Source organism: Cupriavidus sp. 05N39, from assembly GCF_056397325.1.
This window is the reverse complement of the sequence record NZ_JBFTNE010000025.1, coordinates 1-57,671: the sequence shown is the minus strand read 5'-3', so window position 1 is coordinate 57,671 and position 57,671 is coordinate 1. Positions and strand designations below refer to the sequence as shown.

The 57,671-nt window shown below is 64.4% G+C and carries 49 protein-coding genes (1 of these 49 running past the window's edge); 24 read left to right on the top strand and 25 right to left on the bottom strand.

What is annotated here, in order from left to right:
• From AC1DN0_RS14350 to AC1DN0_RS14335, 4 genes are all read right to left on the bottom strand, one after another.
• Positions 1–276, bottom strand: the 5' portion of a protein-coding gene (locus AC1DN0_RS14350; RefSeq protein WP_441629447.1) for a cytochrome c oxidase subunit 3 family protein. The gene continues 372 nt to the left of window position 1, outside the view; the window shows 276 of its 648 coding nt (coding positions 1–276); its start codon is at positions 274–276; its stop codon lies beyond the left edge, outside the window.
• Positions 273–2,030, bottom strand: a complete 1,758-nt coding sequence (gene ctaD, locus AC1DN0_RS14345) for a cytochrome c oxidase subunit I (protein WP_477145802.1) — start codon at positions 2,028–2,030, stop codon at positions 273–275. Before ctaD ends, AC1DN0_RS14350 begins: the two co-directional genes overlap by 4 nt.
• A gap of 18 nt (positions 2,031–2,048) precedes the next feature.
• Complete coding sequence (locus tag AC1DN0_RS14340) at positions 2,049–3,230, bottom strand: c-type cytochrome (RefSeq protein WP_441629445.1); 1,182 nt, start codon at positions 3,228–3,230, stop codon at positions 2,049–2,051.
• Positions 3,231–3,519: 289 nt separating this feature from the next.
• Positions 3,520–4,023 carry a hypothetical protein gene (locus AC1DN0_RS14335; RefSeq protein ID WP_477145801.1) on the bottom strand — a complete coding sequence of 168 codons (504 nt, stop codon included), beginning with the start codon at positions 4,021–4,023 and terminating at the stop codon, positions 3,520–3,522.
• Between the two features lie 528 nt (positions 4,024–4,551).
• Between AC1DN0_RS14335 and AC1DN0_RS14330 the strand changes: the two genes are divergently transcribed.
• Together AC1DN0_RS14330 and AC1DN0_RS14325 are read left to right on the top strand one after the other, a co-directional pair.
• Positions 4,552–4,734, top strand: a complete 183-nt coding sequence (locus AC1DN0_RS14330) for a hypothetical protein (protein ID WP_035871072.1) — start codon at positions 4,552–4,554, stop codon at positions 4,732–4,734.
• Positions 4,735–4,781: 47 nt separating this feature from the next.
• Positions 4,782–4,940, top strand: coding sequence for a hypothetical protein (locus AC1DN0_RS14325; protein ID WP_441629444.1), 159 nt, complete (start codon positions 4,782–4,784; stop codon positions 4,938–4,940).
• 70 nt (positions 4,941–5,010) lie between these two features.
• Here AC1DN0_RS14325 and AC1DN0_RS14320 read toward each other — a convergent pair whose 3' ends face one another.
• Positions 5,011–5,196: a rubredoxin gene (locus AC1DN0_RS14320; RefSeq protein WP_035871075.1), complete on the bottom strand. Its 186-nt coding sequence runs from the start codon at positions 5,194–5,196 to the stop codon at positions 5,011–5,013.
• 124 nt (positions 5,197–5,320) lie between these two features.
• Positions 5,321–9,274, bottom strand: coding sequence for a DUF748 domain-containing protein (locus AC1DN0_RS14315; protein ID WP_477145800.1), 3,954 nt, complete (start codon positions 9,272–9,274; stop codon positions 5,321–5,323).
• Positions 9,275–9,683: 409 nt separating this feature from the next.
• On the opposite strand from AC1DN0_RS14315, the gene AC1DN0_RS14310 reads away from it, so the two are divergent.
• Positions 9,684–10,997 carry an MFS transporter gene (locus AC1DN0_RS14310; RefSeq protein WP_441629442.1) on the top strand — a complete coding sequence of 438 codons (1,314 nt, stop codon included), beginning with the start codon at positions 9,684–9,686 and terminating at the stop codon, positions 10,995–10,997.
• Positions 10,998–11,124: 127 nt separating this feature from the next.
• Here AC1DN0_RS14310 and AC1DN0_RS14305 read toward each other — a convergent pair whose 3' ends face one another.
• A complete protein-coding gene (locus AC1DN0_RS14305) occupies positions 11,125–12,294 on the bottom strand; it encodes an extracellular catalytic domain type 1 short-chain-length polyhydroxyalkanoate depolymerase (protein WP_441629441.1) in 1,170 nt (389 codons plus the stop codon).
• Positions 12,295–12,554: 260 nt separating this feature from the next.
• On the opposite strand from AC1DN0_RS14305, the gene AC1DN0_RS14300 reads away from it, so the two are divergent.
• Together AC1DN0_RS14300 and AC1DN0_RS14295 are read left to right on the top strand one after the other, a co-directional pair.
• The gene (locus AC1DN0_RS14300) at positions 12,555–13,367 is read left to right on the top strand and encodes a Crp/Fnr family transcriptional regulator (RefSeq protein WP_441629440.1); all 813 of its coding nucleotides are present in this window, start codon (positions 12,555–12,557) and stop codon (positions 13,365–13,367) included.
• A 137-nt stretch (positions 13,368–13,504) separates the two neighbouring features.
• A complete protein-coding gene (locus tag AC1DN0_RS14295; protein WP_441629439.1) occupies positions 13,505–14,035 on the top strand; it encodes a hypothetical protein in 531 nt (176 codons plus the stop codon).
• A gap of 45 nt (positions 14,036–14,080) precedes the next feature.
• Here the strand turns inward: AC1DN0_RS14295 and AC1DN0_RS14290 are convergent, their stop codons facing one another.
• Both AC1DN0_RS14290 and AC1DN0_RS14285 read right to left on the bottom strand, forming a co-directional pair.
• Entirely contained in the window at positions 14,081–14,449 is a 369-nt protein-coding gene (locus AC1DN0_RS14290; RefSeq protein ID WP_477145799.1) for a hypothetical protein, read from the bottom strand.
• Positions 14,450–14,602: 153 nt separating this feature from the next.
• On the bottom strand, positions 14,603–14,893 hold the full coding sequence (locus AC1DN0_RS14285) for a transposase (RefSeq protein ID WP_035871092.1): 291 nt from the start codon (positions 14,891–14,893) through the stop codon (positions 14,603–14,605).
• Between the two features lie 971 nt (positions 14,894–15,864).
• Here AC1DN0_RS14285 and AC1DN0_RS14280 point away from each other — a divergent pair.
• The 3 genes from AC1DN0_RS14280 to AC1DN0_RS14270 all read left to right on the top strand — a co-directional run bounded on the left by AC1DN0_RS14280 (position 15,865) and on the right by AC1DN0_RS14270 (position 19,398).
• Positions 15,865–16,824 (top strand): LysR substrate-binding domain-containing protein, encoded by a 960-nt coding sequence (locus tag AC1DN0_RS14280; protein ID WP_441629437.1) that lies wholly within the window; start codon positions 15,865–15,867, stop codon positions 16,822–16,824.
• 397 nt (positions 16,825–17,221) lie between these two features.
• A complete protein-coding gene (locus AC1DN0_RS14275) occupies positions 17,222–17,923 on the top strand; it encodes a response regulator (RefSeq protein WP_441629436.1) in 702 nt (233 codons plus the stop codon).
• Positions 17,924–18,024: 101 nt separating this feature from the next.
• Positions 18,025–19,398: a cobyrinic acid a,c-diamide synthase CobB gene (locus AC1DN0_RS14270; protein WP_441629435.1), complete on the top strand. Its 1,374-nt coding sequence runs from the start codon at positions 18,025–18,027 to the stop codon at positions 19,396–19,398.
• A gap of 110 nt (positions 19,399–19,508) precedes the next feature.
• Here AC1DN0_RS14270 and AC1DN0_RS14265 read toward each other — a convergent pair whose 3' ends face one another.
• Together AC1DN0_RS14265 and AC1DN0_RS14260 are read right to left on the bottom strand one after the other, a co-directional pair.
• On the bottom strand, positions 19,509–19,973 hold the full coding sequence (locus tag AC1DN0_RS14265; protein WP_441629434.1) for a MarR family winged helix-turn-helix transcriptional regulator: 465 nt from the start codon (positions 19,971–19,973) through the stop codon (positions 19,509–19,511).
• A gap of 81 nt (positions 19,974–20,054) precedes the next feature.
• Positions 20,055–21,650: an MFS transporter gene (locus tag AC1DN0_RS14260; protein ID WP_441629433.1), complete on the bottom strand. Its 1,596-nt coding sequence runs from the start codon at positions 21,648–21,650 to the stop codon at positions 20,055–20,057.
• Positions 21,651–21,830: 180 nt separating this feature from the next.
• On the opposite strand from AC1DN0_RS14260, the gene AC1DN0_RS14255 reads away from it, so the two are divergent.
• Both AC1DN0_RS14255 and AC1DN0_RS14250 read left to right on the top strand, forming a co-directional pair.
• Positions 21,831–23,423 (top strand): ATP-binding protein, encoded by a 1,593-nt coding sequence (locus AC1DN0_RS14255; RefSeq protein WP_477145798.1) that lies wholly within the window; start codon positions 21,831–21,833, stop codon positions 23,421–23,423.
• Positions 23,424–23,438: 15 nt separating this feature from the next.
• Positions 23,439–24,611 (top strand): adenylate/guanylate cyclase domain-containing protein, encoded by a 1,173-nt coding sequence (locus tag AC1DN0_RS14250; protein WP_477103355.1) that lies wholly within the window; start codon positions 23,439–23,441, stop codon positions 24,609–24,611.
• Between the two features lie 300 nt (positions 24,612–24,911).
• Here AC1DN0_RS14250 and AC1DN0_RS14245 read toward each other — a convergent pair whose 3' ends face one another.
• The 4 genes from AC1DN0_RS14245 to AC1DN0_RS14230 all read right to left on the bottom strand — a co-directional run bounded on the left by AC1DN0_RS14245 (position 24,912) and on the right by AC1DN0_RS14230 (position 28,807).
• Entirely contained in the window at positions 24,912–25,913 is a 1,002-nt protein-coding gene (locus AC1DN0_RS14245; RefSeq protein ID WP_477145797.1) for an NADP-dependent oxidoreductase, read from the bottom strand.
• Positions 25,914–26,068: 155 nt separating this feature from the next.
• Positions 26,069–26,881: an oxidoreductase gene (locus tag AC1DN0_RS14240; RefSeq protein WP_441629430.1), complete on the bottom strand. Its 813-nt coding sequence runs from the start codon at positions 26,879–26,881 to the stop codon at positions 26,069–26,071.
• Positions 26,882–27,034: 153 nt separating this feature from the next.
• Positions 27,035–27,640 carry a TetR/AcrR family transcriptional regulator gene (locus AC1DN0_RS14235; RefSeq protein WP_441629429.1) on the bottom strand — a complete coding sequence of 202 codons (606 nt, stop codon included), beginning with the start codon at positions 27,638–27,640 and terminating at the stop codon, positions 27,035–27,037.
• 111 nt (positions 27,641–27,751) lie between these two features.
• A complete protein-coding gene (locus AC1DN0_RS14230; protein ID WP_441629428.1) occupies positions 27,752–28,807 on the bottom strand; it encodes a LacI family DNA-binding transcriptional regulator in 1,056 nt (351 codons plus the stop codon).
• 122 nt (positions 28,808–28,929) lie between these two features.
• Between AC1DN0_RS14230 and AC1DN0_RS14225 the strand changes: the two genes are divergently transcribed.
• The 8 genes from AC1DN0_RS14225 (at position 28,930) to AC1DN0_RS14190 (ending at position 36,521) form a co-directional block, all read left to right on the top strand.
• Positions 28,930–29,778 (top strand): SDR family NAD(P)-dependent oxidoreductase, encoded by an 849-nt coding sequence (locus AC1DN0_RS14225; protein WP_441629427.1) that lies wholly within the window; start codon positions 28,930–28,932, stop codon positions 29,776–29,778.
• An 85-nt stretch (positions 29,779–29,863) separates the two neighbouring features.
• Positions 29,864–30,871 (top strand): Bug family tripartite tricarboxylate transporter substrate binding protein, encoded by a 1,008-nt coding sequence (locus AC1DN0_RS14220; protein WP_441629426.1) that lies wholly within the window; start codon positions 29,864–29,866, stop codon positions 30,869–30,871.
• A 40-nt stretch (positions 30,872–30,911) separates the two neighbouring features.
• Positions 30,912–32,468 (top strand): class I adenylate-forming enzyme family protein, encoded by a 1,557-nt coding sequence (locus AC1DN0_RS14215; protein ID WP_441629425.1) that lies wholly within the window; start codon positions 30,912–30,914, stop codon positions 32,466–32,468.
• Positions 32,465–33,184, top strand: coding sequence for an SDR family oxidoreductase (locus AC1DN0_RS14210; RefSeq protein ID WP_441629424.1), 720 nt, complete (start codon positions 32,465–32,467; stop codon positions 33,182–33,184). The genes AC1DN0_RS14215 and AC1DN0_RS14210 overlap by 4 nt, the downstream gene beginning before the upstream one ends.
• On the top strand, positions 33,181–33,957 hold the full coding sequence (locus tag AC1DN0_RS14205) for a citryl-CoA lyase (RefSeq protein WP_441629423.1): 777 nt from the start codon (positions 33,181–33,183) through the stop codon (positions 33,955–33,957). The genes AC1DN0_RS14210 and AC1DN0_RS14205 overlap by 4 nt, the downstream gene beginning before the upstream one ends.
• A gap of 74 nt (positions 33,958–34,031) precedes the next feature.
• Positions 34,032–34,574 (top strand): carboxymuconolactone decarboxylase family protein, encoded by a 543-nt coding sequence (locus AC1DN0_RS14200; protein WP_441629422.1) that lies wholly within the window; start codon positions 34,032–34,034, stop codon positions 34,572–34,574.
• Positions 34,567–35,424: an SDR family NAD(P)-dependent oxidoreductase gene (locus AC1DN0_RS14195; RefSeq protein ID WP_441629421.1), complete on the top strand. Its 858-nt coding sequence runs from the start codon at positions 34,567–34,569 to the stop codon at positions 35,422–35,424. The genes AC1DN0_RS14200 and AC1DN0_RS14195 overlap by 8 nt, the downstream gene beginning before the upstream one ends.
• 86 nt (positions 35,425–35,510) lie before the next feature.
• Entirely contained in the window at positions 35,511–36,521 is a 1,011-nt protein-coding gene (locus tag AC1DN0_RS14190) for a Bug family tripartite tricarboxylate transporter substrate binding protein (protein WP_477103328.1), read from the top strand.
• Between the two features lie 184 nt (positions 36,522–36,705).
• Here AC1DN0_RS14190 and AC1DN0_RS14185 read toward each other — a convergent pair whose 3' ends face one another.
• On the bottom strand, positions 36,706–36,945 hold the full coding sequence (locus tag AC1DN0_RS14185; RefSeq protein WP_441629419.1) for a hypothetical protein: 240 nt from the start codon (positions 36,943–36,945) through the stop codon (positions 36,706–36,708).
• Between the two features lie 183 nt (positions 36,946–37,128).
• On the opposite strand from AC1DN0_RS14185, the gene AC1DN0_RS14180 reads away from it, so the two are divergent.
• Both AC1DN0_RS14180 and AC1DN0_RS14175 read left to right on the top strand, forming a co-directional pair.
• The gene (locus tag AC1DN0_RS14180; protein WP_441629418.1) at positions 37,129–38,367 is read left to right on the top strand and encodes a serine hydrolase domain-containing protein; all 1,239 of its coding nucleotides are present in this window, start codon (positions 37,129–37,131) and stop codon (positions 38,365–38,367) included.
• A gap of 61 nt (positions 38,368–38,428) precedes the next feature.
• On the top strand, positions 38,429–39,451 hold the full coding sequence (locus AC1DN0_RS14175; RefSeq protein ID WP_477111779.1) for an AraC family transcriptional regulator: 1,023 nt from the start codon (positions 38,429–38,431) through the stop codon (positions 39,449–39,451).
• Between the two features lie 175 nt (positions 39,452–39,626).
• Here AC1DN0_RS14175 and AC1DN0_RS14170 read toward each other — a convergent pair whose 3' ends face one another.
• The 4 genes from AC1DN0_RS14170 to gabT form a co-directional block, all read right to left on the bottom strand.
• Positions 39,627–41,216 carry a gamma-glutamyltransferase family protein gene (locus AC1DN0_RS14170; RefSeq protein WP_441629416.1) on the bottom strand — a complete coding sequence of 530 codons (1,590 nt, stop codon included), beginning with the start codon at positions 41,214–41,216 and terminating at the stop codon, positions 39,627–39,629.
• Positions 41,217–41,273: 57 nt separating this feature from the next.
• The gene (locus AC1DN0_RS14165; protein WP_477103324.1) at positions 41,274–42,257 is read right to left on the bottom strand and encodes a Bug family tripartite tricarboxylate transporter substrate binding protein; all 984 of its coding nucleotides are present in this window, start codon (positions 42,255–42,257) and stop codon (positions 41,274–41,276) included.
• Positions 42,258–42,443: 186 nt separating this feature from the next.
• On the bottom strand, positions 42,444–43,901 hold the full coding sequence (gene gabD / locus AC1DN0_RS14160; protein ID WP_441629414.1) for an NADP-dependent succinate-semialdehyde dehydrogenase: 1,458 nt from the start codon (positions 43,899–43,901) through the stop codon (positions 42,444–42,446).
• A 67-nt stretch (positions 43,902–43,968) separates the two neighbouring features.
• Positions 43,969–45,231 (bottom strand): 4-aminobutyrate--2-oxoglutarate transaminase, encoded by a 1,263-nt coding sequence (gene gabT, locus AC1DN0_RS14155; RefSeq protein ID WP_441629413.1) that lies wholly within the window; start codon positions 45,229–45,231, stop codon positions 43,969–43,971.
• A gap of 639 nt (positions 45,232–45,870) precedes the next feature.
• Here gabT and AC1DN0_RS14150 point away from each other — a divergent pair.
• Positions 45,871–46,674 (top strand): BPL-N domain-containing protein, encoded by an 804-nt coding sequence (locus tag AC1DN0_RS14150; RefSeq protein WP_441629412.1) that lies wholly within the window; start codon positions 45,871–45,873, stop codon positions 46,672–46,674.
• Between the two features lie 4 nt (positions 46,675–46,678).
• On the opposite strand, the gene AC1DN0_RS14145 is transcribed toward AC1DN0_RS14150, so the two are convergent.
• The 4 genes from AC1DN0_RS14145 to AC1DN0_RS14130 form a co-directional block, all read right to left on the bottom strand.
• Positions 46,679–47,074: an avidin/streptavidin family protein gene (locus tag AC1DN0_RS14145; protein ID WP_441629411.1), complete on the bottom strand. Its 396-nt coding sequence runs from the start codon at positions 47,072–47,074 to the stop codon at positions 46,679–46,681.
• Between the two features lie 44 nt (positions 47,075–47,118).
• The gene (locus AC1DN0_RS14140) at positions 47,119–48,609 is read right to left on the bottom strand and encodes a TAXI family TRAP transporter solute-binding subunit (RefSeq protein ID WP_477103322.1); all 1,491 of its coding nucleotides are present in this window, start codon (positions 48,607–48,609) and stop codon (positions 47,119–47,121) included.
• A 2-nt stretch (positions 48,610–48,611) separates the two neighbouring features.
• Positions 48,612–49,796, bottom strand: coding sequence for a sodium/glutamate symporter (gene gltS, locus AC1DN0_RS14135; RefSeq protein ID WP_477145796.1), 1,185 nt, complete (start codon positions 49,794–49,796; stop codon positions 48,612–48,614).
• A 67-nt stretch (positions 49,797–49,863) separates the two neighbouring features.
• A complete protein-coding gene (locus tag AC1DN0_RS14130) occupies positions 49,864–50,967 on the bottom strand; it encodes an AI-2E family transporter (RefSeq protein WP_441629408.1) in 1,104 nt (367 codons plus the stop codon).
• A gap of 421 nt (positions 50,968–51,388) precedes the next feature.
• On the opposite strand from AC1DN0_RS14130, the gene AC1DN0_RS14125 reads away from it, so the two are divergent.
• Complete coding sequence (locus AC1DN0_RS14125; protein ID WP_477145795.1) at positions 51,389–52,705, top strand: patatin-like phospholipase family protein; 1,317 nt, start codon at positions 51,389–51,391, stop codon at positions 52,703–52,705.
• A 235-nt stretch (positions 52,706–52,940) separates the two neighbouring features.
• A complete protein-coding gene (locus AC1DN0_RS14120; protein WP_441629406.1) occupies positions 52,941–53,939 on the top strand; it encodes an AraC family transcriptional regulator in 999 nt (332 codons plus the stop codon).
• Positions 53,940–53,947: 8 nt separating this feature from the next.
• On the opposite strand, the gene AC1DN0_RS14115 is transcribed toward AC1DN0_RS14120, so the two are convergent.
• Positions 53,948–55,579, bottom strand: a complete 1,632-nt coding sequence (locus AC1DN0_RS14115) for a 3-(methylthio)propionyl-CoA ligase (protein WP_441629405.1) — start codon at positions 55,577–55,579, stop codon at positions 53,948–53,950.
• Between the two features lie 329 nt (positions 55,580–55,908).
• Here AC1DN0_RS14115 and AC1DN0_RS14110 point away from each other — a divergent pair.
• Positions 55,909–57,671, top strand: a 1,763-nt coding sequence (locus tag AC1DN0_RS14110) for an acyl-CoA dehydrogenase (RefSeq protein ID WP_477145794.1), incomplete at its 3' end; no start/stop codon positions are given.

The following is a 57,671-nucleotide window of genomic DNA, read 5'->3' as shown; positions in this document are numbered from 1 at the left end:
CGCTGCCACCAGCATCACCGCGCTGCCGGCGGCCAGCAAGGCAGTGGACATCCAGACCTGCCATGGCAACGAAACGGCATGCCAGTCCGGCGAGTCCATGCGCATGGCATAGGCGGCGATAAACAGCCCAAACAGCGAGGACACCACGCCCATGAACACCCACAGCCCGATGCTGGCCGGCGCGCGGCGGGCGTGCTGCCGGCCCACGTCGCCGGGACCGGGACCGGAGCGGCGCTCGCTGTCGCCGCTGGCGCGGTAGACCAGGTTTGCGTTCATGCTACGGCTCCACGGCTGGCATGCGGCTCGGGTTCGGCGCCGCCGGCATCGGGCGGCGCGTTCTGCGCGATGAAATCCTCGCTGGCGCCCGGCACGCTATAGGCATAGGCCCAACGATGCACTACCGGTTGCTCCGGGCCCCAGTTGCCATGCACCGGCGGCGTCTGCGGCGTCTGCCACTCCAGCGAAGCCGCGCGCCACGGATTGGAACCCGCCAGCCTGCCGTGCCTGACGCTCCAGGCCAGGTTGAAGATGAACAACAACTGCGCCGCCGCCACGATAAACGCCGCCACCGAGATATAGGCGTTCATCAGGTGCGCCGATTCAGGGATGAAGGCGTAGTTGTCGTAAGCGTAATAGCGCCGCGGCATGCCAAGGATGCCCAGGTAATGCATGGGAAAGAAGATGGCATAGGTGCCGACGAAGGTCACCCAGAAATGGATATGCCCCAGCGTGTCGTTGAGYATGCGGCCGGTGACCTTCGGGTACCAGTGATAGATGCCGCCGAACACCACCAGGATCGGCGACACGCCCATCACCATATGGAAGTGCGCAACCACGAAATACGTATTGGACAGCGGGATGTCCACGCTCACGTTGCCCAGGAAAAGCCCGGTCAGCCCGCCGATCACGAACGTACTGACGAAGGCGATGGCGAACAGCATCGGCACCGAAAAATGGATGTCTCCCCGCCACAGCGTGATCACCCAGTTATAAACCTTGATGGCGGTGGGAATCGCGATGATCAGCGTGGTGGTGGCGAAGAAGAAGCCAAAGTAAGGATTCATCCCGCTCACGAACATATGGTGCGCCCACACCACCACCGACAGCACGCCGATGGCAAGGATCGCCCATACCATGGTGCGGTAGCCAAAGATGCTCTTGCGCGAATGCACGCTGATCAGGTCCGAGACGATGCCGAACGCGGGCAGCGCCACGATATACACCTCCGGGTGGCCGAAGAACCAGAACAGGTGCTGGAACAGCAGCGGGCTGCCGCCCTTGTAGTTGAGCTGCTGGCCCAGCGACACGATCGCCGGCATGAAGAAGCTCGTGCCCAGCGTGCGGTCCAGCAGCATCATCAGGCCCGACACGAACAGCGCGGGAAAAGCCAGCAGCGCCAGGATGGTGGCCATGAAGATGCCCCACACGGCCAGCGGCATGCGCATCAGCGTCATCCCCTCGGTACGCGCCTGCAGCACCGTGGTGACGTAGTTGAGGCCGCCCATGGTGGCCGCCACGATAAAGATCAGCAGCGACACCAGCATCAGGATGATGCCCCACTCGTAGCCGGGCGTGCCCCGCAGGATCGCCTGCGGCGGATAGAGCGTCCAGCCGGCGCCGGTGGGCCCGCCCGGCACGAAGAAGCTCGACAGCAGCACCAGTACCGAGAGGAAGTACACCCAGAAGCTCAGCATGTTGAGGTAGGGGAACACCATGTCGCGCGCGCCCACCATCAACGGGATCAGGTAGTTGCCAAAGCCGCCGAGAAAAAGTGCCGTGAGCAGGTAGATCACCATGATCATGCCGTGCATGGTGACGAACTGGTAGTAGCGGTTGGCGTCGATAAAGGTGAAATGCCCCGGGAAACCCAGTTGCAGGCGCATCAGGTTTGACAGCACCACGCCAATCAGCCCCACGAAGATGGCGACCAGGGTGTACTGCACCGCGATCACCTTGTGATCCTGGCTCCAGATATAGCGGGTAAAGAAACTGGTCGGGCCATGATGGGCGGCGTCGTCGGTGTATGCCATTGCACTCCCTCCTGCAGCCTATTTTGCGGCGGCGCCGGACGCGGCGCCTGCCTGCGTTGCGGCCCCGCCCGCGCCATTGGCGCGGATGTAGGCGACCAGCGCGCCGACTTCCTCTTCGCTCAGGGGCATCTTCGGCATGAGCGGACCGAAGCCCTTGACCAGGCGCGCTTGCGGATCGGTGATCTCGGTCTTCAGGTAAGCGTCGTCGACCTTTGCGCTGCTGCCGTCGGCAAACGTTCCCGTGCTGCCATACAGGCCCTTCCAGCTCGGCCCCACGCCAACGGTGCCATCGATACTGTGGCAGCCAACGCAGCCCTTGCTCTGGGCCAGCGCGCGGCCCTGTTCCGCAAGCGTATCGGCGCCGGCGGGCGCTCCGGGTGCCCCGGCCGTGGCCGGCGGCGCAGGCGTCTTCAGCATGGTCAGCGCGAACGTGGGCTGCCGGCGCAGCCACGCATCGAACGCCGCCGCATCCTCCACTACCACCTTGCCCCGCATGTTGTAGTGGCCGACCCCGCACAACTGCGCGCACAGGATCTCATAGGTACCCGCCTTGGTCGGCGTGAACCAGAACGACGTCACCATCCCCGGCACCATGTTCATGCGGGCGCGAAACGGCGGCACGTAGAAATCGTGCAGCACATCCTTGGAGCGCAGCAGCACCTTGACCGGACGATTCAGCGGCAAGTGCACTTCATTGCCGGCAATGATGATGTCGTCCTGTCCGCGCGGGTCGTCCGGGTTCACGCCGAGCGGGTTGGCCGCCGTCACGAAGCGCGCGTCCGAGGTGCCAAGCTGGCCGCCCTGGCCCGGAAAGCGAAAGCCCCACTGCCACTGCTGGCCCACTACCTCCAGCACCATCGCATCGCCGGGTGGCCGCACATATTCGGCATAGACGAACAGGCCCGGCGCGAGCAGGGCAATCACGCCGAGCGTGGTGCCGCCGATCAGCCAGAGTTCCAGCTTGCTGTTTTCCGGCTGATAGTGCGCGCGAGCGCCGTCGCGATGGCGGTAGCGCCAGACGATATAAGCGACGAACAGGTTGATGATGACGAAGAAGACGCCGGTGATGACCAGGGTAATGGTCAGCGTGTCGTCCATCTGCTTCCAGTTGGAAGCAAGCGGGGTCGCCCACCACGGGCTCACGAAATGGAAGAGCACCGAAGCAACGACGATGATCACGAGTGCAATGGCTATCGCCATACCGACCCTCCCCCCTTGCGTACGGCAGGCCGCGAACTACGCGCAAGGCTGAGATAAGACTAGTGCATGTGGTCCGCCCCGTGCAAGGCGGCCTTGAGAGCGCTTTGCGCGCGATGCCACACAGGGCCGGCGGTTGGCGCAAAGGCGGCGGCAAATAAAGAGCGGCGGATGAAAGCCAGGGCTTTCATCCGCCGCCGTCGGCCCGCGCGGCCCGTGTAGTGGTAAAGCGCGGATCTAAACCAGATGCGCGTAGCGCTATCGCATCATTGATGCACTGCAGTGTGCGTGCTCAGTGAGATACATCCTTGCTTTCGAGCTTCCAATAGGCAATGGCCGCGGCCATGCCGAAGATCATGTGGCCAACCAGCGTATGCCAGCCACGCGCGTCGGCGAACCAGGTAAAGAAGCGCGTCATGCCGTAGAAATTAAGCAGATAGACCGCCAGGCCGAACWCAGCGCCGGTCAGCAACACCATGCCCGTACTCGAGTCCAGTTGGAACGGCGCGATGATAGCGGCCAGGATCATCCCCAGCACCGCGCCGAGCACGAAATGGATTGCCAGCGCCGCGGCCACGGTACTCACGCTGAACAGCGAAGTTTGCAACACGTCCTGCCCCATCAGGATCGCCGCGATCAGCCGCGTCGTGCCCCATGGATTGACGCCCGCCACCATCGTCGACCAGAACAGTTCGATCACCATCAACAGCGCCCCGGCCGCCAGACCGGACACCGCTGCTGCGGTCCAGTCTGGCGTGCGGCGCACATAGTGGTGCGATTGCATGTGAAGTTCCATAGCCACCTCCGGATATGCTGTTTCGCCGCGATCCCCGCTGCGATTGCTCTATTACGCGTGCTTGCCACCTGAACGATGATCGGGCCCGCGTATCTGCACAGCATAGGACACGCCGGCCTGATCGTTTGACCGCACACTCGCAAAAAAGTGCATGGGGCAGGCCTGGCGCAACGGTGCCGGCGCGAGGTGTGCGAACAGTGTGGCCAGGCCGGTACATGGAAGGAGAAAGCCCCAGCCCGCCGCCAGGCGGGCCAACCCCAGCGCGATGCGAAGCGAGCCGTCAAGGTGTACCAGGCCGCATGGGGCGCCTTTTTTGCCTACTTTTTTGGCAAGCCGCAAGACAAAAAAGTGGGTCGCCGCCCCGCAGGGGTGGTGAAACTGCCTTTGACTTTAAGGTTTTAAGCTTTGCGGGTGAGAGCAATCCCCCCACAAGAAAGTGCCTTAGGGGACAACCCCGATGTCATCGTCCTTGGTCTACCTGAGACACTTTCTATACTGGAAATACAAGGAAAGAGACAGGAGACAGCCGTGCTGCACCTTAGCTCACATGATCTTGTTTTTCTGATCCCGATGGCGCTGGTCGGCATGATTGCCTTCGGCGGGATTCCGTTCACAGCCCGCGCCCTGCGCATCAGTTGCCGCGCTGCTGGCGCGATATTCGGGGCTCTGCTGGCGGTGGCCTTGCTGGAGGCGTTGCCTTTACTTATCTGAACTGAACGCTTCGAGCGTTCCCGGCTTGCTTGAGGAGAGGAGCCGCTATGACACTGGATCTGCTGGCCGCCCTGATGGCGGCATTCCTGCTGGTCACCGTGGTGACCGCGATCTGGCGTTGTAGCCACCCCTACCGTATACGCTATCGCCGCTGCGCGGAGCAAAGAAGGCGTGCCGGGATATGCCGGCAGATGCAGCGCCACTAAACACGCTGCCAAACGCGATTCCTGCCCGCCGGCATTGGCCTGCGAGCCTCGCCGGCTGGCGGGCTTGCGCTCAGATTTCGATCATGGCGAACTCGCCCTTGCCCACATCACATTCAGGGCAACGCCAGTCTTCCGGGATATCCTCCCAGCGGGTGCCGGGCGCAATGCCGTCATCCGGCCAGCCCTGTTCTTCGTCGTAGACCCATCCGCAAATCACGCAAACCCAAGTCTTGTAGGCAACGGCTTCCTGCTGCAAAACGCACTCCTGTATCGATTCCGGGCGAAATCATACAGGCTTTTGGCCAGCACGCTGCCAATGTGCCATGCAAAAGGGGCGGCAGCGCCGCCCCTTTTGCACAGGCAGGATTGCCTGGGATGACTTACTGCCTGATGGCGAAATCGACCCGGTTGGGCGCGCCCTTATCCTTGATGCCTTCGGCATTCAGCTTCGGCGCCGTCAGGAACAAACGGCTCTCCGGGACCTTGGCGTCGCGCTCCAGTGCCTGTTTCACCGCCAGCGCGCGCTGCTCGGCGAGTTGCTTGAGTTCCACATCGGTTACCGGCGCGTTCTCCAGCAGCAGCGTCTCCATTTCCGCGGTCGGCAAGGATTTGGACAAGCCAATCACGTTGCGCGGCTTCTTGAATGAAGCGCGCTTGTAGACCGCTTCCAGATACTTGGGATACTCCTGCGGCGACACCGTCACCTTGGCGCCCTGCTCGCCCTCTTCCCCTTCCTCGGCCGTGGCGCCCTCGCGAGCGCTGGCTCGCAGTTCACGCGCCTTTTGCTCCTTCACCCGCGCGTCCAGCCAGGCGCGCTTCGCACCGGCCATGTCGGTGGCCGGATCGATGCGGCCGCTGATCTCCAGCCGCAGGGCCGGGCGGTCGGCCAGGGCCTTGCCGAGGGTGGCGATCTTCTGCCTGGCCGCCGGCGTAAGCGCGGACGTGCCCGGCGCGAACTCCACGTAGCCCAGTTCATCGCCGCCGCCAAAGGCCGAGGCAAGCAGCGAGAACGGCGAGGTAATCGCCTTGGCCAGCAAGTTGACGATCACCCTCACGATCACGCCGCCGATGCTGAACTCCGGATCGGACAGCGAGCCCGACACCGGCAGGTTGATGTCGATCACACCGTTGCGGTCCTTCAGCAGCGAGACCGCCAGCAACACCGGCAGCTTGGTCGCTGTCGGGCTGTCGACCTTGTCGCCAAAGGTGAGCTGGTCGAGGTAGAGATGGTTGCGCGCGTCCAGCTTGCCGTTCTCGATCTTGTACGCCACATCGACCGTCAGCTTGCCCTTGGTGATCGGATAGCCGGCGTACTTGGTCGCGTAGGGTGTCAGCCTGGTCAGTTCCACGCCGGAGGCCTTGGCGGCGATATCGAGGTAGAGCTGGTCCGCCAGCGGGTTGAGCTTGCCGTCGATATTGACCGGCGCGTCGTCGTCGATGCGGCCCGCCAGCGTGAGATCGGCCGGCGCGGGCTCCGTCGACGAAACCTTGGAGACCGAACCCTTCATATCGGTCAGGTTGGCGGTGTAGTTAGGCTTGACGAAGAAATCCGAGAAATTGATATTGCCTTTCTCCACCGTCACGCCGCCAATGCGGATCTGCGGTTTCGCCGCGGCCGTGGCCGCCGGTGCCGGCGGGGTAGCTGCCGGCGCCGAGGCCGGGTTGGCCTGCGTCAGGCTGGTGCTGGGCGCGGCTTCGCCTTTGGCGGCCCCGCCAGCCATCACGTCCTGCAGGTTCAGGCGGCCATTGGCATTGAGGATCACCCGCGCGTAGAAGTCCGACAGCGCCACGCTACCCACGCCAACCTTCATCGGCCCCTTGGCCTCGTCCATGGCGAAATCGATGCCGTTCACCGCCAGCGAACGCCAGCGCAGGAAGTCGTCGCCGGTCACGCGGTCCACGCTGCGCACATTGCCAAACTGCGCATTGCCGGCAAAGCGCGCCGCAATCGGCTTGCCGGATGGCGCCTCGACGCCCAGGCGGCCTTTCACGGTGGCGGTGCCGCCACGCAAGGCTGCGTTGAAGCGGTCGGCAAGGTAGGGCTGCAGCGGCGCGAGATCGAGTTCGCGCAGGTCCACCTGCATTTGCACCGCGGGCGCGGTGGGCAGCACGGTGCCGTCGAGCAACATCATGCCGCGCCGTCCCGACTCGGCCTTGAACTTGACCGGGATGGCGCCAGCCGCCATCGGCCAGTTCAACGCGCCGGTACCGAGGTTGACGTTGCGGAATTGATGGATTACCGGACGGTCGCGGTTAGCGGCCGAGGGCGCGTAGTCGGTCACGCGCATGTTGCCGCCATCCAGAGAGAACTTGCCGAGTTGCGCCTTCCAGGGCAATGACTTGGCCGCGGCAGCGCTATCGGGCTGAACGGCCTTGGCCTGCACGCCGGTCGTGCGTTGGGCGGACTTCTGCACCGATTGCGCGGCCCACAGGCGCGCGCTTTCGAGCAATTCACCATGATAGTCACGCGTAAGCGCGACCTGCGGCTTGGCCACCACCAGCTCGCCCGCCTGGAATGAATGCGCGCCAAGGTCGAAGGCGATGCCTTCCAGCGCCACGCGCTCGGCGCGCATCACCGGCAGGTTGGCACCATCGCTATCGTCGCGGCCACGCGCGCGGCGCGCATCGCGCCGGCGGGCGCTATCGGCCGCGCCAGCGTTGCTTGTGCCGGTGGTGGCGGCTGYCACTTGCGCCACCGACACCGGTTCCTTGGTAGTCACATAGAGCGGCGCCAGCTCGACGCGGGACTTGTCCAGCGAGAAGGCAAAGGCGGGCCCGCCCCACGCCATCTTGTAGTGCAGCTCGGCATTGACCGCGGTGTCGCCGAACTGGGCGCGCAGTTCTGCCGGCCACCATGCGGCAAACCCCTGGGCCTTCACGCCGCTGGCCTGCAGCGTGCCATCCATGGTGCCGCCATGCAGCGACAGCTCGCCTTCATGGCTGAGGGTCTGCCCTTCGCCGATCGTCAGTTTGGCCTGGACCTTGGCAGGCTTGTCGCTGTCGCCGGAGAGTCCGGCGACATCGGCGTCGAGGGGCCCCAGCGCGAGCGTACCGGGGCCGGACGGAGCCGACTCGTCGCGCAAGCCCAGGCTGGCCTGCTTGACCGTGATCTGGTCGACCGCGTAGCGCCAAGGCTTCTCCGCCGGCGCCAACGGTGCAATCCCGGCTGCGGCCGGTGCCGATGCAGGCMTGGCCTTGGCAACCGCCGGCGCGGATGCCGGTGCCGCCGCTCCCGATGCTGCAGGTGCCGGCGGCGCGCTGGCGGGCTTCTCCGCCTTGGCCGCTTGCGGCAGGAATGCCTCGGCAAGGTCAAGCGACCCATCCGCGCGGCGCACGGCCTGCACGCCCAGGCCATCCACGGCGAGGCTGCGCAGGTGAACCATCCGGCCCAGCGGTTCGATGCGCTCAATGTCCACGGCAAGCCGTCCGGCCTTCACCAGCGGCGCGCCGTCGTGCTTGCGGATATCGGCGTCGCGCAGCGCTGCGGTACCCGACAGGAAAACATCCTGCTTGCCCTTTTCCTGGATAAAGCCCAGCGTGAGCCGCGTATCGAGCAGCCCGCCTTTGATATCGGCGTCCTTCAGCTTGGGCGCGAACGGCATATAGCGCGCCAGTTCCAGGCCGTCCAGGTTCAGCTTCAGATGGGTCTCGCGCGACGCGGCGAACGGCAGCATGGTGCCGTCGAGCGCCAGTGCGGAGCCATTGATGCTCGCGCTCAGCGTGGGCCGGGTAACGATCTCCACGTCGTGCGGCAGGTTGGACAGGAAGGGCAGCGTGATGGTCAGGTTGTCCACCCGCTGCGTCTGGTTGAGCTGCTTGTCGTCGAACGACACGCTGCCGCTGGTCAACGCGATATTGTTGATCGAGAAGCGCGCCGGTTCGGATTTTGGCGCGGCGGGCCTGGCGGCGAAGCGCTCTTCGATGTCGGCGTAGTTCATGCGGCCGTTGGCGTCGCGCGCCAGGCGCAGCGCGGGGCGGTCGATATGCACCGCATCCACCACCGGCGCCATGTGCCACAGCGAGGCGATGGCGGCATCGATCTCGGCCTCGCCCACGCTCAGCATGGGCGTGGTGCCGTCAGGCTCATAGATCTTGATATCGGAAACAGTGACCGCCAGCGAGAAGGGGCGCACCTCGGCGCCCCCGAAAGTCACTTTGCGGCCAAGCGCTTCGCTGGCCTGCTTGGCCACGAAGGACTTGATCAGCGGTGGTCCGCCAAAATACCCGGCGAGGCCAAACACCGCCAGCGCGGCCACGATGCCGCCTGCCACGCGCACGCCGGCCCTGCGGCGCGGTGTGGCGGTTGCCGCCTGCATGGAGAACTTGATTGCCATGTGATCCCAGAAGATTCAACCCCAATACCCTGCGTCCGCTTAGCGGACCCGCTCGCGGGCTGCATGGAAAATGGCATTCCACGCTGCGCCAGCGGGCGGATCGACCACTTTGTGGTCCGGATTTCACTTTTTAGCAACATTATGGCAACGCTTGGGGGCAAAGCAAAGACATTAGAATGAAATCAAAAGTGAATTCGGGACGGGTTGAAAATGATCTGAAGCGGGATGGCGACGGCCTCTTTCCCGCCGATCTGGTATCTTCTCGCCTTTGCGAAGCGTCTTGTCGCATGCCAGCGGCTTATCCGCCACTTAGTGCCTGCTTCTCCCGCGCTGTACCCTCCGGCCAGAACCCTCCACGTCAACCGTGTTGCGCGCTTCGCATGCGAACTTTTTCCATGCGAGTCTCCTCATGTCCACCACTAGCAGTACTGTCGGTGCAGAGAACGCGCGCAGCGTCCCGCACGCGCGCCCCCTGACCGGACAGGATTACAAGACGCTTGCCCTCGCCGCCCTCGGGGGCGCGCTCGAGTTCTACGACTTCATCATCTTTGTCTTCTTCGCCACCGTCATCGGGCAGTTGTTCTTCCCGCCGTCGGTGCCGGACTGGTTGCGCCAGCTGCAGACCTTCGGCATTTTTGCCGCCGGCTACCTGGCGCGCCCGCTGGGCGGCATCATCATGGCCCACTTCGGCGACCTGCTTGGCCGCAAGAAGATGTTCACGCTGTCGATCCTGCTGATGTCGGTGCCGACACTGCTGATGGGCCTGCTCCCGACCTACCATGCGATTGGCCTGCTGGCGCCGGTGGCGCTGCTGCTGCTGCGCGTGATGCAGGGCGCCGCCGTGGGCGGTGAAGTGCCCGGCGCCTGGGTGTTCGTCTCCGAGCATGTGCCGGCGCGGCGCACCGGCTACGCCTGTGGCACGCTGACCGCTGGCCTGACCGCTGGCATCCTGCTGGGCTCCCTGGTGGCCACCGGCATCAACACCATCTTCACCCCGGCGGAACTGGTCGACTGGGGCTGGCGCCTGCCCTTCCTGCTGGGCGGGGTGTTCGGCATCGGCTCGATGTACCTGCGCCGCTGGCTGCATGAAACCCCGGTGTTCGCCGAACTGCAAAAGCGCAAGGCGCTGGCTGCGGAGATGCCGCTCAAGACGGTCGTGCGTGATCACCGCGGCGCCGTGGCGGTGTCGATGCTGCTGACGTGGATGCTGTCGGCCGGTATCGTGGTGGTGATCCTGATGACGCCCACCTTCCTGCAGAAGATCTACGGCTTCGATGCGCGCACGGCGCTGGTGGCCAACAGCGTCGCCACGCTGTGCCTGACCATCGGCTGTGTGGTCGCCGGCCTGATGGCCGACAAGGTGGGTCCCAGGATCACCCTGATCGGCGGCGGCCTGCTGCTGGCGATCAGCTCCTATGTCTTCTACAGCGCCCTGCACACGCGCCCCGACCTGCTGATCCCGCTGTACGCGCTGGCCGGTTTCTTCGTGGGCACGATCGGCGCGGTGCCCTACGTGCTGGTCAAGGCGTTCCCGGCACAAGTGAGGTTTTCCGGGCTGTCGTTCTCGTACAACCTGTCCTATGCGATTTTTGGCGGGCTGACGCCGATGATCGTGACGCTGATGCTCAAGAACGATCCGCTCGCTCCCGCGTACTACGTGGTAGCGCTGTGCCTGCTGGGCATGGTGACGGCACTGTTCGTCAAGGACCGCTCGCTCGACTGAGGGCACGGCTTCTGGCCGGCACCTGCCACAAGCCAGGCGCCGGCCATAGGAAAAGGGAGGGCCGCCATTGCGCCCTCCCTTTTTTGTGCTCGCCTCATCGGCATGCGCGGCTGCCGGTTGCACCAGCCTACCGCCGGTGCGCCTTGAAGAAAGCCCACATCAACGCACTCGCGTCCGGGCCGATCGGCGCGTGATAGGCATAGTCGCCATCGCCTCCGCTCCAGGCGTGATCCAGCCCGGCCACTTCGCACAGGGCGACCATTTCGCGATTCCAGACGCCAAAGCTGGTCTCGATATAGTTTCCGGCGGGCAGGATGGACGTGGCCGCAAGGCCATGGCTTGTCTCCGCCAGCGGCTCGCGCTCCGCCGCTTCCTGGTCCGCCGTCAGGCTGGCCGCGGTAGCGGAACGCCGCGCCACGACACCGCTCGCCGGGTTGTCCAGGCGATCGGTCAGCCCGTTGTAGGCCAGGAACTGGCGTGCCAGCAGGTGGGCGTTGACCGGATGCACCGCGCCGTCGTCCATGCCGTGCAATACGATTGCCGGCATCTTCGGGCCGCCCGGCGTGACGCCGGCGGCATCGAGCAACGCGGCAGGGTCGACGCTGGAGCCCTGCTGCATCGCGCGCAGGCCATCGCCCGGCGTGCGCGCTGCCCCGATCACTACGCCGGAATGCAGTCCCACCGCGGCAATCTTCTCCGGGTACCGCAAGGCCACCACGGCCGCCATGCTGGCGCCCGCGGACAACCCTGCCAGGTAGACCTGGTCGGCCCGCACGTCCGGACGCGCTGCCAGCGCGTCGATCAACACCGCCAGCGCTTGCGCCTCACGGCCGCCTTCCGCGGCACCCAGGTCGAACCATTGCCAGCAGCGCTGCATCTGGCGCCGCTGCGGTTGTTGCGGATAGGCCACGATAAAGCCTTCGCGCTCGGCCAGGGCATTCATGCGGGTGCCGGCGGCAAGGTCCTCAGGGGTCTGCTTGCAGCCATGGAGCATGACCACCAGCGGCATTGGCCCATTGCGTGCGCGGGATGGCACATACAGCCAATAAGACAAGCGGGGAACCAGTTCACCGGGCAGCGGCGACAGCCGGTAGTGGTGCGATGCCCATTCACCCGGTGCCGAAGGACGCGGCGGCAAGGGCAGAGGCGCGGGGGAGCGCGCCCGGAGGCGCGGTGCCGCAGGATTGAGGTTAGCGATACGGTCGATCCACGATTTGAGTTGGCGCGCGGTCTGGGGCTGCACCCGGCTGATCTGCCGGAGCTGTGCATGCCCATCCGCCCAAAGGCTTTTGGCCATGAAAGACTCCTGCTGTCGACATTGTTGCGATGCAGCATATCACAGGGCGAACGCGTGACAGGCGTCGCTTTTTGGTGACATGTTATCCAAACAAAACATTTACACGCTAGCAGCACTCCTCCATGGGCACCATAATGCACCCATGGAAAATCTAAAAATCTGAACTCGCCGCACGAAAGAATGCAGATCGTCAAGAGTTAGCGGCAAATGTCGCCCGGTTATACTGCATTTGCGTGTATCGCAGGCAAATGGAGAATGTCATGACCACGCCCCAGGCAGATATTCCAAGCTGCTCGCTGTGTTTATTCCAGCCAGTCTGCCGTAACGCGGAAACCACACGCGCTGACGCTGCGCGGGAACGCACCCTGGTTCCGGCTCGCATCTTGTGGCGTGCCGGGGAGAGCGTGCATCGCCAGGGCCGGCCGGTACTGGCCTTGTATCCCATACATCAAGGCAGCACCAAATCCGTATTCGAATCGCCGCTTGGCTGGCGCCAGGTGACTGCCTTCGCCCATCCGGGCGACGTGCTAGGGCTGGAGGATCTCGATGGCCACGCCCACTGCACCAGTGCGGTGGCGATCCAGGATACGCGCTGCTGCGTGGTGCCGGTCGAGGCGGCGCGCGAACACTTGCTCCGCGCCGAACACCGCGAACACATGCTGGCAATGCTGCGCCGCAATACCGAGCGCGAGCGCACCCTTCTGGTCGCAATCGGATCAATGAAGGCTGCCCAGCGGCTGGCCATGCTGCTGCTCGATCTCTCCGTCGAACAGCGCCGCCGCGGCAAGGCGGGCATAGCACTGACCCTGGCGATGTCGCGCAACGATATCGCCAGCTACCTGGGCCTGACCCTGGAGACCGTATCCCGCCTGCTGGCACGTTTTGCCTCCGTCGGGCTGATCACCGTGCGGCAGCGGCAATTGCGCATCGTCGATCCGGACGGGCTTTGCGCGGTCTACGAAGACCCGGAACGCGTGCCGATCCGCCCGCCTGCCACCGCGACGGACAGCGCGGCCGGCTCCCCCAGGCCCCAGCCGTCCCTCGCGAGAGCGATACGCCCATCCGCAGCGTAGGACGGACACGGACAGCACCGCCATGCAAACGCGGCTATGTTCAGGCTACATGCCCGGCGCGTTGGAAATACGCAAGGAAATCGTCCCCGTTATCCTCCCCGCTGGAGATCGACATCGCCTCCGGTATCTGTATCCATATGCGGGATTTTCCTTTCGCAGCGCGTGCGAGCCTGGCGCCGCTCGCCTTCCTGATGGTCGCCGGACTCGCGCCTGCGGCCGCCGCACAAGCCAATACCCCGCCATCGCTGTCGAAGCTGGCCAGATTGCTGCTGGGCACCGTGCAGGGCAAAAGCACCGGCATGAGCGGCGTCACGCGCCTGACCGGCGGCGGCGCCGGACCCGATGCGGAGCTCAGCGCGGCCTGCCAGGAGCTGACGCGCGCAGGACCATTCATGCTGGATGGCGCAACGCGCCTGGAAGGATGCAGCGCCGCTCCCGGCAAACATGTGTCGTTCCGGCTCCGGCTGGTTGGCGTTGACGCGACCCGCGAAGGCACGGTGGCCTTCATGACTAGCGCCGGTCCTGTCCTGGCCCGAGGCATCTGCCGCAACCCGGACGTACCGGTGTTGGGCCGGCTCGGAGTCACACTCAGCTACCGCTATCTGGGAAATGGCAACCAACCCGTGGGCGAAGTCACGATCACGCCGGAGCGCTGCGTAACGAACTAAGGACCAACCGCACTGGCAACTCCCCCTGGCCCGGCACTTGGCGCGTCATCGCTTCTCTTGAGCGCATTCCTGCCGATATGCCTCTTCGAGCTGCTTGCGATCGGCCCCCCGCTCCAGCATGGGATGGGTACTGCCATCGGCGGTGGTCACGGAGGATTTGCTGTTGGACCATTGCGGCCCCGCAGGCAGCGCACTGATCCTGTCGAGCAAGGTCTGGCAATGCGTGCGCTGGGATGGCGTGAGGGTCCCGTCCGCCGCCGGCCCGACATTATCGGTAGCCGGGTCCAGCAGGAGCCGCGGCGGTGGCGGCGCGACCATTGGCGCAGGGACTTCCAGTTCCGCGGCGATGCTGGCCTGCCCGGCGGACAGCCCCAGGCCCAGTGCGGCAGCCATGATGATTGAAGCCMGTTTCATTTTTCAGTTTCTCCACAGCGGGGCGCAATTCGCCTTCCGCGACAATTTTCCAGGGGTCGCCCTGCCGGCAGATACCGAAAAACCGCAAGTTTCCGATGTCCCTCCCTTAAGGCCGGCAGCCGCCGGCAATGCAAGCACGATTCGGATTCGGACTTAGTTTCGTTCCTTGCCGTTGCCGGCACGACCATGACGATTGCGCAGCAACTCGAGCTTGAGCAGTGCATCCGCAAGCATACTCTTGAGGCGCGCGTTTTCATCCTGCAGGTCGCGCATCTTGCGGCTGTCGCGCACTTCGCTGCCGGCGCCCTGGCCGTACTTGATGCGCCAGCCATAGAAAGACGCGTCGCTAAAACCATAGCGCGCACAGAGCTCACGGACCGGCACGCCGGTCGCGGCTTCCGCTAGGTACCCGCGGATCTGTTCCTCCGAGAAACGTCTGTTCACTGCCTGCCTCCGCTAGCAAAGGCCGCTCGCGCCTCTGCGCGGGCGTGACCACTTCCACCCCTGCCCGCAAAGTTACCACCCGCACCGCAAAAGGCAATTCAGTGTGTTCAAGCCGCGAGTTAAGGAAATTGGAGAGGAAGCCCGGTGCGGGGCGCGCGCCGCCCGGAAGGCAACAACAGACCACGAAGAAAAATCTTCTATTATAGCGCCATTGGACATAAAAGCAATTCAATATTTTCAATTCGCGAACCAAATCATTTCGAAATCTAGTTTCGCGGCGTTCGGATCGCCGATATTTCTGCCAAAGAAAGTTAGTCAATTGCCTAAATTTGACATTCCATTTCCCCAATCTCTGATAACGGCTCGAGATTCCGGATTTGCCATCCTCTCGTGATCCCGCACAAAAAATCGCCTAAAAATGTGCAAAAAAAATCATTTTTCATCCTCTGAACCTGACAAACCTCCGAAGTTATGACCTATAAAACACAACCACCCTCGCAATGTCTTTATGTCCTAACAAAGAGTATTTTTTGATTGGAGTTTAGAAAAATGCCTTTAGAAGACCACTGGCAAGTTTCAAAGTTATGTATTAATCTTGTCTGGCATTAACTAAATTTCGATCGCTGGCAACCGGGCCTCGCGCCCCGGGCAAGACGGGCGACGATAACCGCAACGCGAAGCCGGTCGGCTATGCATTTTTTCAGCGTTGCGCCTATATACCGGGCCACAGCATGGAAGAACTGCTTCGTCATTTCCCAACTTTAGTTGGGAAATATTGAAGATTGCCACGCCCCGCTAACGTACGGAAGCCGCGCCGGCCCTGGTTTCTGGCCCGCCGCAGCGTATGAAACATGGCATGGCAAAACCGGAAGGGCCGTCTTATCTGTCACGGTGGAGGGTGCTCTGTCGCCGTGACGGAGGGACAAAACAAGAAGAAGACAAAAACAAGCTTCAAATCGGGAGAAGTTACCATGCGGCATGTCAGCACCAAGCTCTTGCATGTTTTCGTTCTATTGATGGAATATCGTGACCTCAGCGCCGTCGCTGCCTGCACGCAAAGCCGGGTTCCGACCATTGCCTACAGCCTCGCGCGTCTGCGCGAAATCACCGGCGACCCCCTCTTCATCAAGCGCAATGGCACGCTGGAGCCAACCGCCCACGCCCTGAGGCTGGAACAGACCGCGCGCCAGATCCTGTCGAAATGGGCTCACCTGGTGCGCCCGCTCACGCCGGCAGCCGAAGCGAGCAGCCCTCACCGCCGCATCTCGATCGGGTTTTCACCGTCGATCGGAGATCCGGTGATCACCGAGATACTGACTACCTTGTGCGAGCAGTTCCCGGATGACCGCTTCATGACCCGCCCGGTCGTCGCCGACTCCACGCTGGCCGCGCAGCTCGGCAGCGGCGAGCTGGATTGCGCCTTTGTGGTTGACAGCCACTATGTGCCGGATCACGTTGCACTGCACAACATCATGGCAACCCCGCGCCGGCTGGTGAGCGTCGCGCGGCCAGGCGGCCACGACAATGCGCAAGGCAGGCACGAATGGATCCTGCTGCAGGAGGACACCGAACCCGGCAGCCCGCTGCAGGGCTTCCTGAACCGTCTCGCGCACGATCCGGATTATCGGGAAACCGTGGTGCCCTCGTGGCACACGCAAGTTGCGCTGCTGCTTGCCGCGGGCGGCATCTGCCCGCTGCTCGACTTCAACGTGCCGCTGGTCACGCGCCATCACAAGACGCGCCTGCTGGCACCCCCGAGCAGCTTCCCCGAATGGGCCGCCCTRCATTTCTGGGCACCCACCCGCGCCAACGCCGGCAAGACGTTGCTCGGCATCATGGAGATCGGCAGCGCAGTCCTGCACGATCCCGTCAGCGCCATAGACCGCCGCCACCAGGCACACGAGAGCCGCACCACCGCTTACGCCGCCTGATCCACCGGCGAATAGGCGAATAACAAAGCACGCCGCACCGCGGCGCGCTTGCCCGCTGCTGGCCGTTCGCGCCAGCCTTGGCCGCTTTCCGCGCCAAATTGAGAATCGTCTCAGACCGAAGGCCGGCACCGGCGCTTATCCTGCTCAGGCACCTCCCGCTTCCCGTTCGTCCGAGCGAAGCACGCGCCTGGAGGTGCTTTGTTCCTGTGCTGTTCGCGCCGCGCGGCGATAGCCGTGCGGCGCGTTTTTTCAAAGACGCCGTCGGTTGTCCGGGTTGCCCGGGTCGCCCCTAAGGCCCTCCCTCTTCGCGGCATCCGTGCCGCAAGCCATTCCAGCTTGCGTCAGGCATGCGCGGCCACGACACCGCGCATGCCTGCGCCCGCGCAGGAGTATTGCCATGCCATTGAAAATCCTGATTGCCGATGACCATCCCGCCATCACGCTTGCGGTCAGGAGCCAGTTACGGAGCCAGACCGGTTGGGAAATATGCGGCGATGCCCGCAATTCCATGGAGTTGCTCCATGCCACCCGCGCGTTCCGGCCCGATATTGTCGTCACCGATTACCACATGCCCTGCCGCAACGCGAACGATGGCATCCGCCTGCTCGCCAACCTGCGGCGCCACTATCCGGCGCTCGGGGTGGTCGTGCTGACCATGATCACCAATCCCCTGGTCTTGCGCGCCATCCTCAACGCCGGGGCACACGGGTTGTTGCTCAAGGACTCGCACCTGGACGAACTGGTGACCGCCATCATCCGCGTCGAGCGCGGGCTGCAATTCATCGGTGAATCCGCCGCACGCGTGCTGGAACATTCCGGCTCTCATTACGCGCCGGGCCGTGCAGGCGCCCTGCGCTTGTCCGTGAGGGAGTCCGAGGTCATGCGCCTATACCTGAGCGGCAATTCGGTCACAGGGATCGCCGGGCAGTTGTGCCGCAGCGTGAAGACCATCAGCCGCCAGAAGAACAGCGCCATGCGCAAGCTCGGGGCCACCAACGAACGCGAGTTGTTCGACTTCGCGGCCCAGCAGGGGCTGGTCCTTCCGCACCGGGACGATGCGCCGGCATGGGCGCCAGGCGGCCAGTCCGAGTGGCTATAATCGCAACGCCGCAGCAACGGTGCGCACTGTTGCCGTCTGCCGCCCGTCCGCTGCGCCGTTCACGGCCGTACCGCTCAACCGTCCCAGCCACCTTCATCGCCATGTCCGTCCCCGCCAGTCCCGCCACGACCACCGCCCCAGGCACCCGCCTCGATGCAACCGGGCCGCTGCGGGTGCCTGCCTTGCTGGTGGCGGCACCGGCCTCGGGGCAGGGCAAGACCACGGTGACTGCCGCGCTGGCATGGCTGCATCGACGCCAGGGCCGCACCGTGCGCGTCTTCAAGAGCGGCCCCGACTACCTTGACCCGTCCATTCTCGCGGCCGCCAGCGGTGCCCCGGTGCACTCGCTGGACCTGTGGATGACCGGCGCCGACGACGCCGCCGCGCGCCTGGCGCAGGCGGCACGCGAAGCCGACCTGATCCTGGTGGAGGGTGTCATGGGGCTGCACGACGGCACGCCCAGCAGTGCCGACCTGGCACGCCATTTCGGATTGCCCGTACTCAGCGTGATCCAGGCAGGGGCGATGGCGCAAACGTTCGGCGCGCTGGCCTACGGCCTAGCTGGCTATGGCCGGCAGCCCCTGGCATCCATGCAAGTGCTGGCCAACGGCGTGGGATCCCCGCGGCATGCCGACATGCTGCGAGAGAGCCTGCCTGCCCATATCGCCTGGGCCGGCGCGCTCGCGCGCGATCATGCGGCCGCGCTGCCCGAGCGGCACCTGGGCCTGCTCGCGGCCGATGAACTGCCCGACCTCAACGCGCGGCTGGACCGTCTGGCGGATGCGCTGGCCGGGCAGCCGATTGGCGCCCTGCCAACAACCGTGGAAATTGCCGCAGCGCCGCCATTACCCGCGCTGGCACCGTTGCTCGCCGGCCGGACCATCGCCGTGGCGCGCGACGCCGCCTTCCGTTTTCTCTATCCGGCCAACCTCGACACCCTGCAGGCACTCGGCGCGCGGCTCGTCTTCTTCTCCCCGCTGAATGACCCTGCCCTGCCCGCCTGCGACGCGCTCTGGCTGCCCGGCGGCTATCCCGAACTGCACGCCGCGCGCCTGTCGGCCAACACCGGCATGCTGGACAGCCTGCGCCGCGCCCATGCCGGCGGCCTGCCGATCCTGGCCGAGTGCGGCGGCATGATGGCGCTGTTCGAGACGCTGGTGGACAAAGCCGGGCAAAGCCACGCCATGGCGGGCCTGCTGCCTGGCACGGTGACGATGCAAGCCCGCCTGGCCGCGCTGGGTCATCAACAGCTTGCGCTGCCGGAAGGCACCGTGCGCGGCCACACCTTCCACTACTCAAGCGCGCAAACGCCGCTGGCGCCCTACTGCCATTCCACCGTGCCGCGCGATGGCGCGCGCGGTGAAGCTGTGTTCCGGCAGGTTGCCCTGACCGCTTCCTACACGCACTTCTATTTCCCTTCCAATCCGCTCGCCATTGCCGCGCTGTTCGGTGGCGCGAGCAACAGCATCCGCTGATCCGGCAGCCCTCGAAGCAGCGGATGCGGAGAATTCATGGATACGAGGGAAGACGCCCCGCGGAAGAGGACGCGCAGAAAACCGCCCCCCTTGCGCCGGCAAGCAATGGCTCAGGCGGCGTCGGCCTTGTCCTGCTGCGTACGAAGCACGGCCTCGGCGATGCCGGCTTCAAGCTGCTCCAGACCCTTTGAGAGATTGCGCATGGTGGTTTCAGACACCTTGTCCAGCACGTCCTGCAGAAAGGCCGAGCGCAGCGGCAATGCCTGCTCGACAATGCCATGGCCCAGCGCCGACAGCGTGACGTTGGTCACGCGGTTGTCGCGCTCGCTGGTATTGCGCTCCACCCAGCCCAGCTCCTGCAGCGCCTTGAGCTGGCGCGTGAGCGCGCCGGGGTCCATGCCGACACGGTCGGCCAGCGGTTTCTGTGCGATGGGGCCGGCATGGCCGTGCAAGGCATAAAGAATGCGCCAGCGCGGCAACGGGTGGCCGATGCGTTGCTCGAAAGCCGACGCATACGCCCGGTAAGTTCGCCCGAACTGCTGTAGTACAGCCAGGCTTTGTCGCTCCAATTCCACTCCGATCTCCTGCTTGCGGCACCGTGCATGCGACGGGCGGCTTTACAACCAACTCGATTTCCGTGACCTGTCCCCAGCATTCTATTCCGCGGCCATGACCGGCTTGACGGCACGCTCCAGTTTGATCGGCGGCACCCGGCGCGAGCGCCACAGGCCAATCACGGCGATCACCGCCGCCAGCGCCAGCCCGATATGGATGGCACCGACCAGCGAAAGCCTGGCCTGCTCCAGCAACAGGGCGCCATTGTGCCCGGCCGCCTGCAGTTGCGACAGCAGGCTGGCCTGCGCCGCGTGGTCGATCAGGATCTGCGGATCGGCCATGCGCTCCTGCCATTCGCCGGCACCGGCCTTCTGCAGCGCATCATGCACCCCGCTCAGGTAGCTACGCGTAACCAGCGTGCCGACGACCGCGGTGCCCACCATGCCGCCCACCATGCGCAGCGATTGCAGCATCGCCGTGGCAATGCCAAGGTGCTCGCGGCCCGCGGTCTGCTGCGCAAAGACCGTCAGGTTCGGCATGATGAAGCCCAGCCCGAAGCCGCACAGCAGCATGATGCCCAGCAACAGGTGATGGGACATCCCGCGCGTCGCTTGCGACAGGCCCAGACAGGCCAGCGCCAGCATGGCGAACCCGGCGTACAGCATATTGTTAGGCTGGCGGATCCTCGTGATGATACGGCCATTGATGATACTGCCCAGCGTGATGCACACCACCAGCGGCGTCACCAGCACGCCCGCCTCCCTGGGCGAATAGCCAAAGCCCCCCTGGAACAGCAGCGGCGCATACAGCAGCAGCGAAAACATCGCGAAGCCCACGAACACCGCCAGCAGGAACAGCGGCGCCAGCCCGGGATTGCGGAACATCTCCAGCGGCAGGATCGGATTCGGCGCCCGCCGCTCCCATTGCCACAGCGCCACCAGCGCACACACCGACATGACCAGCAAGCCGCCGGTAAGCAACCCAAAACCACGATCGGGCATCAGTTCCACGCACAACTGCAAGCCGCCCAGCCCTGCACCGATCAGGGCCGCGCCGAGCCAGTCCACCTTGATCGCACCGGCGTGCGCCTGCTGGCGCAAGTGCGGCAGGTAACGCCAGGCAAACCACAATCCCAGCAAGCCCACCGGCAGGTTCACGTAGAAGACCGCCCGCCAGCCGTAGGCCTCGGTCAGCACACCGCCCAGCGACGGCCCGACCGCATTGGCGATACCGAAGGCAGCGCTCATCATCACCTGCCAGCGCAAGCGCACATGGGAATCGGGAAACAGATCCGGGATACAGGCAAAGGCGGTGCCCACGAGCATGCCGCCCCCGATGCCCTGCAGGCCGCGGGCCAGCACCAGGAACGGCATGCTGGTTGCCATGCCGCACAGCGCCGAGGCCAGCGTAAACACGACGATGGATGCCATCACGAACGGCTTGCGCCCGTAATAATCGCCCAACCGGCCGAAGATCGGCACCGTGATCACGGACATCAGCAGATAGGCCGTTGCCACCCAGGCGTAGTACTCGAACCCCTGCAACTCCGCCACCACCGTGGGCAACGCGGTGCCGACCACAGTCTGGTCAAGTGCTACCAGCATCACCACGAATGCGATGCCCAGCATCGCCATCAGGGACTCGCGGAATGGCAGCACCTGCCCGCTACTGTGCGCCTGGTGAGGCTGCGAAATCATTTTGTTGCCTGATCAATGATTGTACGATCAATTATTATAGGACAGGATTTGGGGGTGGGAGCAGGATCATCGCGTATTCTGGCTAACGGTTCCCTATCTACGCTGATTCCAGCCCGTCGCCAGCGCTCTCTGCTCTCGCGGAGACGTCAGCGCTGTCCCGACGACTGCAGGTGGAAAATCATGGGCAAGCGGCCTTTTGACAGATCGGCACAGAATCGGCCTTCGGCCCCCGGCTTCAGGGAGGGCGAGCCGCACTTCAGGTTGCTCGCCGACGGCATACCTCACATGGTAATGACCTGCGACCCGGATGGCCGGATCGATTACTGCAACCAGCGGTGGGTAACCTATACCGGCCTCAGCCTTGAGCAAACCCAGGCCGGCGACTGGCAATCTGCCGTACATCCCGAAGATTTCACGAACAACATTGACCGCTGGACAGACGCGGTTGCGAACGGCCGTGAGTATGAGATCGAATACCGCCTGAAAAGGGCATCCGATGGTGCCTATCGATGGCACCTTGAGCGCGGGGCGCCACTCAAGGACGCCGATGGGCATATCGTCAAGTGGTTGGCATCCAGCACCGACATCGAGGAGCAGAAACAGGCCCAGGCCGCGGCTGAAAGTGCAAACCGCGCAAAGTCAGAATTTCTGTCCAGCATGAGCCATGAATTGCGGAATCCGTTGAACGCCATCCTTGGCTTCGCGCAGTTGCTGGCACTGGACACGCCGCCGCCGCCTTCCTCGCAGCAAGCCAGCATCGACCAGATCCTGAAGGCGGGCTGGCATTTGCTGGAACTGATCAACGAGGTGCTTGACCTCGCCAGGATAGAGGCCGGACAGGCGTCACTGTCCCCCGAGCCGGTATCGGTCGTCGAAGCCTTGCACGAATGTCACGCGATGCTTGAGCAACAAGCGCTGAGGCGTGAGGTTCGCATGCGGTTTCCCTCACCCGACTTATCGTGTTTCGTCCGGGCCGACAGGACCCGCCTGAAACAGATCCTGCTTAACCTGCTTTCCAATGCGATCAAGTACAACCGCGACAAGGGTACCGTCGAAGTACAAGTGACGATGGGCGATCGCGTTCGCGTCGGCGTGCGCGACACCGGCGCAGGGCTGGCACCAGAACGGCTCGCACAACTGTTCAAGCCGTTCAATCGTCTTGGGCATGAGGGTGGCCCCGTGGAGGGCACGGGCATCGGCCTCGTGGTGGCCAAGCGGCTGGTCGAGCTGATGGGAGGCGCCATCGGCGCCGAAAGCATGCYGGGCGTGGGCAGCGTATTCTGGATCGAACTGCCCGTTGCGCGCCCTCCAGAAATGACCGGTGAGGGTGCGGAGACAGCGGTATCCGTCGAGGCGCGGACGGGGTCTCCCACTTCGCTGCATACCCTGCTGTATGTCGAAGACAACCCCGCCAACCTGAAGCTCGTTGAGCAACTCCTTGTGCGCCGGGCCGATGTGCGCCTGCTGACCGCCGTCACAGGGGCGCTCGGCGTCAACCTGGCGCGCACTGCCTCGCCAGATGTGATCGTCATGGATATCCATCTGCCCGACATCAACGGCATCGAAGCACTGGGACTGCTGCGAGAAGATCCGCAGACAACGCACATTCCCGTCATCGCCCTCAGTGCCAATGCGATGCCGCGCGACATTGAAAAGGGCATGAAAGCGGGATTCTTCCGCTACCTGACCAAGCCGATCAGGCTCAATGAGTTTATGGACGCACTGGACGCCGCGCTGGAACAGCCACGAGGCGGGACTGCTCAGGGCCGATGAAGCCAAGTGCTCGCCGTGATCAAAGCATCGGACATCCTGGCAGCGAAAATCCTGGTCGTTGACGATCTGGAGGCCAATGTCCTGCTGCTCGAACAGATGCTACGCGGGGCCGGCTACGTTTGCATCGAGCCAACCACCGATCCGCGCGCGGTGTTTGCGCTTCACAGCAAGAACCACTATGACCTGATCCTGCTTGATCTGCAGATGCCCGGCATGGACGGGTTCGAGGTCATGGAACGCCTCAAGGAACTCCAGGCGGACAGCTACCTTCCGGTGATCGTCATCACCGCCCAGCCTGATCACAAACTGCGCGCACTGCAAGCCGGTGCGAAAGACTTCGTCAGCAAGCCATTTGATCTGGCGGAGGTGCTGATGCGGGTTCGCAATATGCTGGAAGTGCGTCTGCTGCACGGGGAATCGTTGAAGTACGGCAAGGAACTTGAGCGGAAAGTGCATGAACTGGAAACGAGCCGAGAGACGATCGTTCACCAGAGTCATGAACTCAGGCGCATTTACGAGAAACTCGTTCGCGAGCAACAGGTAACCGATCGGCTGCTCCTCAACGTGCTGCCCGCCCCCATCGCCGAGCGTTTGAAGCTGCGCGCCGATCTCATCGCCGCCGGCCCCCCGGAGGTCATCGCCGACAAGTTCCAGGATGTGTCGGTGTTGTTCGCGGACCTCGTGCAGTTCACCCGCTTTTCTCCCAGCATGGGCCCCGAACGACTGGTGGCAATCCTGAACGAGATATTTGCCGACTTTGACAATATCGCCGACAGCCGGCGACTCGAGAAGATCAAGACAATCGGCGACGCTTACATGGCAGCGGCAGGCCTGCCTGTGCCGGCGGCCGATCACGCCGCCCGGGCCGCTCATATGGCATTGGACATGCTTGAGTCACTGGGCCAGTTCAATCAGCGAAGCGGCTACAACCTGCAATTGCGAGTTGGCATCCACAGTGGAGCTGTCGTGGCCGGCGTGATCGGGAGGAGAAAGTTCATCTATGACTTGTGGGGCGATACCGTCAATATCGCCAGCCGGATGGAGTCGCAAGGCGTAGTCGGTCGTGTTCAGGTAACTGATGCCACGCGGCAGCAACTCGGGGAGCCGTTCCTGCTCGAAGAGCGCGGTTTGATCGCGGCAAAGGGCATCGGTGATCTGCATACATGGCTTCTGGTCGGGAGAACCTAGCCGGCGGCGGGTCAGCATACGGAAGCGGTCGTTCACGATCAGAGCGACGGCTGTCGCCAAATCGGCCGATTCGTCTGATCAACGCAGAGCGGTCGAATGGCTGCGAAGGGTCGACTACGGAAGTTGCCCGTCGGTCCAGGCAGCATGACCGGCGCCCGGCCTTGAACCGCCGTGACCGGCCAAATCAAAGCGCAACCACTTCACTTCGCAAGCACGATCCAAGGCCAGGTTGACCGGCTTCCCCTGATCGCCGGGATAGCGAGCGGCGTCAGGTCACGCCCGAACTCGGGGCGATCACGTCTATCGCACTTTGACGACAACTTTACCCTTGGCCCGTCCCTTCTCGACGTAGGCCATGGCCTCGTTGGTCTGGTCGAAGGAAAAGACCCGATCCACTACGGGGCGTATCGCGCCGGAATCAATGAGCGACGTGATCTCGCTCAACTGGCGCCCGCTGGCCCTCATGAAGAGGAACGAGTACCTCAGGTCACGACCTGCTGCCCGCTTCCTGACTCCCGCACTCAGAAGACGAACAATCAAGTTCACGAACCACGTTGCTCCGATTCCCTTTGCGAATGCGGGATCGGGAGGGCCGGAGATCGAGATGAGTGTTCCTCCGGGCTTAAGGACACGCAGAGATTTCTCCAGCGCCGTTGCGTCTTGACTGTGGAGGACCACATCGTAGCCCTGAAGAATTTTCTCGAAATCGTCTTTTCTGTAGTCGATGACAACGTCTGCCCCGAGGCCTCTCACCAAGTCGATGTTGGCGCTGCTGGTGGTGGTGGCTACGGTGGCGCCCACATGCCTGGCCAACTGGATCGCAAATGTTCCTACGCCGCCTGAACCGGCCTGGATGAAGACCTTCTGCCCTTTCTTCAGATTCGCCTTCTCGATCAGCGCTTGCCATGCCGTCAGGCCCACCAGAGGAATCGATGCTGCTTCTTCCATACTCAGCGCCTTGGGCTTGATCRCCAAGGACTCTTCCTTGACCGCAATGTACTCAGCAAAGGTGCCGATGCGAAAATCATCGGGCCGGGCATAGACTTCGTCCCCCGGCTTGAACTGCCGAACGCGAGGCCCGACCTTGACCACGACGCCGGCCACGTCGTGTCCTAGGACGAGGGGCATGCGATAGGGGAGTATGAGCTTGAACTCTCCGTTCCTGATCTTGGAGTCCAGCAGATTCACACCGGCCGCATGGATCTGGACCATGACCTCATCCTCACCCAGCGCCGGGCTCGGAACCTCAGTGGACCGCAACGCGCGTTTCTTTCCGTAGCGATCGAGAAGAAGTGCTTTCATGGTCGCCCTCGTTCCTGGCGCATCCAGGTTTGCGAGCGGCCCAGCACGCTGGTTGAAATCTTGTCACCTGTCTTGCTTGCGAGCAGCGCCTGGAATGTCATCGTCTTCTTTCAAATTGGGATTTGTGAGAAACAGCGGGCGGCGCGGCTTACCGCCTATGCTTCGAGCCGCAGATCTTTTCGAACCCCCGCATCCAGCACGCTAGCCGGCGCGAACCTGCGCAGCAGTCGCATGCGGCTTGCGAGGCCGGGGGCGTAGTGAATCTTTGGATGCGTTGCCATGGCTGCCTTCAACACGACCTCGGCTACCACTTCAGGCCCGTCCGCGCCCACGAGAACTTCCTTCACCCGTCTCTCCACGCCCTCGCGAATATCGCGATACACATCGAGCGGGGCGTCAGGTTTCATCAGGTTCGCATCGAAGGGCGTATTGATGTAGGCAGGTTCGACCACCGAGACGCGAATACCCATCGTGCGCAGCTCATGGTCGAGCGATTCCGAATAGCCCGCGACTGCGTGCTTGGTGGCGGAATACAGCGCCATGTAGGGCATCGGCAGGAAACCAAGCACGGAGCCGATGTTGATGATGCGCCCTTCCCTTTGGCGGCGCATATGTGGCACGACAGCCCGGGTCATCCGGACTATCCCAAAGAAGTTCGTATCGAATATCGACCGGGCCTGCTCCAGCGAGCTCTCTTCCGCACCCGCTGGAGCGACCCCGAACCCGGCGTTGTTGACGAGTAGATCAATACGGCCTTCGCGCTCCATCACCTTTTGGACGGCCGCATCGACGGATTCGTCCTTGGTTACATCGAGAAGCAGCATCTCGAACGCTCGCTGACCGGTAGTGCCTATGCGCCTACTGGTACCGAACACCCTGTAGCCAGCCTTCGCGAGCCGCTCCGCGGTGGCGTGGCCGATACCTGAGGAGGCCCCCGTAACGAGGGCAATCTTGCCGCGTTTGTTCATGAAATTTCTCCGTCAGTTTGTGCGATCCGGTAACGCGTCGGCATGCACGATGCGACGCCATTCAACGTGGCACCCGAGAGGCGCACCATGGTCATTTCGCATTATGATCATCATATGTAACGGCGAGCGAGAAGGCGGCATGAATCCGGGGGGTTAGATTCCAGGGGGGACCAGGTGCTTCAGCGCAGCCTCGCGCAGACGGTCCGACAGAGCTGGCTCGTCGACTGCACGAGCCAGCAGCAAAGCACCAACCATGGTGGCGATGGTCACTAGTGCTTGTTCATGAGCACCGGGCTGTCCCCAGTCAGGCGACTGGCGGGCGAGAAGATCAATCATCGCCTTGGTGTGTTGAGTCACCGTTCGGCGTACTTCGGGCGCCTGTCGCGGTGTTTCTGAGCCCAGCGCGGCCAAGGGGCATCCAAGCTCCATCTGCTCGACGTGGTCCTTTGAGAGATAGGCGCAAAGCACAGCCTCCAAGGCTTTCCCGGGTGGGACGCCGGCAACGACATCTGCCGCTACCGCAGCGGACTCCGCGCACGCCCGATCCGCGGCTTCCGCCAGCATGGCTTCGCGCGAGGGGAAATGCGCATAGAAGGCTCCGTGCGTCAGACCGGCCTCTTTCATGATGTCGGCGACGCCAGTGCCGTCATAACCACTTCGGCGGATAGCCCGGGCAGCCGCGGCCACGATGCGTTCGTGCGACGCTTCCTTGGCGGCGTATCTAGCGTTGGCTTTCATATTTGGCATGACGTCCATCATACTAAATTTTCGCGCCGCGCGTGCTGCGATTTCCCTGGTGCCGAACAACTGGCGCACCGCTTGTGTTGCAAGTATGGGGACGTCCGAGTTCCCGCCCCCTAAAGACTTCGCTTATTCCGACACAGGCGCATGCGCAATCCCACTGTCCTGCCCGAACGCCGCCTTTGCGCACGACTCACCCAAAACCAGGTCAAGCGGCACACTCACGATACGTGGCTCTCTCACCCCCTCCCCGGCCAACCGGTCAAGCATCAGATGGGCGGCAGCCTCCGCGGCGCGCTCGATGTCAAAGCGTAAAGTGGTTAGCGGGGGATACATCAACTCAAGCGTCTCCGGCGTACCGATGCCGATCACCGAAAGGTCTCTGGGAATATCCAGCCCCGCCTTGCGCGCAACATAAATGGCTCCGGAGAGCAGGCGCGTTCCTAGACCGATGATTGCAGTGGGGGGCGCGGAAAGAGCGAGCATGGCCGCCATTTGGGTGCGTGACGAATCGATCGCCGAGCGTGACATGCAGACTAATGCGGGGTCGAACACCAAACCCGCCTCCGCAAGCCCATCCCGGTAGCCGAGCAGCTTTTCGCGCCCTGGACGAATGTGCTCGCCGGGCCCGAAAAGCGCGATGCGGCGGTGACCCAATGAAATGAGATACGCCATCGCCTGCTTCACACCGCTACGATGGTCCAGATAGACCGCATCCATTGGCAGAGGCGTTTCCCGATCCAGAATCACCACCGGCAGGCTGCAGCCGCTGAACAGGCTGTCGGCGGGGTCCGCGCTCTCCAGGCTCGGCGCGGCAATGATGCCCTCCAGCCGGCGGGTCTCGAACAGCGCAACCAGTTCGCGGTCGCGCCGTGGCTGGTCCAGTGTATTGCCGACCAACATGGAGTACCCGGCGGCCTGCATATGCTTCTCGACTTCGCTGAAATGCGCCGCAAGCAGCGGGTTGCCGATATTCGAAACCAGATAGCCGACCGTCTTGCTGCGCCCGGTGCGCAGATGGCGGGCGGCAAAGCTGGGCTCATAGTTCAGTGCCTCCACGGCCGCGTGCACCCGGGCTCGCAGCGCCTGGCTGGCATAGCCGGTGCCGTTCAGCACACGCGACACGCTGCCGATGGAAACCCCCGCCGCCTCAGCCACATCCCTGACGGAAATCCTTTGCGTCATGGTCTTCCCTAATGAAAACGTTCCACAGTTGGACGCCAAATTTGTTGCCTGATAAGTTAGCAYAAACGGAAATCGTTTTCACATTTCCCCAAACATCAACTTAAACAGCGCCAAACTATCCAATGCAACCAGACCGTCCTTCGCGCCCCGCAGCCGCGCCCCCCGGCGCCGACCTTGCGGACGAGACCACGTGTGGGTCGCTGGGCGGCCGACGCATCCTCGTCGTCGGTGGCGGACAACTCCCTTCGGCCGATGCCGGAAATCCGGTCAACAACGGACGCGCCATCTGCATGACCCTGTCCCGCGCTGGCGCCAGCATCGCCTGCGCGGACAAGAGTACCGAGGCAGCGGAACTCACCGTACGCAGTGCGCGGGACGGCGGCGCGGTGGCCATCCCGGCCGACGTGGCCAGCGCCGCCGGCATCAAAGGCATGGTGCAGGCCGCACGGACGGCGCTGGGCGGCCTCGACGGACTCGTACTGAACGTAGGCATTAGCCGCCGCGAGCCCCTGGCGGAACTGACGGCAGACAGCTGGGATGAGGTGATGGCGGTCAACCTGCGCGCGCACATGCTGACCGTGCAGCAAGCCCTGCCGCTCATGTCCATGCACGGCGCCATCGTATTCGTGTCTTCAGTGGCGGCCAGGCTGCCCGCGGGTATGAATCCGGCATACGAAGCCTCGAAGGCGGCGCTCGGTGCCCTGTGCCGCGCGACCGCGCTGGCCGGGCAGCCCAACCACATACGCGCCAACGTGGTCATGCTCGGCCTGATCGATACGCCGATGGGCCGCGCGGCCTCCGCGGCGCGGCCCGGACGCACCGCCGCCTTGCCGTTCGGGCGGCAAGGCACGCCCTGGGAGGTCGCGCATGCAGTGCGCTTTCTACTCTCGGCGCAAGCCTCCTATATCAACGCAGTGGAACTTCCCGTGGACGGTGGCCTAAGCGCAGGCATCGCGTCCGCGCCGTCCTGAATCCCGCCAGGCGGAGAGCAGTAAGCCTGGCGCGGCTCGGTCCGGAGCATGCCGCTGGCAATGACAACGACAACGGAGACATCCCATGCTTCACAGACTGATCTGTGCGGTCGCGGCCGCGCTCGCCCTGCACACGGCGGGGCCGGTACTGGCCGAATCCTATCCCTCACGGCCAATTCGCTTGGTAGTGCCGTTCCCGCCCGGTGGCACTGCGGACATTTTCGGACGGCTGCTCAGCCAGCAGCTCACGCAAAGCCTCGGGCAGCCGGTGCTGGTGGAGAACCGCGCCGGTGCGGGCGGAAACATCGGCGCGGCCGCCGTCGCCAATGCACCGGCGGACGGCTACACCTTGCTGCTGGGCACGATCGGCACCCATGGCATCAACCCGACGCTATACGCCAACCTTCCCTACGACCCGAAGAAAGACTTCCAGCCTGTGGCCCTGGTCTCTTCCGGCGCCAACGTACTGGTCGTCAACCCCGCGTTGCCGGCGCGCAATGTGAAGGAGCTGATCGCGCTGGCCAAGCGCAACCCGGGCCAGTTGATGATGGGCTCGTCCGGCAATGGCAGCAGCATTCATATGTCCGGTGAACTCTTTGAGCATATGACCGGCACGCAACTGACGCACGTGCCCTACCGCGGCGGCTCGCCCGCACAGACCGACCTGATGGGCGGGCGAGTGCAGTTGATGTTCGACAACCTGCCCACCTCGCTGCCGTTGATCGCCAAGGGCCTGGTACGCCCGCTCGCCGTGACCTCGGCGCATCGCTCGTCCGCGCTCCCGGATGTGCCGACTGTTGCCGAGGCCGGCGTGCCTGGCTACTCCGTCAGCAACTGGAGCGGCATCTTCGCGCCGGCACATACGCCCCCCGACATTGTGAACCGGCTCAATGCCGCTGTTGGCCAGGCTGTGACAAGCGCGGCGCTGCGCAAGCGTTACGCCGAAATGGGCGCCGACACYGGCACCGACCTCGGAACCAACAGGAACGCAGGCAGCCCGCCGATGAGCGCAGCGGAATTTACCAGATTCGTCGATGAGGAGATGAGCAAATGGGCAAGGATCGTAAAGGTATCGGGAGCACGCGCGGAATGAAAGGAATGAAAGGAATGAACGAGACGCAACGGATGAAAGCATGCAGCCAATCGACTATCTGCTGAGGACCGCGAACGCCACGCCGGCGCGCATCGCATTGCAGGCCGCCGGAGAATCGCTGACCTACGGCGAACTGACGCAGAAGGTGCTGGCGCTCGCAGCGGCCTTCCAGGCGCTGGACCCCACGTCCGGATCGCGCGTAGGCATCTGCGCCGGCAATAGCGTGCAGCATGTGTTGGCGCTGCTGGCTACGCTGGCCGCCGGCAAGTGCTGGGTGCCGCTGAATCCGCGCGCCTCGGTCCACGAACGGGCCCGCATCGTCGACTTCACCGAGGCGTCCATCCTGGTGGTGGAAGACAGCGGCCACGGCCAATCCGGCACGATCACGCCTGGCGCCCGCGTGATCGCCTGCGGGCCGCAGGCATCCGGCCCGGACAGCATTGCCGCGCTGCTCGCTGCCTGGCGCGGCCGCGTCCCGCTACGCGTGCAGCGCGAACTTGGCGAAACGCAGGCCATCAAGTTCACCGGCGGCACTACCGGCGCGCCCAAGGGGGTCATGCAGTCGCTGCGTTCGTGGAACACCACGGTGGTTTCCATCCTCACCGCGATGCAGTTGCGCGAGGACGAGCGCTATCTCGCCGTGGCCTCCATCACCCACGGCACATCCACGTTCCTGCTGCCAGTGTTCGCGCGTGGCGGCACCCTCGTGCTGGCGGATTCGACCAGGCCGCGCGCCCTGCTCGACCAGTTGGAGCGCGAGCGCATCACCGCGGTGTTCATGCCGCCCACGCTGATCTACGATTTGCTGGACGAGCCCGGCGTGCGCGAACGGGACTGGTCCGCGCTGCGGCACCTGATCTATGCGGCAGCGCCGATGCGCGCAGACCGGATTGCCCAGGCCATCGATGTCTTCGGCACCCTGGAGACCTCGTTCGGGCAAACCGAGGCCCCCGGCATCATTGCCTTCCTGCCCGCCGGGGAATTGCGCGATCCCGCCCGCCACGGCAGCGTCGGCCGTGCCACCTGCCTGACCGAACTCGCCATCATGGGGCGCGATGGCAAGTTGCTGCCGGCTGGCGAAACCGGCGAGATCGTGGTGCGCGGCGACCTCGTCATGTCCGGCTACTGGCGCCAGCCCGGCAAGACCGCCGAGGCACTGGCCGATGGCTGGCTGCATACGGGCGACGGCGGCTACCTGGACGCGCAAGGCTACCTGTACCTGAAAGACCGGTTGCGCGACGTCATTATCACGGGTGGCTTCAACGTGTACCCCAGCGACGTGGAGAACGCGCTCGGCGCCCATCCCGCGGTATGCCGCTGCGCCGTGCTCGGCATGGACGACCCGCGCTGGGGAGAGGCCGTGCACGCGGCCGTGCAACTGCATGCCGGCGCCACCGCCAACGCTGCCGAGCTACAGGCGTTCGTCAAGGAGCGCCTGGGTTCGGTACAGGCGCCAAAGCGCATTCATTTTGTGGAAACCCTTCCGCTCACTGCCAACGGCAAGGTCTCGAAGCTCGAGGTCAAGACCCGGCTCGCCGCCAGTGCAAGCAACTACGCCAGCAACAACCCTCAAGGCAAGGAGCCTCTTTCATCATGACACCAACGGATATCCTGGTAACCGGCGGCTCCGGCGGCATCGGCTGGGCCCTGTGCAAGACGCTGCGCGAGCGCGGCCACACGGTAGTGAACTTCGATCGGGTGGCACCTCCCGAGGCCGGTGTGACGCATTTCGTCGAAGTCGACATGGCCGAGCCGGCGCAACTCGCCGCCGCGCTCGGGGAGGCATCGGCCCGCTATGCCTTCACTGCCCTCGTCAACAATGTGGCGACCCTRCGGGCGGCGAGCGTGGAGGAAACCGGCCTTGACGACTTCGACAGGCAAATCGCCGTCAATGTCCGCGCCGCGCTGCAATGCACCCAGGCGTTGGTGCCTGCCATGCGAAAGGCKCGCCACGGCCGCATCGTCAATATCTCCAGCCGCGCCGCGCTGGGCAAGGAACTGCGCACGGCGTATTCGGCCAGCAAGGGCGCCCTGAACGCCATGACGCGTACCTGGGCGCTGGAACTGGCGGCGCACGGCATCACCGTCAACGCCGTCGCGCCGGGGCCCATCGCCACGGCGGCGTTCGGCTCCGTCAACCCGGCCCAGGATGCGCTGACGCAGCGCATTGTGAATGGCGTGCCGGTCAGGCGGCTCGGCAAACCGGAAGATATCGTCCACGCCGTCGAGTACTTTCTCGACGAACGCGCGTCCTTCGTCACCGGACAGGTGCTGCACGTCTGCGGCGGCATCACCGTGGGGCTGAGCGCATGAACGGCATCCGCACCGAGATCGGCTACACGACGCCTGATCGCATCACGCTGCGCGGGCGGGACCTTGCCACCGAGGTGATCGGCAAGCTGGATTTCGTTCAGACGCTCTGCCTGGTTGCGCTCGGGCGCCTCCCCGGCGCCGCTGAGGCGCGGATGATCGACACGCTGCTGGTGACCGCGGTCGACCACGGGCTGACGCCAAGCGCGATCAGCGCCCGCATGACCTGGCTGGGCGCGCCGGAATCCTTGCAAGGCGCGGTCGCCGCGGGCTTGCTTGGCGCCGGCGAGCGCTTCCTCGGCACCGTGCAGAACATGGCGGAATTACTGCTGCAAGAAGGTGCGTCGCTAGCGGCCGATGCCGACGCAGCCACCATTGCAGAGCATGCCCGGCGCATCATCGCCGCCTGCCGGTCAGCCGGCAAGCCGATACCTGGCGTCGGCCATCCGATACACGCGCAAGGTGATCCGCGCGTGCCGGTCCTGATGGAGACCGCGAGCGCGAATGGCTTCCACGGCAAGTACTGTCGTCTTGCCCTGGCGCTCGGCGACGCCTGCGGCGACGGTACGCGCCGTGTCCTGCCGCTCAACGCCGCTGGCGCCATCGGCGCCATCCTCGCCGAGATGGGGCTGGACCCGCTGTTCGGCCGTGGACTGGCACTGATCGGACGCTGCGCGGGACTGGTCGCCCACCTGATCGAGGAACGCGAGCAGCCGGTCGGCCAACAGGTTTGGAACCTGGTCTTGCGGCAAGACCCGCGCAACGTGCTGCCGTAGGCGGCCAACTCCTATTTGCACTTTTCCCACCACGACATCACCTGCCGCGCGGCAGGAAACGGARACAACACAACATGGCCAGACTGCCTTACTTCGATGTGGACAACGTCCCCGGCCGCCTTGGCGAGCAACTGCGCGGGCGTCCCGCCCTCAACCTGTACAGGGTCCTGCCGCATGCGCCGGAGATCGCGCTCGGCTTCCTCGGTCTCGGCCGCGCCATTCTCACGGAGGCCTCGCTGCCGCCCACGCTGCGCGAGCTGGTCATCCTGCGGGTGGGCGCGCTCAGCGGCGCCAGTTACGAAGTGCATCAGCACCGGCGCGTGGCGCGCGCCGCCGGTGTGCCGGAAGAAAAAATCGATGCCGTGCTGAAGCCGGATGCCAACGGAGACTTCAGCGAACTCGAGCGCCTTGTCATCGCATTCACCGATGCCGTGGTGCATGACGTCAAGGCACCGGCGCCGCTCTACGCCAAGGTTGCGGCGGCCCTGGACGAACAAATGATGGTCGAGCTGCTGGCAACCATCGGCTTCTACATGCTGGTGTCGCGCCTGCTGGAAAACCTCGAAGTCGATATCGAAAATCCGCCGCTGGAAAAACTGGAGCTGCGTCATGACTGAATCCCTGGAAAGCCGTCCGGACCAGCAACTGTTTGCACCCGCGCTTGGCGTGCCGCGCCGTGACGGCCGGCTCGCCGGGCGCCGCATCCTGGTGGTAGGCGCGGGCCAACGCCGCACCGTCGATCCGGTGCCGTCGGTCGGCAATGGCCGTGCCATGTCAATCCTGTTCGCCCGCGAGGGCGCCGCCGTGGCGTGCGCCGATATGGATGCCGGCGCCGCGCAGGATACGGTCGACCTGATCCTGCGCGAGGACGGCCGCGCGGTGCCGGTCCAGGCCGACGTTGCGGACCCTGCTCAGATCTCGCGCATGGTGGCCCAGGCCGCGGCTGCGCTGGGCGGGCTCGATGGCCTGGTGGTCAACGTCGGGATCGGCAACCCGAATCGCTTCGGCGCGGAGACGCCCGAAGACTGGGACCGGGTCCAGGACATCAACCTGCGCGCCCCGATGTTCTGCGCCCAGGAGGCCGCCGCCGTCATGCCCGCCGGCAGCGCCATCGTGTTCGTGGCCTCCACGGCGGCGATCTCGCCGCTGAGCGGCCTGCCGGCCTACGAGACTTCCAAGGCAGCCTTGACCGCGCTGGGCCGCGCGGTGGCATTCGCCGGCCAGCCCGGCGGCTTGCGTGCGAATGTGCTGGCACCAGGACTGATCGACACACCGATGGGCCGGGACGCCTCGCGCGCCCGGCCCTCGCGCGCGGCCCGTCCACTGCCGTTCGGCCGGCAGGGCACAGGCTGGGAGGTTGCGCATGCCGCGCTCTACCTGATCAGCACCGAGTCCTCCTACGTCAACGGACAGATGCTCATCGTCGATGGCGGCCTGTCGATCGGTGCCGTGCGCGCCGCTGCCTGACGGCTGGCGCAGCGTCGTACAGGTCAAGCGGGCCTGAGCTGTGCCATGGCCAGGCCCGTCATCACAACAATATGCAGGAGACAAACATGATGCGGAATTGCTGGAACACTTTGGGACTCGGCCGCTTCCTGGCCCTGGCACCCGCGATTGGCATGGCGCTGGGCCTTGCGCTTGGCGCGGCGCCGGCCAGCGCGCAGTCTTGGCCAGCACGGCCGGTTCGCCTGATCCTTCCCAGCGCCGGCGGCAGCGGGCCCGACACCATTGCGCGGATCTTTGCCGAGCGCTTGTCGCGTACGCTTGGCCAGCCCGTCGTGGTCGACAACCGGCCGGGCGCCAATGGCGTCATCGGCGTGGACGCGGTGGCCAAGGCGCAGCCCGACGGATACACCTTGCTATTCGCCAGTTCATCCTCCACGGTCATCAGCCAGGCCCTGCTGCACAAGCTGCCGTTCGATGTGACGCGCGACCTTGTGGCCGTGGCGCAGATCTTCTCAGGGGGCATCCATCTGGTAGCTTCGCCGGATTTTCCCGCGCGCAACCTGAAGGAGTTCGTTGCCCTCGTCAAGGCGAATCCCGGCAAGTACGACTATGCCACCTGGGGCCCGGGCTCCACCGGGCAGCTCGTGATGGAGTACCTGAAGCGGCAGGAAGGCCTCGACATCCGGCATGTGCCTTACAAGACGATCGGCCAGATATACCAGGACATGCAGGGCGGGCGGGTGAAGGTGGCCTTTGTCGACGCCACCAGTTCGGTGCCGCTGATCAAGACCGGAAAGCTGCGCGGCATCGCCATCACCGGCTCGCACAGGGGGCCGGCGCTGCCGGATCTGCCGACCATGACCGAACAAGGTTTTCGTTTCGATACGGATGCCTGGTATGGTGTGTTCGCCCCGCGCGGTACGCCAGCGGGCGTGGTGGCGGCCGTGCACCGGGAGGTCCTGAACACCCTGTCCGCCCCGGAGCTGCGTGACCGATTCGTCCAGCTCAACCTGATCGATCCGCCATTGAAAAGCGCGGAACAATTTGCCCAGACCGTACGCACCGACCTGTCCCTCTGGCAAGGCATCGCCAAAGCGAACGGCATCAGTTTGGACTGAGAAGCCAAGGGCCATTTCCAGTATCGCGGTGAATGCACCAGCTTTTGGCCTGAGCCCCCATATTGGGGGCTCAGGCCACAACCGGCCGCTTCGGCTTCTTTAAGTCATTCTCGCTGTTACTTGATAGAGTGCAATTCACAAACGGGCTTACCCTTCTTACCCGTACATCACGACTACCAGCAATTCATCGCTGCGGTCTCATCGGGCCGCTTTGCTTCTCCCGCATGACCCCGGCATCGGCATCTCCTGGATCTTCGGTCCAAGGAAACCGGACTTCCTTTACCTCGACCGCCTTCCAGGCGGAGTCGGCAAGGCCGCCGACGTGAGCGGCGTGACGATGCGCGCACATGAAAATATCGATACGGGCCTTGCCCTCCTCGTCGACACTCGCCCAGCGCAATAACCGCAATTTTGGCGCCAGCATGGCCGAAGGGAACTCCTCCCTTTTTTGTCATTTCCACTGACTGCCTTGATCTTGCCAATTTCCGCCCACAGGGCGATCGCGGGCGAATTTCCGCCGAACCTGAACATGCAATTGCCAGATCGGAACAGGCCCGCACCGCACCATCCCGTAAATTAGGCTCGCCTGCGTTCCAGTCGATGCGGCATGACGCAGGCACAAAAAGAAAGGGCGCCGCCCAACATCAGGAGACAAAACATGACGCAACAGAAACTGAAGACCGTCCTGGATCAGGTGCTGATCCAGGCCACCCATCGCCATGGCGGTGCGCCGGGGGTGGTGGCCATGGCCACCGACCGTAACGGCAACTTCTATGAAGGTGCCACCGGCACGCGCGAACTGGGCCGGGACAGCCCGATGACCACCGATTCGGTGTTCGCGATCTTTTCGACGACCAAGGCCCTGACCGGCACACTCATCATGCAGTTGGTCGAAGAAGGCAGGATTGCCCTGTCCGACAACGCTGGCGAGTACGTTCCAGAAATCGATGAACTCCAGGTGCTTGATGGCTTTGATGCCAATGGCCAGCCCCGTACCCGTGCGCCTGGGCGCAAGATCACGGTGAACGACCTGATGTTGCACGCCTCTGGCCTTTGCTATGAGTTCTTCAGCGAGAACGACCTGCATTACCGAACGGCCAGGAACATCCCGCCCATCATGTCCTGCAGCTTCGATTCGATACGCACAGTGCTGCTGCACGAGCCGGGGGCCGCATGGACTTACGGCGCCAATATCGACTGGCTGGGCCGCATCGTCGAACAGCAGCGCGGCAAGCGCCTGGGCGAGGTGATGAAAGAGCGCATCTTCACGCCGCTTGGCATGCAGGACATCGGCTTCCGGATGAGCGAATCGATGAAAGCACGGCGCGTTACCATCCATGACCGCGCAGCCGATGGAAAACTCACTCCGCTACCTGATCTGGTGCTGCCGGATCCCCCGCCGATGGACATGGGTGGCCACGGTCTTTACGCGACCATTGGCGAGTACATGAAATTCATCCGCATGATCCTGAATAACGGTGCCGGCCCGAACGGACGCGTGCTCAGGCCCGAGACGGTGGACCTGATGGCCCAGGACGGCCTGGCACCCATGGGGCTCGCGGTGGGCGGCTGGACCACCTCCGTCCCCTCGCTGAGCAATACCGGCGAATTCCTCCCTGGCACCGATAAGGGCTGGGCATACTCCTTCATGACGAATCGGGAACGTGCTCCCACGGGGCGGCCCGCGGGCTCGTTGATGTGGGCGGGCCTGGCCAACTCATTCTTCTGGATCGACCGTCAAAACGGCATCGGCGGCTACTGGGCGACCCAGATCCTGCCGTTCCAGGACGCCGCATCCTACCCGGGATTTGTCGAATTCGAAACGGCCATTTACCATCACAGGTAGCAAGCAGCTCCTGCACGCCGGTCTTCCGCGCCCGGCGCGTCCAAATGTCCCGCCCTGAGGCATGGCTATGATGGAAGCGATACGAAACGTTCTGGTCACGGATGCCCATGGCCAGGCCAGTTCGCGTTACCGCCTGGTGGCATCGAGCGAATGGGACGATATTCGTCAATGGTCGGACCGCATCTACATGCCGTACAGCGTCACGCCAACAGGGCGGCCGCGCCGCCCTGATTCGGTACTCGACGCCACCCGGATCGGGCACTTCACGCTAAGCCGCTTCAAGTATGGCATCCCGGTCCACATTTCCGATTTTTCACCCGCGGCGGGTACCGGAATGGTCCTGACCACCTTGCGCGGGACGGCGCGACACTGGACCGAGCCGAATGCCTTCGCCGACACTGGCGTTGGCGACGCCTTCGTGGTCGACAACTCGCGAACCCATTACTGGGTGGACTTTGACGAGAACCACCTGCAGATCAACCTGACCTTCGAACACGATGCGCTGGCCGCCTTGCATGAGCGCTGGTTCGGCCGGCCTGCCGACGAGAGCCTGTGGACGAAGAAATTTCGCCTTGGCGGCACCAATTCGAGCTGGATTTCCCTTCTCGCCTATGTTTGCAACTGCACCACGGAGATGCCGGATGCAATCGGCGGCAGCCCGCTGGGCCGGCATCTGGAAGAAATGATCGGCATCCACCTGTTGACGCAATGGCGCGCCCAGCTGGATCAGCCCAGTCAGGCCACGCTACACCGCATGGCGCCGCGGCATGTCCTGGCGGCGGAGCGTCATATCAGGGAACACGCGCATCTTGCGCCGACGCTGAGCGAACTCGCCCGCGCGAGTGGCGTAAGCGTCCGAACGCTCACCGGTGCGTTCCGTGAATACCGTGGATGCACCCCGATGGATACCTTGCGCGAGCAACGGCTTCAGGGTGTCCGGGCCGAACTGCTGCTTGCCGGCAAAGGGGCCACGGTTCGCACTGTCGCCGCCGCCTGGGGCTACGTCAATCTCGGCCTGTTCGCAGCCGTTTACAAGCAGCGGTTTGGTGAACTGCCTTCTCAGACCCTGGGGATCAGGAACTAGATCTTGCCGCTAAAGCCGCCGGCTGAGTGGCCTCCACGCTGGTCATGAAACAAAAATCGCGACACCAACGGTGATGTTGGTGTCGCGATTCATTGTCGTAGCGCGGTGACTGTCACGTCGGCGGAAATCCGCGGCAACCTGCGCTAATTAGCCTGAGCGCAGGTTGCCATCACGCTCAGAATCCCACCGCCTGCCCGTCCCGCCGCGAATCCGACGCAGCGATATACCCGTGCTCCGCCTTGTAGATCAACTGCGCGGAACCAAACTCCAGGCTGTCTGGCGGCGCCACCTCGACCTTGTGCCCACGCGCGCGCAGCGCGGCGACCACGTCTGCCGGCATATGCGATTCCACATTGACCACGGGGCCGTTCTCGACGCGGAAGCGCGGTGCATCGCTCATAGCCTGGGGGTTCTGGCCGAAGGCGGCCAGCCGCGCCATCATCTGCACATGGCCCTGAGCCTGCATGGAACCGCCCATCACGCCGAATGACATCACCGGCGCGCCATTGCGCGTGATGAAGCCGGGGATGATGGTATGCATCGGCTGCTTGCGCGGGCCGACGCAGTTGGCGTGCCCCGGCGTCAGGTTGAAGCCTTCGCCACGGTTATGCAGCGAGATGCCGGTGCCGGGTACCACCACGCCAGAGCCAAAGCCGCGATAGTTGGACTGGATGAACGAAACCATCGAACCGGCCGCATCGGCCGATGTCAGGTACACCGTGCCGCCGGTCTTGGGCATGCCGGCGCCGGGCGTGCTCGCGCGTGCCATGTCGATCAGCGCGGCGCGCTCGGCCAGATAGGCCGGATCGAGAAATGCCTTGGGATCGTGCTGCATCGTCGCCGGGTCGGAGACGTGGCGATGCAGGTCGGCGAACGCGAGCTTCATCGCTTCAACGCCGACATGATAGAAGTCCGCGCTGTCGCGCCCCATGCTTTCGATGTCGAAGCGGTCGAGAATGCCGAGCCCGATCAGCGCAGCCAGACCCTGCCCGTTGGGCGGAATCTCGTGCAACGTGTAGCCGCGGAAATCCTGCGACAGCGGCGTGACCCAGCTATGCGCGTGCTGCGCCAGGTCATCGGCACGGATGGCGCCACCGGTTTCCTCGGCAAAGGCGACGATACGCGCGGCCAGTTCGCCCTTGTAGAAGCTCTCGCCATCGCTTTCGGCAATGCGCTGCAGCGTGGCAGCCTGCTCCGGAAAGCGCCAGCGCTCGCCAGCCTGCGGCGCCTTGCCATCACGCAGGAAGGCCTTGGCAAAGCCAGGCTGGCCGGCCAGCACAGGTACCTGTGCCGCCCACTGGCGCGCGATCTGCGGCGATACCATGAAGCCCTGCTCCGCGTATTCGATTGCCGGTGCGAACAGGCGCGCGAACGGCAGCTTGCCGAAGCGGGCGGACAGTGCCTTCCAGCCTGCGACCTGACCCGGCACCGTCACCGTATCCCAGCCGACCGAAGGCATTTTCTCGCGGCCCGCGAAATATTCGGGCGTCCAAAGCGCGGGCGCGCGGCCACTGGAGTTGAGGCCGTACAACTGGCCTTCGTGCCAGACCAGCGCAAACATGTCGCCGCCGATACCGTTCATAACCGGCTCCACCACCGTCAGCGCGATCGCCGTGGCGATCGCACTGTCGATGGCGTTGCCGCCTTCATACAGCATGCGCAGGCCGGCTTGCGCGGCGAGCGGCTGGCTGGTGCTGACCGCATTGGCGGCAAGCAGCGGCATCTTCTGGGAGGGATAGGGGAAGGACCAGTCGAAAGGCAACATTAGGAGCGACTCAGTAGGATGGGGAAAATCCGGAACGCGGATGGAAGCGCGCGCCGCTTATTGCAAGGCAATGCCCGATTGCTTTACCAGCTTCTCGGTGCGTGGAATCTCGGCATTGATCATCGTGTTGAAGTCCGCCGCGCTGCCGCCGCGCGGCTCGGCGCCCGTGGCCCCCAGTTTGTCGCGGAAGGCCGGATCCTTGAGCAGCTTGTTGACCGAGACATTGAGCTTGGCCACGACCTCGCCCGGCGTGCCCTTCGGCGCGACCAGGCCATACCATGGGGCGATATCGAAGCCGGGATAGCCTTGCTCCGCGATGGTCGGCACATCCGGGGCCATCGACGAACGCTTGTTGTTCGACATGCCAAGCGCACGCAGCTTGCCCGCCTTCACAAAAGGCAACCCCGTCATGATGGTGTCGAAGTACATCGACACCTGACCCGACAGCAACGCCGGGATCGCTTCGGCTGCGCCCTTGTAAGGAACGTGAACGATGTCGATGCCGGCCATCGCCTTGAGCATCTCGCCGGCCAGGTGCGAGGTGGTTCCTGCTCCGAACGAGGCGTAGCTCAGTTTGCCTGGATTGGCCTTGGCATAGGCCACCATCTCGGGCAGCGTCTTGAACGGCAGCGACGGATTCGACAGCAGGATGTTCGGCGTGTAGGCCACGACCGTGATCTTCTCGAAGGCATCCGGATCGTAGCTGAGCTTCTTGTAGAGAAAGCGGTTGGTCACCATCGACGCGGGACCGGACATCAGCAGCGTGTAGCCATCGCCAGGCGCGCGGGCCGCGGCCTCGCTACCGATCATGGCCGCGGCGCCGGGCTTGTTTTCCACCACGAAGGGTTGGCCGTATTCCTTGCCGAGTGCAATGCCGAGCTGGCGCGAAAGCAAGTCTGTCGCGGAGCCGGCCTGGAATGGCACAACGATGCGCACCGGCTGCGTGGGCCAGTCTCGCGGGCCCTGCGCGAGAACCAGGGACGATGCCGCCATCGCCGCCACGGCGGCGATGGAACGGATGAAACGAAAACGAACCTGCATGAAACTACCCTCCTCGATAGTAGAGAATCCACTCGCTGCGCTGCGTACAGCGCTTGCCTTGGGTGGGCGGCCTCCACTTGGACCGCCTCTACCCAGGCTGTGGCTTAAGTCATTACCGGCCTGAATCCGGACAGAAGAACACCCGGCACCGGGCCGGGCGAACCGGCAGTGCGACACGCGCCGGGTTCAGCGGTCGACCCCTCCCATGCACAGGTATTTGATCTCCAGATAGTCCTCGATGCCGTACTTCGAGCCTTCGCGGCCCAGGCCGGATTGCTTGACACCGCCAAACGGCGCGACTTCGTTCGAGATCAGGCCCGTGTTGATGCCCACCATGCCGTATTCGAGCGCCTCGGCGACGCGCCAGATGCGGCCGATATCGCGGCTGAAGAAATAGGAGGCGAGACCGAACTCGGTGTCGTTGGCCATGCCGATCACTTCCGCGTCGGTCGAGAAGCGGAACAGCGGCGCCAGCGGGCCGAACGTCTCTTCCTTCGCCACGCGCATGGCCGGCGTCACGTCGGCCAGCACGGTCGGTTCGAAGAAGGTGCCGCCCAGGCTGTGCCGTTTGCCGCCGGACAGCAGCCGCGCGCCCTTGGCCATTGCGTCCGCGATATGCAACTCCACCTTGGCCACCGCGTCCTCATTGATCAGCGGGCCTTGCAAGACACCGGGCTCGACACCGTGGCCAACCTTGAGCTTCGCCACGGCGGCGACCAGCTTCTGCGCAAAGGCGTCATAGACCTTGTCGTGCACGTAGAGGCGGTTTGCGCAAACGCAGGTCTGGCCCGCGTTGCGGTACTTCGAGGCAATCGCGCCCTCCACCGCGGCATCCAGGTCGGCATCATCGAAGACGATGAAGGGCGCATTGCCGCCCAGTTCAAGCGAGAGCTTCTTGATGGTGTCGGCCGACTGGCGCATCAGGATGCGGCCAACTTCCGTCGAGCCGGTAAAGCTGAGCTTGCGCACGACCGGATTGGCGGTCAGCTCGCCGCCGATCGCCCGGGCGTCGCCCGTCAGCACGCTCAGCACGCCCGCCGGCACGCCCGCGCGCTCCGCCAGCACCGCCAGCGCGAGGGCGGACAGCGGGGTGTCCTCCGCCGGCTTGAGCACCATCGCGCAGCCCGCGGCCAGGGCAGGCCCGGCCTTGCGCGTGATCATGGCCAGCGGGAAATTCCAGGGTGTGATCGCCGCGCAGACGCCCACCGGCTCCTTCACTACCAACAGCCGCTTGTCGCCGGCGGGGGACGACAGCACGTCGCCACTGACGCGCTTGCCTTCCTCGGCGAACCATTCGAGGAACGACGCGGCGTAGGTCACTTCGCCGCGGGCCTCGGCCAGCGGCTTGCCTTGCTCGGTAGTCATCAGCAGGGCAAGGTCGTCGGCATTAGCGAGCATCAGCTCATGCCAGTTGCGCAGCACCTGGCTGCGCTCGCGCGCGGTCTTGCCACGCCAGGCGGCCTGCGCGGTGCGCGCGGCCTCGATGGCGCGGCGTGTTTCCGCCGCCCCCATCAACGGCACCGTGCCGATGACGGCGCCGGTCGCGGGATCGGTGACGGCGAAGGTCTCACCGCTGTCGGCGTTCCGCCACGCGCCGCCGACAAAAGCTTGCGCACGCAGCAAGCCTGCATCCTTGAGTTCCATGATGAAGTCCGTTTGGTCCTGTTGTATCCGTTTGGGTGCGCTTCGGTGCGCTTGGGTGCGTTTGGGATCAGCGGGTCAATGCGTCAGCCAGGATGTCGAGGCCTTCGTCCATCACGGCATCGCTGATGGTGAGGGGGAACAGGAAACGGATCACGTTGCCGTAGATGCCGCAAGACAACAGCAACAGGCCCTGTTCCAGCGCGCGGTTCTGCACAGTGCGCGTGAAATCGGCGTCCGGACTGCCATCCGCCTTGCGGAATTCGACGGCGACCATGGCGCCGACGCCGCGCACTTCGGCGATTTGCGGCACGCCGGACCTGAGGCTCTCCAGACGGTCCACCAGGCGCTTGCCCAGCACGTTGCCGCGCTCGATCAGGTTCTCGCTTTCGAGCACGTCCAGCACGGCCAGCGCGGAAGCCACCGCCAGCGGGTTGCCGGCATAGGTGCCGCCAAGCCCGCCGGGTGCCGGGGCGTCCATCACCTCCGCGCGACCGCATACCGCCGACAGCGGCATGCCGCCCGCCAGGCTTTTCGCCATCGTGGTCAGGTCCGGCGCCACATCGTAGTGCTCCATCGCAAAGAGCTTGCCGGTGCGCCCGAAGCCGGTCTGCACTTCATCGGCGATCAGCAGGATGCCGTGCTCGTCGCAAATCGCGCGCAGCGCCCTCACGAACGCGGCCGGCGCCACGTTGAAGCCGCCCTCGCCCTGCACCGGCTCGAAGATGATGGCAGCCACGCGCTTGGGATCCACGTCGGCCTTGAACAGGTTCTGCAGCGCCTTGAGCGAATCCTCCACCGACACGCCGTGCAACGCGCAGGGATACGGCGCGTGGAACACCTCGCCGGGGAACGGTCCGAAGCCAACCTTGTACGGCACCACCTTGCCGGTCAGCGCCATGCCCATCATGGTGCGGCCATGGAAGCCCCCCGAAAAGGCGATCACGCCCGGACGGCCGCTGGCGGCACGGGCAATCTTGATCGCGTTTTCGACGGCTTCGGCGCCCGTCGTGAAAAATGCCGTCTTCTTGACCGAGCCACCGGGGGCGCGCTGGTTGATTTTCTCGGCCAGCTCGATGTAGCTGGCGTAGGGGACGATCTGGTAGGCGGTGTGCGTGAAGCGCTCCAGTTGGCGCTGCATGGCCTCCACCAGGCGTGGATGACGATGGCCGGTGTTCAGGACGGCGATGCCGGCGGCGAAGTCGATATAGCGCTTGCCCTCCACATCCCAGATCTCGGAATTCTCGGCACGCTCGGCGTAGAAATTGCACATCACGCCTACGCCACGGGGCGTGGCGGCATCTTTGCGGCGGACCAGCTCGGCGTTCTTCATCTCTTGCTCCATCTCTTGCTTCGGTTTGTGCCAACGGACTTCGTTGTCCGCATTTCGCGTCGTCAACCGGCAGCGGGTGCTGCATCTCGGCCGGAATGCGGTGGAGTAGAAAATTAACCGAAAATTGGCACCACCACTAGATCCATATTGATGCTTGTTGATAGGGCCATTTTTGAGAGACCTGTCTTGTCGGATTTGCTGCCGCAACGTCCGGAACGGTTGCCGGACAGCCGCGACGTGACGCATGAATCTCACGCAGGCTTCAGACGCGACAGGATGTGACAGGAACCAGCAAGCTGCTGGCGTCAGGACGGATCACCAGGGGAATTGCCTTGCCATCCCGTGCTGCCTGCCTGGAGGCAATCGCTGGCGGCTGGCTCCGTCACTGCCCCGATGGGAAATGGCACCTACTGATGAAGTACTTCACCAAACCATATTGTCTTGCACGGATAATCCTGCAAATGGCACCAGGCTTTTGGCACGAACACGGCACCCCCTGGACCGCTTTGTGATGTCACGGCGGGCAGGATCGTACGGGATGCTTCAAGGACGGCCAGGCTCCCGGAACCTGGTGCCGGCAAAACCTAGGGCGTAAGATCACCAGCGACGCGATGCCGCGTTGCACATCGGCGAACCATCATGGCAAAGCCCCAGATCCTGACCTATATCGATGCCGGCACGTCCGACGGGACCGCACGCCTGATGAGAATGATCGGACAGCAACTGCTTCCCGGCGCTTACGAGATCCGGGCGGTCATGGCCGATGACCTCAGGCATGACGCGGCGCTCTTCGATGACGCCGCGCTGTTTGTCATGCCGGGCGGTGCCGACCTTCCCTATTGCGCCGCATTGAACGGCGCCCCCAACGCGCGCATCCGGCGCTTCGTCGAGCAGGGCGGCGTCTACCTGGGCATTTGCGCGGGCGCGTACTACGCTTGCAGGGAGCTGGCGTTCCATGCCGGAACCGAGGGCGCAATCTGCGGCGCACGCGAACTGAACTTTGTGGATGCGGTCGCGGTTGGCTCGCTGCCCCAGCTCACGGGGGGCGTCGCTTATGACGCAACGCCGAGGAGCGCCACGGCCACGGAGATCCGGACGACCCATAGCCTGACCGCTGCCCCGACGACGCTTTATGCGCACTACCACGGCGGCTGCCGCTTCGATTTCGGCGACGCAACGAACCATGCGGCGCGGATCCTGGCCGTGTACACCGGCATCGAAGGCAACCCGCCCGCCATCGTGAGCGCAAGCGTGGGCAAAGGCTGCGCAATCCTGACCGGTGTCCACCTGGAAATCTCGGAGCGCGAGTGCAAGGACGCACTGCGCGGACACAGCGACATGGCCGCGCACTTGCACGTTTGCCGCAAGCTGGCCCGGACCGGAGAGGCGCGGCTGGCGGTTTTCCGCCAGTTGCTTGCTCACGCGGGCCTCTTGCTGGGCTGACCGCTCAGGGCGTCCAGTACCAGACGGCGGAGTTGGAGAGAAAGGTCTCCCACATTGCGTGCGGCTTGCCGGGATCGTCGTCATCGCAGAGCCGGGCAAGAACCCACTGGGCTTCGATCCGTTCTCTCGATGCATCACCGAGACCATCCTGCTCGCCCTTGGCCAGGTAGCGGCCGGCAAAGGTGGTCAGCGATGCGTGCGCCTCCGAAGCATTCTTCCAAAGCACCGTGAATCCGATCAGCGTACCGTCGGTCATGCCGTGCGCGTCGAACCACGCATTGGGATCGGGCATGCCCACCTTGGTCTGGTAGCGGCCGGTGAAGCGGGCACCCGGCTCGATGGAAAGAATCTCAAGCCCGCCGCCGTTCCGGCCGAGCCATCGTCCAACACGGATTGTCATGGTGCCTCCTTTGCATTGCGCGGATTGAAAAATGCGTTTGACGCCTACTTCTTCCCGGCGCCGGCGCTCATCGCATCGAGCGCCTTTGCCGCGGCAAGGTGCTGGGGCACGGCAAGCCCTTGCAGCGCCGTCGCCGCCGAGACCTGCGCACCTTGCGCGCTGCCGCGCGCGGCGAGATCGTTGCCGTTTGCGAAAACCAGGCGGGTCAGCGCGGCCACCTCGGCATCGGAGAGGTCGCTTGCCGTGAGGAGCAGCGCCGCGGTCGCGACGCTACGCACGTCTTGCCGCTGGTTCGCGTAGGCACCGCGCGAGATCGTGTAGGGAAAGTACGCGGTCTTCGCACCGGCCAGCGCGGCAATCCCGCGCTCCGAGAGCGGCAACAGCCGCAGCGGCACGTCCTCAAGCGCATCGCGCACGCTGTCCGCCGGCACGCCGATGACCTGTATCACGGCGTCGACCTGCTTCTGGCGCAGCGCAACCAGCGCGGCGCCGATGCTCAAGTCCTGGGGCACGATGTCCTTCAGCCCGAGCCCATGCGCCTCAAGCACGCGTACCGCGGTGACGCGCGACGCGGAGCCCGGTTCCCCCATGGCGACCTTGTGGCCGCGCAGGTCCGACATCGATGCCAGCGAGTCGTTGGCCCGCACCAGGACATGCACGGCTTCCGGATACAAGCTGCCCAGCGCGCGCAGCGAGGCGTACGGCCCGTCCGTGGCAAAGGCGCCCTTGCCCTCATAGGCATCGAGCGCGGCATCGCCCTGCGCCAGCGCAACCGAAACCTTGCCTTCCCGCAGCAGACGCAGGTTTTCCTCTCCTCCCCGCGTGATCAGGGGCACTACCCTGACCCTGGTCTCGCTCGCCAACGCGCGGGCAAAGCGCAAATACTGTCCGTGCTCGGCACCGGCCGCGATCGCGTATCCGTCCGCCGCGCGCGCGAGCCGTGCGCGTACGCTGGCATATGCCACCGCAAGCTCCTGCTCGATGGCCGCTTGCTCAGCAGGCGAAGCATCCTTGGGCACGGATTCGATCACCTTTCGCATCGCGTCCAGGATGGCGGCGGCGCCTGGCGCGGTATTCGTGACATAGTCCGGCGCCTCAGCGGGCCGGTAGCCGCCGGAGGTAACCGCGACCCACCGGTCCCCCTCGCGCTTGTAGAGCGCGGTACCGTGGGCACGGATGATGTCTCCCGCCTTGTTGCCGCCCGAGGCAATACCGGAAATGCCCTTCGGGCCCGCGCCCAGCGCGGAAACTAGGCCGGCGACGCCCGGCGCGTCCCATCCGCCGAAATCGAAGTCGCGCGCGAGCTTCAGTTGCGCGTCGAAGTAGACTGTCCGGCGTGTCTCGCCCGCCGCCCTGGTGTCCGCCTGGGAGCCACGGCGCTCAAGGCTGACCAGTTCCACCGTCCCGGCCGGCAGCGCCTGCACCAGGCGTTCGTTGACCCCGGCCCGCAGGCTGTCGGCATCCGGGCCGCCGCCGCAGCCGCTCAGGAGGACCGCCAGCACGGCGGCCAGCAGCATGGCGATGAGGGTGCGCATGGTCAGCCTCCCACGATCGGCAGCGCAAGCCATAGCGTCAGCACCACCGCGTTCATCAGGTCGACGAAGAATGCGCCGACGAGCGGGGCGATCAGGTAACTGGTCGGGGCCGGCCCGTACTTTGCGGTGATCGCCTGCATGTTCGCCATGGCGGTCGCGGTGGAACCCATATTGAAGCCAATGAAGGCCGCGGAGGTGACGGCTGACTCGTAGTCGCGGCCCATGAAGCGAAAGCAGACCAAAACGGCGTAGATAACGAGSAATACCACCTGCATCGCAATGATGACAATGAAAGGCCCCGCCGACAGCGCCACCTCGATCAGGTCGAGCGCCATCATCGTCATGACGAGGAACAGCGACAGGCACACGTTCGAGATCAGGTCCGTGGCGCGGTCATCGAAACGCAGGCCGATGAATGGGCAGAGGTTGCGGATGGCGACGCCCGTGACCATGCACCACAGGAAAGCCGGTATGGTGATCGAGCCGCCGGTGAACTGCGCTGCCAGCCACCGGCTGGCCACTACCGCGGCAAAGATGCCGGCGAGGGAGCCGATCGCGCCGACGGTGGCGATTGGCGCTGCCGGCTGCATGTCGTCGCTCGCGGTTTCCTCCGCCCGGGATCGCAGGTGGTATCGCGTGATCAGGAACTGCGCGACCGGGCCGGCGATGATGCCGCCGACAATCAGGCCCAGCGTCGCCACCGTCATGGACAAGTCCATCACGGACTGCAGGTTGTTGACTTCCGCGAAGCGCTCGGCATAGGCCGCGCCGGTGCCATGGCCGCCCACGAGGGTAATCGAGCCACCGACCAGCCCGAAGATCGGGTGCAAGTCCAGCACCTTCGCCATCGCGACGCCGACGGCGTTCTGCGCGACGATGTAGGGCAGCATGATCATCAGGAAGATGACAAGCGCCTTGCCTCCCCGGCGAAGTGTGCGCAAGTCCGCGCTCAGCCCCATCCCGCCGAAGAACATCAGCAGCAGCACCGGCTTGACGCTCTGGTCGATCGTGACCTTGAAATCCGCGGTTGCCAGGGCCAGCGCGGACAGCACCGCGAAAAGCAGGCCGCCGGTGATGGGATCCGGGATGTTGTATCTCGACAGCAGCCCAACCCGGCGATTGACCAGCGCGCCGATAAGCAGCACGACAACGGCGGCCAGCAAGGAGCTAAGGGGATCGAGACTCATCGGCTATCCCGTTGGATGTCAGGCGGTTCGCACGAATCCAACGCGACAAGGCGCGAGCCTGGCAGTATCAAACTGGCTTCTGGTCTCCTGGCCCGCTACCGTGGTGCTGGTCCTCGACCCATTGCCAGAACAACTGATAGCCGACCGCGAGCATCACCGGGCCGATAAACAAGCCAATGACGCCGCCGCTGACCATCCCGCCCAGGGCGCCGATCAGCACCACCGGCATCGGCACGTCGACACCCCGGCCCAGCAGCAGGGGCTTGAGGACGTTATCGGCCAGCCCCGCCACGAAGACATAGATGGAGAAGACGATCGTAGCGACGCTGGCACCCTCGGTGGCGATGACGAAGACAATCACCGGGACGGTAATCAGCGTGGCCGGCAGCTGCATGATCCCAAGCAGCAGCACCCCCAGAGCCAGCAGGCCGGCGGCAGGAATGCCCTTGAGCACGAAGCCGACGCCGATCAGCAGCATCTGGATGAAGGCAATGCCGACCACCCCCTGGGCAACCGCGCGAATGGTGGAGGTGCACAACGCGGTGATCTGCGGGCCTTTTTCCGGGTTGAAGATGCGCGAGGCAATCTGCACGGCGCTACGGCTGCCCTGCTCCCCAAAAGCCATGATGATGCCGGCGATGATCAGTGCAAAGACGAATACCAGCAACCCCCTGCCGAGACCCGCGGCCGCGCCCAGCAGCACGAGGCTGAAGTCCTTGATCTGAGGCGCGAGCTTCATCACCAGACCGGTCAGGTCAGTGGCGGCTTGCATCCAGAAGGCATACAACTGCTTCCCCACCAGCGGCCAACTGGCTACCGACTCGGCCGGCGGTGGGACCTGGAACTCCCCGCTCTTGACGAGGGTCATGGCATTCTCCACCGACTCCGCCATGGCGACACCCAATAGGTAGGTCGGCACCATGATGATGCCGATCACGACCAGGATGATCAGCGTGGCGGTGCGGCCGTCCTTGTTGCCCAGCATCGGGCTGAGTTTCACCTGCAGCGGATAGAGGGTGATCGCCAGGATCAGCGACCAGACGAGCAGGTCGAAAAACGGACGGAATATCTCGAAGCAGAAAATCACCAGGACAGCGATCAGCCCGGCACGGATCAGTACATCGAGCATGCCGCGGGACAGCGCCTTCTCGGAAATGGGCGTGGGCAACATCGATTGCCTCCTTGCAGGTCACCGCAAAGGTATCGGGTCGGAAAGCCAGGCAAGGGCATCTCATCCCTGCCGTTAAGCCATGTCCGGGCGACACGATACGTCCGGCACGGTCGATGCCGGCATCGGCGCGTTCGCCATACGAGGGCAAAAGCCAACCACCCCCCCGATTCGGTGAATTCTAGTCTAGGCTAGTCAGAATGCCGGGACAACCTCAATGAGTACGCACCGTAACAATACCCGGAGACTGCCCGGAGAATCCATGGTCCGACTGCCGACGCCTGCATTGGTGGTACTTGCGTTTCTGATCGTGCTCGGCGGCTGCGCAAGCCGTCCAGTCAACCCGCCCATCGCTCACGCCGACCCGGATGCCGGCTATCGGTTCGTCACCCGTCCGCAATACTCGGCAGACAACGAAAACCTGGTGATCCTGGCCTTCTCGGGCGGCGGGACACGCGCTGCGGCATTTTCGTACGGCGTCCTCGAGTTCCTGCGCAATACCGAAGTCGTCGGACCGAAAGGCAACAAGTCTCGCCTGCTCGAACATGTCGGCGTCATCACCGGCGTATCCGGCGGGAGCTTTACGGCGCTCGCCTATGGCCTCTACGGCGACAAGCTGTTCGACGATTACGAGCAGCGCTTCCTCAAGCGCGACGTGCAGGGGGAAATTACGTTCCGAACGCTCAATCCAGCCTACTGGCCATCCCTATGGTCGAGCGGCTGGGGGCGCTCGGAACTGGCATCAGACCTGTACGACGAAATCCTGTTCCATGGCGCGACATTCGGCGACCTCAATCGCGGAGGCGGCCCTTTCATCGTCGCCTCCGCCACGGACATCTCCACGGGCGCCCGCCTGCCCTTTACGCAGACCACATTCGACGTGCTTTGCTCGGATCTGAATGCGGTGAAGCTCTCCCGTGCCGCCGCCGCATCGTCGGCGGTACCGGTGGTGCTCACGCCCGTTACCCTCAACAACTACGGCGGCACCTGCGGCTACGCCCCCCCCGGCTGGATCAAGCCATTTCTCGACGCCAGCGACCCGCCCCGGCCGGCCGCCCGCGCGACCCGTCACCTGAAAGAGGAGGCCGAATTCGGGGACAGCGCCAACCGGCCCTACATCCATATCGTGGACGGCGGGGTGTCGGACAACCTCGGCATGCGCAGCGTGCTGGATTCCCTGGAGGTCATGGAAGCGCTGCATTTGATCGGCCAGCCTTCGCCACTCGACCATACGCGCAGGATCGTCGTCTTTGTCGTCAATTCACTGTCCACGCCCAAGACGGCATGGGACAAGTCGGAATCCCCGCCAGGCACGCTRCAGATTCTGGTGAAAGCCACGGGCGTGCCGATCGACCACTATTCCTACGAGGCGACGGAGTTGTTGAAAGACAGCCAGGCGCGATGGCAGTCCATGCGCCGGGTCCGGGAGTCACGCGCATTTTCAGCGAACAAGGATGCCGCGGTAGCCACTGCGTTACGCACGCCGGACGCAACGATCTATGCCATCGACGTGTCGTTCGCCCAGTTGACGGACAAGGCGGAACTGGATTACCTGAACGAACTGCCCACATCGTTTTCCCTGCCGGCCGAGGCTGTCGACCGGCTGCGTGCCGCCGCGGGGAAGATCATCATGGCGTCGCCCGATTTCAATCGGCTGCTGAAAGATGTCGGCGCCAGGGTCATCGCCGCCCCGGCACCGGCACCGGCAGGCGAAACAACGGGCGACCACGGTAACAAGTAGCCGTTGGCCAGGCGCTGGTGCTTAACCGGCTGATATCCCGGATCGAGGCACAAGCCCCTGGCGTGCGTCTCCGGGCGGTCGGCAGCCGGGACGGAACGCTGGCGGACCGGCTCGACGCGACAGCGCCCTGATCGCCGGAAAGCCAAAAATGTGACGGGCCAATCCAGCTTATGACAGAATATATGCCCCCTGGTCACACCGGAAATGACGTTGCGGTCCGGACGTCGACGCACCCTTGAGTCAGATTTCTGGCACGGTTCCCATTTCGCTGGTCAACGGCTTCCTGTCGGGCGCCGATCCCGCCGCCATCGAACGGCTGGCGGAGTGCTCCGGCATCCCCCACGGCTTGCTGCGGCGCCCTGGCTCCCGCGTGACCGAGGAGCAGTTCTCCACGCTCTACCGCCTGCTCGCGACCGAACTGGACGACGAAATGCCGGGCATCTTCAGCCGCCCCTTGCGCAACGGCACGCTGAAATACCTGTGCCTGAGCCTGCTCGACGCCCCGCGGCTGGAAGTCGCGCTGCATCGGTTCGGCCAGTTCTTCCACCTGATCCTGGATGATTTCCGGCTGGAGTCGGGCCGCGACGGCGAAGGCGGCTGGGTTGCCATGGTGGCGGATCCGGCTGGCCCCGGCGTGACCGAACTCGGCCGCGAACTCATCATGAAGCTGGTGCACGGCATTGCCTCATGGCTGGTTGGGAAGCGGATCCCGCTGATCGCGGCGGAGTTCGATTTCGCGCGTCCCGCGCACGCAACGGACTACCTCTTTCTCTTTCCGGGGCCGGTTCAGTTCGGTAGCGCACAGACACGCATGCGCTTCGAAGCGGCTTACCTCGACATGCCCATGCGGCAACGCAAGGCCGACCTGCAGAGATTCCTGGCGCGCGCGCCGGAAGACTGGATCTTCGTCTCCTTCGCCGACCAGATGGTTTGCCACCGGGTCCGGCAATTCCTCGCCGATTGCCTTCCCGCCATGCCGACGCTGGAAGTGGTTGCCCAGGACCTGCACTTTTCCGTGCGCACGCTTTGCCGCCGGCTTGCGGACGAAGGCACGACGTTCCAGGCGATCAAGGATGACGTCCGGCGCGATATCGCGATTCAGCGGCTCACGCGCTCGCCCGACGCCATCGCGGCTATCGCGTATGACGTCGGCTTCGACAACCCGACCGCGTTCCATCGCGCTTTCCGGCACTGGACCGGCAGCACGCCCAAGGCCTACCGCGGCATGGCCTGAGCGCCCGGCTAGGCGGCGGCGCCGCTGTAATGGGAGCCGAAACGCTGCCTGAGCACCAGCTTGTGCAGCTTGCCGGTCGCGGTCAGCGGCAGCTCCGGCACGAACACCACGTCGTCCGGGATCCACCATTTGGCCACCTTGCCTTCATAGAAGGCCAGCAGTTGCTGCGCATCGAGCGTGCTGCCGGCGCGCCTTACCGCAACCAGCAGGGGCCGTTCGTCCCACTTGGGATGGGCACAGGCGATACAGGCCGCCAGTTCGACTTCCGGGTGCGCAACGGCGATGCCTTCCAGCTCGATCGAGGAGATCCACTCGCCGCCGGACTTGATCACATCCTTGCTGCGATCCGTGATCTGCATATAGCCGTCGGCGTCGATCGTGGCGACATCGCCGGTGGCGAACCAGCCATCCTTCTCCAGGCAGGATTCCTCCATGCCGAAGTAGCGCTCCACGACCCAATGGCCGCGCACCAGCAGGTCGCCAGCCGCGCGCCCGTCCCACGGCAACTCGGCACCATCGGCGTCGACGATCTTCATCTCGACACCCGGCACGACCCGGCCTTGCTTGGCCTCGAGCTGCGCGCGCTCCTGCTCCGGCTTCTGCGCGAAACCCTGCGAAGGCGAAAACACGGTGCCAATCGGCGACAGCTCGGTCATGCCCCAGGCGTGTACCGACTTGATGCCCAGTTCGCCCAGTGCCTTGGCCAGTTGCGGCGGGCATGCCGCGCCGCCCACGATGACACGCTCAAGGCTGTTGCAGCGCTTGCCCGTGCGGCGCATATAGTCGGCCAGGCCGAGCCAGACCGTGGGCACGCCAGCCGACACCGTCACGCCTTCCTGGTCGAACAACGCCGACAGGGATGCGCCGTCGAGCGCCGGGCCCGGCAGCACCAGTTTCGCCCCGACCAGCGCCGCGGAGAACGGCAGCCCCCAGGCATTGACGTGGAACATAGGCACGACAGGCACCACGGAGTCCGACGCACGCAGGCAAAGCGCGTCCGGCAGCGCCGAGGCATAGGCCATCAGGCAAAGCGAACGGTGCGAGTACAGGACGCCCTTCGGGTTGCCGGTGGTGCCTGAGGTATAGCAAAGCACCGCCGCGAGTTGCTCATCCAGGCGGGGCCAGTCGAAATGGCCGGGCTGCCCGCCGATCAGCGCCTCGTAGCTTTCGAGCGGCAGCGCCGGTGCCTGCGGCAGGCTGGCGCTGTCGCACAGCATCACCCATGACTCGACATGGGGACATTGCGGCGCGATCTGCTGGACCAGGCCCAGGAACGAGGCATCGAAGCAGACCACGCGGTCGCGGGCATGATTGATGATGTAGGCGATCTGTTCCGGGAACAGGCGGGGGTTGATGGTATGACAAACCGCGCCAATGCCGGTCACGCCATAGTACAGCTCCATATGGCGATAGCCATTCCACGCCAGCGTGCCCACGCGGTCTCCGGCGACGATGCCGCGGCCCGTCAGCGCATTGGCCAGTTGCATGGCGCGGACATGGCAGTCCCGGTACGTATAGCGATGAATGTCGCCCTCGACGCGCCGGGATACGATTTCCACCGTGCCGGAGTGCCGTGCCGCCTGCTCAAGCAGCGAGGACAATTGCAAAGGCGCGTACATCATCTGACCGAACAGGTCCATAGTCTTGTCTCCTGACAGGCGGTTTGTCGTTATGCCGGATGCATTCGGCGGTCATGGCGACGCCGGCTGCGAGGCATTCTAGAGGTGCCCGCCCCCTCCGGCACTGACAGGAATGGCCGAACTAGTGACAAATCCGGCCAATCGGGCCGGGGTGGCAGGCAAGCGGCCAGGGCGGCGCAAAGCGGCAGGTTTTGTCAATGAATGGGCAGGTTTGGTTATTCCCGCATGCCGCGGCGGGCGCTACGATCCGGTATCCGGAGCATGCGGTGCCGGCATCCGCCCAGATGCACCATGCCCTGTGCCGCAATCCCAAAATGGAGACCCAAAAAATGACCTATCGTGCCCCGCTCAAGGACATGCTGTTTGTGATGAACGAACTGGCCGGCCTTGACGCTGTCAGCCAGCTGCCCGGCTTCGAGGACGCCACGCCCGAGACGGCGCAGGCGGTGCTCGATGAGGCCGCCAAGTTCAACGAACAGGTGCTGGCGCCGCTCAACCGCATCGGCGACACCGATCCCAGCAGCTGGAAGGACGGCGTGGTCACCACCACGCCCGGCTTCAAGGACGCCTTCCGCCAGTTCGGCGAAGGCGGCTGGCAGGGCGTGCTGCATCCGCAGGAATTCGGCGGCCAGGGCTTGCCCAAGCTGATCGCCACCGCCTGCAACGAGATGCTGAACTCGGCCAACCTGTCGTTCGCGCTGTGCCCGCTGCTGACCGACGGYGCCATCGAAGCCCTGCTGACCGCSGGCAGCGATGCGCAGAAAGCCACCTTCCTGCCCAGGCTGATCTCCGGCGAATGGACCGGCACCATGAACCTGACCGAGCCGCAGGCCGGCTCGGACCTGGCGGCGGTACGCACGCGCGCCGAGCCGCAGGGCGACGGTACCTACAAGGTGTTCGGCACCAAGATCTTCATCACCTACGGCGAACACGACATGGCGAAGAACATCGTCCATCTCGTGCTGGCGCGCACGCCGACGGCACCCGAGGGCGTCAAGGGCATCTCGCTGTTCATCGTGCCCAAGTTCCTGGTGAACGAAGACGGCTCGCTGGGCGCGCGCAACGATGCGCACTGCGTGTCGATCGAACACAAGCTGGGCATCAAGGCCAGCCCCACCGCCGTGCTGCAGTTCGGCGACCACGGCGGCGCCATCGGCACGCTGGTGGGCGAGGAGAATCGCGGCCTGGAATACATGTTCATCATGATGAACTCGGCACGTTTCTCGGTCGGCATGCAGGGTATCGCGGTCTCCGAGCGCGCCTACCAGCAGGCGGTAGCCTTTGCGCGCGAGCGCGTGCAAAGCCGGCCGGTCGACGGCTCGGCCCGCGAGGCGGTGACCATCATCCATCACCCCGACGTCAAGCGCATGCTGATGACCATGCGCTCGCTGACCGAAGGCGCGCGCGCGGTGGCCTACGTGGCCGCGGCGGCATGCGATACGGCGCACCAGCATCCCGACGAAGCGGTGCGCAAGCAGAACGAGGCCTTCTACGAGTTCATGGTGCCCATCGTCAAGGGCTGGAGCACCGAGCTGTCGATCGATGTCACCAGTCTTGGCGTGCAGGTGCACGGCGGCATGGGCTTCATCGAGGAGACCGGCGCGGCGCAGCACTATCGCGACGCCCGCATCCTGCCGATCTACGAAGGCACGACCGCGATCCAGGCCAACGACCTGGTCGGCCGCAAGACGGTGCGCGACGGCGGCGCCGTGGCGCGCGGCATCTGCGCGCAGATCGCTGAAACCGAGGCGGCGCTGGGCAAGCATGGCGGCGCGGCTTTCTCCGCGGTGCAAGCGCAACTGGCCAAGGGGCGCGAGGCGCTGGAGGCGGTGGTGGCGTTCGTGGTGGCCAATGCCAAGTCGGATCCGAATGCCGTGTTCGCCGGCAGCGTGCCTTACCTGAAGCTCTGCGGCATCGTGTTCTCGGGCTGGCAGCTTGGGCGCGCGATGCTGGCCGCGGATGCGAAGCGTGGCGAGGATCCTTCCTTCAGCGATGCCAAGATCGCGACCGCGCATTTCTTCGCGGAGCACATCCTGTCGCAGGCGTCGGCCTTGCGCGATGCCGTCGTGGCAGGCGCGGTGCCGGTCAATGC

Excerpts from the sequence above, each read along its gene's own strand:
- AC1DN0_RS14195 (WP_441629421.1), top strand. The coding sequence starts at position 34,567 with ATGACTGAATCCCTGGAAAGCCGTCCGGACCAGCAACTGTTTGCACCC.
- AC1DN0_RS14175 (WP_477111779.1), top strand. The coding sequence starts at position 38,429 with ATGGCTATGATGGAAGCGATACGAAACGTTCTGGTCACGGATGCCCAT.
- AC1DN0_RS14305 (WP_441629441.1), bottom strand. The coding sequence starts at position 12,294 with ATGGCCAAAAGCCTTTGGGCGGATGGGCATGCACAGCTCCGGCAGATC.
- AC1DN0_RS14325 (WP_441629444.1), top strand. The coding sequence starts at position 4,782 with ATGACACTGGATCTGCTGGCCGCCCTGATGGCGGCATTCCTGCTGGTC.
- AC1DN0_RS14170 (WP_441629416.1), bottom strand. The coding sequence starts at position 41,216 with ATGTTGCCTTTCGACTGGTCCTTCCCCTATCCCTCCCAGAAGATGCCG.
- AC1DN0_RS14150 (WP_441629412.1), top strand. The coding sequence starts at position 45,871 with ATGGCAAAGCCCCAGATCCTGACCTATATCGATGCCGGCACGTCCGAC.
- gabD (WP_441629414.1), bottom strand. The coding sequence starts at position 43,901 with ATGGAACTCAAGGATGCAGGCTTGCTGCGTGCGCAAGCTTTTGTCGGC.
- AC1DN0_RS14230 (WP_441629428.1), bottom strand. The coding sequence starts at position 28,807 with ATGACGCAAAGGATTTCCGTCAGGGATGTGGCTGAGGCGGCGGGGGTT.
- AC1DN0_RS14180 (WP_441629418.1), top strand. The coding sequence starts at position 37,129 with ATGACGCAGGCACAAAAAGAAAGGGCGCCGCCCAACATCAGGAGACAA.
- AC1DN0_RS14145 (WP_441629411.1), bottom strand. The coding sequence starts at position 47,074 with ATGACAATCCGTGTTGGACGATGGCTCGGCCGGAACGGCGGCGGGCTT.
- AC1DN0_RS14240 (WP_441629430.1), bottom strand. The coding sequence starts at position 26,881 with ATGAACAAACGCGGCAAGATTGCCCTCGTTACGGGGGCCTCCTCAGGT.
- AC1DN0_RS14185 (WP_441629419.1), bottom strand. The coding sequence starts at position 36,945 with ATGCTGGCGCCAAAATTGCGGTTATTGCGCTGGGCGAGTGTCGACGAG.
- AC1DN0_RS14300 (WP_441629440.1), top strand. The coding sequence starts at position 12,555 with ATGACCACGCCCCAGGCAGATATTCCAAGCTGCTCGCTGTGTTTATTC.
- AC1DN0_RS14165 (WP_477103324.1), bottom strand. The coding sequence starts at position 42,257 with ATGCAGGTTCGTTTTCGTTTCATCCGTTCCATCGCCGCCGTGGCGGCG.
- AC1DN0_RS14270 (WP_441629435.1), top strand. The coding sequence starts at position 18,025 with ATGTCCGTCCCCGCCAGTCCCGCCACGACCACCGCCCCAGGCACCCGC.
- AC1DN0_RS14275 (WP_441629436.1), top strand. The coding sequence starts at position 17,222 with ATGCCATTGAAAATCCTGATTGCCGATGACCATCCCGCCATCACGCTT.
- AC1DN0_RS14295 (WP_441629439.1), top strand. The coding sequence starts at position 13,505 with ATGCGGGATTTTCCTTTCGCAGCGCGTGCGAGCCTGGCGCCGCTCGCC.
- gabT (WP_441629413.1), bottom strand. The coding sequence starts at position 45,231 with ATGAAGAACGCCGAGCTGGTCCGCCGCAAAGATGCCGCCACGCCCCGT.
- AC1DN0_RS14130 (WP_441629408.1), bottom strand. The coding sequence starts at position 50,967 with ATGTTGCCCACGCCCATTTCCGAGAAGGCGCTGTCCCGCGGCATGCTC.
- AC1DN0_RS14115 (WP_441629405.1), bottom strand. The coding sequence starts at position 55,579 with ATGGACCTGTTCGGTCAGATGATGTACGCGCCTTTGCAATTGTCCTCG.
- AC1DN0_RS14190 (WP_477103328.1), top strand. The coding sequence starts at position 35,511 with ATGATGCGGAATTGCTGGAACACTTTGGGACTCGGCCGCTTCCTGGCC.
- AC1DN0_RS14215 (WP_441629425.1), top strand. The coding sequence starts at position 30,912 with ATGCAGCCAATCGACTATCTGCTGAGGACCGCGAACGCCACGCCGGCG.
- AC1DN0_RS14200 (WP_441629422.1), top strand. The coding sequence starts at position 34,032 with ATGGCCAGACTGCCTTACTTCGATGTGGACAACGTCCCCGGCCGCCTT.
- AC1DN0_RS14235 (WP_441629429.1), bottom strand. The coding sequence starts at position 27,640 with ATGATGGACGTCATGCCAAATATGAAAGCCAACGCTAGATACGCCGCC.
- AC1DN0_RS14310 (WP_441629442.1), top strand. The coding sequence starts at position 9,684 with ATGTCCACCACTAGCAGTACTGTCGGTGCAGAGAACGCGCGCAGCGTC.
- AC1DN0_RS14205 (WP_441629423.1), top strand. The coding sequence starts at position 33,181 with ATGAACGGCATCCGCACCGAGATCGGCTACACGACGCCTGATCGCATC.
- AC1DN0_RS14340 (WP_441629445.1), bottom strand. The coding sequence starts at position 3,230 with ATGGCGATAGCCATTGCACTCGTGATCATCGTCGTTGCTTCGGTGCTC.
- AC1DN0_RS14140 (WP_477103322.1), bottom strand. The coding sequence starts at position 48,609 with ATGCGCACCCTCATCGCCATGCTGCTGGCCGCCGTGCTGGCGGTCCTC.
- AC1DN0_RS14225 (WP_441629427.1), top strand. The coding sequence starts at position 28,930 with ATGCAACCAGACCGTCCTTCGCGCCCCGCAGCCGCGCCCCCCGGCGCC.
- AC1DN0_RS14260 (WP_441629433.1), bottom strand. The coding sequence starts at position 21,650 with ATGATTTCGCAGCCTCACCAGGCGCACAGTAGCGGGCAGGTGCTGCCA.